The 57,671-nt window shown below is 65.4% G+C and carries 53 protein-coding genes, 2 tRNA genes and 1 pseudogene (1 of these 56 only partly in view); 30 read left to right on the top strand and 26 right to left on the bottom strand.

The genetic code is table 11. The features are described from left to right. The 5 genes from ettA to EV641_RS02795 all read right to left on the bottom strand — a co-directional run. On the bottom strand, positions 1-1,105 hold the 5' portion of the coding sequence (ettA, locus tag EV641_RS02775; protein WP_132470675.1) for an energy-dependent translational throttle protein EttA. 569 nt of this gene lie to the left of the window's left edge; the window shows 1,105 of its 1,674 coding nt (coding positions 1-1,105); it begins with the start codon at positions 1,103-1,105; its stop codon lies beyond the left edge, outside the window. A gap of 59 nt (positions 1,106-1,164) precedes the next feature. After that, positions 1,165-1,920: a hypothetical protein gene (locus tag EV641_RS02780; RefSeq protein WP_241996758.1), complete on the bottom strand. Its 756-nt coding sequence runs from the start codon at positions 1,918-1,920 to the stop codon at positions 1,165-1,167. 149 nt (positions 1,921-2,069) lie between these two features. Beyond that, on the bottom strand, positions 2,070-4,202 hold the full coding sequence (locus EV641_RS02785; RefSeq protein ID WP_132470677.1) for a cytochrome c oxidase assembly protein: 2,133 nt from the start codon (positions 4,200-4,202) through the stop codon (positions 2,070-2,072). Positions 4,203-4,233: 31 nt separating this feature from the next. Beyond that, on the bottom strand, positions 4,234-4,917 hold the full coding sequence (locus tag EV641_RS02790; RefSeq protein ID WP_054713171.1) for a response regulator transcription factor: 684 nt from the start codon (positions 4,915-4,917) through the stop codon (positions 4,234-4,236). Then, entirely contained in the window at positions 4,914-6,179 is a 1,266-nt protein-coding gene (locus EV641_RS02795) for a histidine kinase (protein WP_241996759.1), read from the bottom strand. The genes EV641_RS02790 and EV641_RS02795 overlap by 4 nt, the downstream gene beginning before the upstream one ends. A 105-nt stretch (positions 6,180-6,284) precedes the next feature. Between EV641_RS02795 and EV641_RS02800 the strand changes: the two genes are divergently transcribed. Next, entirely contained in the window at positions 6,285-6,758 is a 474-nt protein-coding gene (locus EV641_RS02800; protein WP_199233106.1) for a hypothetical protein, read from the top strand. Between the two features lie 2 nt (positions 6,759-6,760). Here EV641_RS02800 and EV641_RS02805 read toward each other — a convergent pair whose 3' ends face one another. Genes EV641_RS02805 through EV641_RS02830 form a run of 6 tightly spaced genes read right to left on the bottom strand, consistent with a single transcriptional unit; the run spans position 6,761 to position 13,539 of the window. Beyond that, positions 6,761-7,948, bottom strand: a complete 1,188-nt coding sequence (locus EV641_RS02805; protein WP_132470678.1) for a VWA domain-containing protein — start codon at positions 7,946-7,948, stop codon at positions 6,761-6,763. Then, positions 7,945-8,844, bottom strand: a complete 900-nt coding sequence (locus EV641_RS02810; RefSeq protein ID WP_241996761.1) for a MoxR family ATPase — start codon at positions 8,842-8,844, stop codon at positions 7,945-7,947. Before EV641_RS02810 ends, EV641_RS02805 begins: the two co-directional genes overlap by 4 nt. Then, positions 8,841-9,722 carry an XdhC family protein gene (locus EV641_RS02815; protein WP_054713163.1) on the bottom strand — a complete coding sequence of 294 codons (882 nt, stop codon included), beginning with the start codon at positions 9,720-9,722 and terminating at the stop codon, positions 8,841-8,843. Before EV641_RS02815 ends, EV641_RS02810 begins: the two co-directional genes overlap by 4 nt. Positions 9,723-9,755: 33 nt before the next feature. Then, on the bottom strand, positions 9,756-12,167 hold the full coding sequence (locus EV641_RS02820; RefSeq protein ID WP_132470680.1) for an aerobic carbon-monoxide dehydrogenase large subunit: 2,412 nt from the start codon (positions 12,165-12,167) through the stop codon (positions 9,756-9,758). Next, a complete protein-coding gene (locus EV641_RS02825; protein WP_054713164.1) occupies positions 12,164-12,652 on the bottom strand; it encodes a (2Fe-2S)-binding protein in 489 nt (162 codons plus the stop codon). The genes EV641_RS02820 and EV641_RS02825 overlap by 4 nt, the downstream gene beginning before the upstream one ends. A gap of 5 nt (positions 12,653-12,657) precedes the next feature. Then, complete coding sequence (locus EV641_RS02830) at positions 12,658-13,539, bottom strand: xanthine dehydrogenase family protein subunit M (protein WP_132470681.1); 882 nt, start codon at positions 13,537-13,539, stop codon at positions 12,658-12,660. A 290-nt stretch (positions 13,540-13,829) separates the two neighbouring features. Here EV641_RS02830 and EV641_RS02835 point away from each other — a divergent pair, with 290 nt between their 5' ends. Then, positions 13,830-14,528 (top strand): DedA family protein, encoded by a 699-nt coding sequence (locus EV641_RS02835; protein WP_054713166.1) that lies wholly within the window; start codon positions 13,830-13,832, stop codon positions 14,526-14,528. Positions 14,529-14,580: 52 nt separating this feature from the next. Further along, positions 14,581-14,654, top strand: a tRNA-Arg gene (locus EV641_RS02840). Here the strand turns inward: EV641_RS02840 and EV641_RS02845 are convergent. Together EV641_RS02845 and EV641_RS02850 are read right to left on the bottom strand one after the other, a co-directional pair. Then, the gene (locus EV641_RS02845; protein WP_132470789.1) at positions 14,616-15,179 is read right to left on the bottom strand and encodes an ABC transporter ATP-binding protein; all 564 of its coding nucleotides are present in this window, start codon (positions 15,177-15,179) and stop codon (positions 14,616-14,618) included. The two genes, EV641_RS02840 and EV641_RS02845, sit on opposite strands and share 39 nt — an antisense overlap. A 66-nt stretch (positions 15,180-15,245) precedes the next feature. After that, a complete protein-coding gene (locus tag EV641_RS02850; protein ID WP_054713168.1) occupies positions 15,246-15,668 on the bottom strand; it encodes a siderophore-interacting protein in 423 nt (140 codons plus the stop codon). 146 nt (positions 15,669-15,814) lie between these two features. Here EV641_RS02850 and EV641_RS02855 point away from each other — a divergent pair, with 146 nt between their 5' ends. From EV641_RS02855 to gdhA, 7 genes are all read left to right on the top strand, one after another. After that, positions 15,815-17,359, top strand: a complete 1,545-nt coding sequence (locus EV641_RS02855) for a helix-turn-helix domain-containing protein (RefSeq protein WP_132470682.1) — start codon at positions 15,815-15,817, stop codon at positions 17,357-17,359. 49 nt (positions 17,360-17,408) lie between these two features. Next, a complete protein-coding gene (locus EV641_RS02860; RefSeq protein WP_132470683.1) occupies positions 17,409-17,837 on the top strand; it encodes a DUF1801 domain-containing protein in 429 nt (142 codons plus the stop codon). Between the two features lie 163 nt (positions 17,838-18,000). Beyond that, on the top strand, positions 18,001-19,470 hold the full coding sequence (locus EV641_RS02865; RefSeq protein WP_054713170.1) for an AMP-binding protein: 1,470 nt from the start codon (positions 18,001-18,003) through the stop codon (positions 19,468-19,470). Between the two features lie 81 nt (positions 19,471-19,551). Next, positions 19,552-21,414 carry a DUF3556 domain-containing protein gene (locus tag EV641_RS02870; protein WP_132470684.1) on the top strand — a complete coding sequence of 621 codons (1,863 nt, stop codon included), beginning with the start codon at positions 19,552-19,554 and terminating at the stop codon, positions 21,412-21,414. Next, positions 21,411-22,844, top strand: coding sequence for an NAD(P)/FAD-dependent oxidoreductase (locus tag EV641_RS02875; protein ID WP_132470685.1), 1,434 nt, complete (start codon positions 21,411-21,413; stop codon positions 22,842-22,844). Before EV641_RS02870 ends, EV641_RS02875 begins: the two co-directional genes overlap by 4 nt. After that, positions 22,841-24,133, top strand: coding sequence for a helix-turn-helix domain-containing protein (locus tag EV641_RS02880; protein ID WP_132470686.1), 1,293 nt, complete (start codon positions 22,841-22,843; stop codon positions 24,131-24,133). Before EV641_RS02875 ends, EV641_RS02880 begins: the two co-directional genes overlap by 4 nt. 281 nt (positions 24,134-24,414) lie before the next feature. Continuing rightward, the gene (gene gdhA, locus EV641_RS02885; RefSeq protein WP_054713086.1) at positions 24,415-25,758 is read left to right on the top strand and encodes an NADP-specific glutamate dehydrogenase; all 1,344 of its coding nucleotides are present in this window, start codon (positions 24,415-24,417) and stop codon (positions 25,756-25,758) included. A 78-nt stretch (positions 25,759-25,836) separates the two neighbouring features. On the opposite strand, the gene EV641_RS02890 is transcribed toward gdhA, so the two are convergent. Genes EV641_RS02890 through EV641_RS02900 form a run of 3 tightly spaced genes read right to left on the bottom strand, consistent with a single transcriptional unit; the run spans position 25,837 to position 28,456 of the window. Beyond that, positions 25,837-26,073, bottom strand: coding sequence for a hypothetical protein (locus tag EV641_RS02890; protein ID WP_054713085.1), 237 nt, complete (start codon positions 26,071-26,073; stop codon positions 25,837-25,839). 11 nt (positions 26,074-26,084) lie between these two features. Beyond that, on the bottom strand, positions 26,085-27,308 hold the full coding sequence (locus tag EV641_RS02895) for an acyl-CoA desaturase (protein WP_132470687.1): 1,224 nt from the start codon (positions 27,306-27,308) through the stop codon (positions 26,085-26,087). A 41-nt stretch (positions 27,309-27,349) separates the two neighbouring features. Beyond that, positions 27,350-28,456 carry a ferredoxin reductase gene (locus tag EV641_RS02900; RefSeq protein ID WP_054713084.1) on the bottom strand — a complete coding sequence of 369 codons (1,107 nt, stop codon included), beginning with the start codon at positions 28,454-28,456 and terminating at the stop codon, positions 27,350-27,352. A 165-nt stretch (positions 28,457-28,621) separates the two neighbouring features. Here EV641_RS02900 and EV641_RS02905 point away from each other — a divergent pair, with 165 nt between their 5' ends. The 5 genes from EV641_RS02905 (at position 28,622) to EV641_RS02925 (ending at position 32,460) form a co-directional block, all read left to right on the top strand. Then, the gene (locus tag EV641_RS02905; RefSeq protein ID WP_054713082.1) at positions 28,622-29,260 is read left to right on the top strand and encodes a TetR family transcriptional regulator; all 639 of its coding nucleotides are present in this window, start codon (positions 28,622-28,624) and stop codon (positions 29,258-29,260) included. Between the two features lie 22 nt (positions 29,261-29,282). After that, entirely contained in the window at positions 29,283-30,152 is an 870-nt protein-coding gene (locus tag EV641_RS02910) for an alpha/beta hydrolase (protein WP_132470688.1), read from the top strand. 24 nt (positions 30,153-30,176) lie between these two features. After that, positions 30,177-30,617 carry a hypothetical protein gene (locus tag EV641_RS02915; RefSeq protein WP_054713080.1) on the top strand — a complete coding sequence of 147 codons (441 nt, stop codon included), beginning with the start codon at positions 30,177-30,179 and terminating at the stop codon, positions 30,615-30,617. A gap of 75 nt (positions 30,618-30,692) precedes the next feature. Further along, positions 30,693-31,514, top strand: coding sequence for a thioesterase family protein (locus EV641_RS02920; RefSeq protein WP_132470689.1), 822 nt, complete (start codon positions 30,693-30,695; stop codon positions 31,512-31,514). Positions 31,515-31,653: 139 nt separating this feature from the next. Further along, positions 31,654-32,460 (top strand): SGNH/GDSL hydrolase family protein, encoded by an 807-nt coding sequence (locus EV641_RS02925; RefSeq protein ID WP_241996764.1) that lies wholly within the window; start codon positions 31,654-31,656, stop codon positions 32,458-32,460. Here EV641_RS02925 and EV641_RS02930 read toward each other — a convergent pair. After that, positions 32,446-33,777 (bottom strand): MFS transporter, encoded by a 1,332-nt coding sequence (locus EV641_RS02930; protein WP_132470690.1) that lies wholly within the window; start codon positions 33,775-33,777, stop codon positions 32,446-32,448. The genes EV641_RS02925 and EV641_RS02930 overlap by 15 nt on opposite strands. A gap of 107 nt (positions 33,778-33,884) precedes the next feature. After that, positions 33,885-35,368 (bottom strand): IS3 family transposase gene (locus EV641_RS02935; RefSeq protein WP_241996766.1). Its coding sequence is split into 2 segments (ribosomal slippage): positions 33,885-34,999 and positions 34,999-35,368, totalling 1,485 coding nucleotides; the frame shifts between segments, so codons are not numbered across the junction. A gap of 41 nt (positions 35,369-35,409) precedes the next feature. On the opposite strand from EV641_RS02935, the gene EV641_RS02940 reads away from it, so the two are divergent. The 3 genes from EV641_RS02940 to EV641_RS02950 all read left to right on the top strand — a co-directional run bounded on the left by EV641_RS02940 (position 35,410) and on the right by EV641_RS02950 (position 38,498). Continuing rightward, a complete protein-coding gene (locus tag EV641_RS02940; protein ID WP_199233107.1) occupies positions 35,410-36,465 on the top strand; it encodes an AraC family transcriptional regulator in 1,056 nt (351 codons plus the stop codon). A gap of 66 nt (positions 36,466-36,531) precedes the next feature. Further along, positions 36,532-37,668, top strand: coding sequence for a hypothetical protein (locus tag EV641_RS02945; protein WP_132470691.1), 1,137 nt, complete (start codon positions 36,532-36,534; stop codon positions 37,666-37,668). Then, positions 37,665-38,498, top strand: coding sequence for an SDR family NAD(P)-dependent oxidoreductase (locus EV641_RS02950; protein ID WP_132470692.1), 834 nt, complete (start codon positions 37,665-37,667; stop codon positions 38,496-38,498). The genes EV641_RS02945 and EV641_RS02950 overlap by 4 nt, the downstream gene beginning before the upstream one ends. Before the next feature lie 18 nt (positions 38,499-38,516). Here EV641_RS02950 and EV641_RS02955 read toward each other — a convergent pair whose 3' ends face one another. Next, a complete protein-coding gene (locus EV641_RS02955) occupies positions 38,517-39,245 on the bottom strand; it encodes a TetR/AcrR family transcriptional regulator (RefSeq protein WP_241996768.1) in 729 nt (242 codons plus the stop codon). 135 nt (positions 39,246-39,380) lie between these two features. Here EV641_RS02955 and EV641_RS02960 point away from each other — a divergent pair, with 135 nt between their 5' ends. The 10 genes and pseudogenes from EV641_RS02960 (at position 39,381) to EV641_RS03005 (ending at position 49,488) form a co-directional block, all read left to right on the top strand. Then, entirely contained in the window at positions 39,381-40,193 is an 813-nt protein-coding gene (locus EV641_RS02960) for an ABC transporter ATP-binding protein (protein ID WP_132470693.1), read from the top strand. Next, positions 40,190-40,909 carry an ABC transporter ATP-binding protein gene (locus EV641_RS02965; protein WP_132470694.1) on the top strand — a complete coding sequence of 240 codons (720 nt, stop codon included), beginning with the start codon at positions 40,190-40,192 and terminating at the stop codon, positions 40,907-40,909. The genes EV641_RS02960 and EV641_RS02965 overlap by 4 nt, the downstream gene beginning before the upstream one ends. A gap of 9 nt (positions 40,910-40,918) precedes the next feature. Next, a complete protein-coding gene (locus tag EV641_RS02970; RefSeq protein ID WP_132470695.1) occupies positions 40,919-41,797 on the top strand; it encodes a branched-chain amino acid ABC transporter permease in 879 nt (292 codons plus the stop codon). Position 41,798: 1 nt separating this feature from the next. After that, a complete protein-coding gene (locus EV641_RS02975) occupies positions 41,799-42,911 on the top strand; it encodes a branched-chain amino acid ABC transporter permease (RefSeq protein WP_132470696.1) in 1,113 nt (370 codons plus the stop codon). Beyond that, positions 42,908-44,170: an ABC transporter substrate-binding protein gene (locus EV641_RS02980; RefSeq protein ID WP_132470697.1), complete on the top strand. Its 1,263-nt coding sequence runs from the start codon at positions 42,908-42,910 to the stop codon at positions 44,168-44,170. The genes EV641_RS02975 and EV641_RS02980 overlap by 4 nt, the downstream gene beginning before the upstream one ends. Before the next feature lie 202 nt (positions 44,171-44,372). Beyond that, positions 44,373-44,885, top strand: a complete 513-nt coding sequence (locus EV641_RS02985) for a hypothetical protein (RefSeq protein ID WP_132470698.1) — start codon at positions 44,373-44,375, stop codon at positions 44,883-44,885. A gap of 133 nt (positions 44,886-45,018) precedes the next feature. After that, the gene (locus tag EV641_RS02990; RefSeq protein WP_054713072.1) at positions 45,019-45,246 is read left to right on the top strand and encodes a hypothetical protein; all 228 of its coding nucleotides are present in this window, start codon (positions 45,019-45,021) and stop codon (positions 45,244-45,246) included. A gap of 77 nt (positions 45,247-45,323) precedes the next feature. Continuing rightward, positions 45,324-46,903, top strand: a pseudogene (locus EV641_RS02995) (zinc ribbon domain-containing protein); the annotation flags it as partial. 76 nt (positions 46,904-46,979) lie between these two features. Then, positions 46,980-47,783 (top strand): mycolate reductase, encoded by an 804-nt coding sequence (gene cmrA, locus EV641_RS03000; protein ID WP_132470699.1) that lies wholly within the window; start codon positions 46,980-46,982, stop codon positions 47,781-47,783. Positions 47,784-48,027: 244 nt separating this feature from the next. Next, a complete protein-coding gene (locus tag EV641_RS03005; RefSeq protein ID WP_199233108.1) occupies positions 48,028-49,488 on the top strand; it encodes an NAD(P)/FAD-dependent oxidoreductase in 1,461 nt (486 codons plus the stop codon). Between the two features lie 4 nt (positions 49,489-49,492). On the opposite strand, the gene EV641_RS03010 is transcribed toward EV641_RS03005, so the two are convergent. Then, positions 49,493-51,061 carry a helicase HerA-like domain-containing protein gene (locus EV641_RS03010; RefSeq protein WP_132470700.1) on the bottom strand — a complete coding sequence of 523 codons (1,569 nt, stop codon included), beginning with the start codon at positions 51,059-51,061 and terminating at the stop codon, positions 49,493-49,495. 85 nt (positions 51,062-51,146) lie between these two features. Between EV641_RS03010 and orn the strand changes: the two genes are divergently transcribed. Continuing rightward, a complete protein-coding gene (orn, locus tag EV641_RS03015; protein WP_054717326.1) occupies positions 51,147-51,746 on the top strand; it encodes an oligoribonuclease in 600 nt (199 codons plus the stop codon). A gap of 85 nt (positions 51,747-51,831) precedes the next feature. Next, positions 51,832-51,904: transfer RNA gene (locus tag EV641_RS03020), tRNA-His, on the top strand. A gap of 142 nt (positions 51,905-52,046) precedes the next feature. Here EV641_RS03020 and EV641_RS03025 read toward each other — a convergent pair. The 6 genes from EV641_RS03025 to EV641_RS03050 all read right to left on the bottom strand — a co-directional run bounded on the left by EV641_RS03025 (position 52,047) and on the right by EV641_RS03050 (position 57,447). Next, positions 52,047-52,787, bottom strand: a complete 741-nt coding sequence (locus tag EV641_RS03025) for an ABC transporter permease (protein ID WP_132470701.1) — start codon at positions 52,785-52,787, stop codon at positions 52,047-52,049. 16 nt (positions 52,788-52,803) lie between these two features. Continuing rightward, positions 52,804-53,682, bottom strand: coding sequence for an ABC transporter ATP-binding protein (locus tag EV641_RS03030; protein WP_132470703.1), 879 nt, complete (start codon positions 53,680-53,682; stop codon positions 52,804-52,806). 20 nt (positions 53,683-53,702) lie between these two features. Next, on the bottom strand, positions 53,703-54,452 hold the full coding sequence (locus tag EV641_RS03035; RefSeq protein ID WP_132470705.1) for an SDR family NAD(P)-dependent oxidoreductase: 750 nt from the start codon (positions 54,450-54,452) through the stop codon (positions 53,703-53,705). Beyond that, on the bottom strand, positions 54,449-55,090 hold the full coding sequence (locus EV641_RS03040) for a TetR/AcrR family transcriptional regulator (RefSeq protein WP_132470707.1): 642 nt from the start codon (positions 55,088-55,090) through the stop codon (positions 54,449-54,451). The genes EV641_RS03035 and EV641_RS03040 overlap by 4 nt, the downstream gene beginning before the upstream one ends. A 62-nt stretch (positions 55,091-55,152) precedes the next feature. Then, positions 55,153-56,247, bottom strand: coding sequence for an alpha/beta fold hydrolase (locus tag EV641_RS03045; RefSeq protein WP_241996795.1), 1,095 nt, complete (start codon positions 56,245-56,247; stop codon positions 55,153-55,155). 63 nt (positions 56,248-56,310) lie between these two features. Further along, the gene (locus EV641_RS03050; RefSeq protein WP_054720267.1) at positions 56,311-57,447 is read right to left on the bottom strand and encodes an Ig-like domain-containing protein; all 1,137 of its coding nucleotides are present in this window, start codon (positions 57,445-57,447) and stop codon (positions 56,311-56,313) included. Between the last annotated feature and the right edge of the window lie 224 nt (positions 57,448-57,671).

The following is a 57,671-nucleotide window of genomic DNA, read 5'->3' on the forward strand; positions in this document are numbered from 1 at the left end:
CGACGATGGTCTTGAACAGAGTGGTCTTACCGACACCGTTGGGGCCGATGACACCGACGATGCCGTTACGCGGCAGCGTGAAGGACAGGTCCTTGATCAGGACGCGGCCGTCGAAGCCCTTGTCGAGGTGCTCGACCTCGACGACGACGTTGCCCAGACGCGGAGGCGTCGGGATCTGGATCTCTTCGAAGTCGAGCTTGCGGTGCTTCTCGGCCTCCGCAGCCATCTCCTCGTAGCGCCCCAGACGGGCCTTGTTCTTCGTCTGCCGAGCCTTGGAGCCGGACCGGACCCACTCGAGCTCCTCCTTGAGGCGCCTCTGCAGCTTCTGGTCCTTCTTGCCCTGGACTTCGAGGCGCTCGGCCTTCTTCTCGAGGTAGGTCGAGTAGTTGCCCTCGTACGGGTGCAGCTTGCCGCGGTCGACCTCACAGATCCACTGCGCGACGTGGTCGAGGAAGTACCGGTCGTGAGTGACGGCGAGGACTGCGCCGGGATACGACGCCAGGAACTGCTCGAGCCACAGCACCGACTCGGCGTCGAGGTGGTTGGTGGGCTCGTCGAGGAGCAGGAGGTCGGGCTTGCTCAGCAGCAGCTTGCACAGCGCGACACGGCGACGCTCACCACCGGAAAGGTGTGTGACGGGCTCGTCCGGCGGCGGGCAGCGCAGCGCATCCATGGCCTGCTCGAGCTGCGAGTCGATGTCCCATGCGTTGGCATGGTCGAGCTCCTCCTGGAGCTTGCCCATCTCGTCCATGAGCTCGTCCGAGTAGTCGGTGGCCATGAGCTCGGCGATCTCGTTGAAACGGTCGAGCTTGACCTTGATCTCGCCGAGGCCCTCCTCGACGTTCTGCTTGACCGTCTTCTCTTCGTTGAGCGGGGGCTCCTGCAGCAGGATCCCGACCGTCGCCTCCGGATCGAGGAACGCCTCACCGTTGCTGGGCTGATCCAGGCCCGCCATGATCTTGAGGATGGACGACTTACCCGCGCCGTTGGGCCCGACGACGCCGATCTTCGCGCCCGGGTAGAAGCTCATGGTGACGTCATCGAGAATGACCTTGTCACCGTGCGCCTTGCGCACCTTCTTCATTGTGTATATGAACTCCGCCATGGCGACCAGCGTATCCGTCCCGCGGGCAGATCCCACATCCTGCGCTTCCGGCAGGTAGATCAAGGTGCGGCGAACAGGTCCGCGACGAACGGTGTGGTGTCGGGCAGCGACGCGGCCATCGTCTCCGAATGCCCGGTCGGATAGGTCCGGAGCAGCGGGGCTGCTCCCCCGGCGGTCAGATCGGCCGCAAGCATGAACGACAGCGGCGCAGGCACCATCGTGTCGCGCAGCCCCTGGGCGAGGAAGATCGGCCGGTCGTCTCCCGTGACGGGAACTCCGAGGTAGTCGGTGAACACCGCACGGAACCGGTCGGCGGCGAGCGGTCTCGTGAGCAGGTCGCCGATGCCCACTCCGGCGTAGCGCTCCATCAGCTCCTCGTAACAGAGGTCCTCGGCAGCAGCGAGCACCTCGCGGCCTGCGTCAGTGAGGTAGCTGTCGAGATCCAGCTCCGGATCCGCGTCGCGCAGGCCGGCGAAGATGTAGGCGCTGAAGGTGGTGAGGCCGTCGAGACCCAGATCCGGGTAGTCGGCTGCCACCACTGCGTAGCCCTGGCCCAGCCAGTGGTCGAGGTAGGCGGTGTCGCGGGCGCTGCGCGGGGTGCGCGAGGGCGCGCAGGAGTCCGACAGCCCGGTGGTGCCGTGCGCCCACGCGAGTACCGGCCACCCGTCCGCGGGTGCCTCGCCCGGCGGCAGGAACAGCACGCCGGTGGCGACGGTGTCCTGTCCGGAACGCCATTGCGTCCGGTAGGTGACCTTCCGGGTGGTCGCGGCACCGGGCACAGACAGGTCACCGGCCAGCGGTTCGACCGACAGCATCGAGCCGGGGACGGGAGCAGCATCCGCCGTCGGTAGGGCGACGAGGGCTGCTGCTACCGCGCAGACGCAGGCGAGGATTCCCCGTTACCTTCTTCGTAGTCCCGCACCGCGTGCGTTGCCGGTACGGGTGCCGCTCGGGTCGGCATGGATCAGGACGATTCGTGGCCCGCACCCGATTCGCCCGTCCGAGGCTCATCGGGTTCGGTGGTGTTCGCGGATACGGTCTTGCTCGCCGATCCGGCCGTGTTGTCCGTTCCGACACGGTCGCGGCGCGCGAGTTCGGCGAACATCGCGTTGTGTGCGGCCAGCTCCGCATCGTCGTCGCGATCCGCGGCCCGGTCGACGCGGCGGGCCACACGTTCGTCGCTGCGCGACCACTGCACCACCAGCGCGATCATCACGAGCACGAGCGGGATCTCACCCGCCGACCACGCGATACTGCCACCGACCTTCTGGTCCGAGAACAGGTCGGCGTTCCACGGCAGCGCCAACCCGCGGTAGTACGACTCGGCCATGACCGAACCCATGCTCATGAGGGTCACACCGAAGAACGCGTGGAACGGCAGCGACCCGAACACCATCGCCAGCTTGGTCACGGGCTGCACCTCGCGCGGCGACGGGTCGACACCGATGACCACCCAGTAGAACAGGTAGCCGCTCAACAGGAAGTGCAGGTTCATCAGTACATGCGCGGTGTGGCTGTCGGCGAATGTGGTGAAGATTCCGCCCAGGTACAGCGCATAGAACCCGCCGACGAACATCAGCGACGCGACGAGCGGGTGCGTGAGGAAGCGTGACGGGGGGCTGTGCAGGAAATCGAGGATCCATTCGCGCGGCCCGGGAGGGGCGCCGCGCCCGGCGGGTTTGAACGCGCGCAACGCGAGGGTCATCGCACCGCCGAGGGCGAGCAGCACCGGGGTGAGCATCGACATCGCCATGTGGGCACCCATGTGCACGCTGAACATGGCCGGCGAATACATCCCGACACCAGAGCTGGTCGTCACGAGTAGGACGAAACATCCCGAGAACCACGCGATGGACCGACCGACCGGCCAGGTGTCGCCGCGCTTGCGCAGCGTCCGCAGCCCGATCGCGTACCCGGCCGCGAGCACCAACGCTGCCGTGCCGAAGATCAGGTCGAACCGCCACTCGCCGAAGAACAGGTTCATGAACGTGGGCGGCGCGCTGAGGTTGTAGCCGAGTTCCACCTCGAGCACCGAGGGTGCCGCCGCGGGCGGGGGCGGCGGTGTACGTCCGAGTCCCACGGCCAAGCCCACGGTCGCAGCGAGGATGAGGGACTCGACCGCTGCGAACCGCACGAAGGCCGCGCGGTTCGTCGGATCGGCTTCCAGGTCGGGCAGTGCGCGCCGTCGCTGTGCCCAGCCGAAGATGCCGAGCACGACCAGGGCCACCGTCTTCGCGACCACCAGCCGGCCGTACGTGGTGGTGAGCAGGTCGTCGAACGACACCCGCACCGCGGAGTTGATCACACCGCTGATCGCCATCACCACGAACGCGATGGACGCGACGAAGGAGAATCTCCGGGCGGCCAGATCGGAGTACTCGCCTCTGCGCCACGCGTGGGCGAGCACCGCGAACAGGCCGCCGGCCCAGATCGACGCCGCCACCAGATGCAGCACCAGGCTGTTGGTGGCCATGTCGTGGGAGCCTCCACTGGACGAGTGTCCCGTCAGGGCGATCGGCATCAACGTCACGAGCGAGAGCAACAGAAGATACGGCGTCCACGACCAGCGCAGGGCCAGCCGGATCAGGATCGCGGTGATCAGTGCGAGCACTGTGGTCCAGGCCCACGCGAGGGACGTCTCGACCTGGCCGAGGGCCGAGAACAAATTCTCCGGCCTCATCGCCTCGGCGAGCGGCTGGCCAGAGGTGTCCGACAATGTCAACGGCACCATCAGCGCCGCCGTGACCGCCCACACCATCGCGGAGACACCCGCGGTCCGCACCGCACGGTAACCGCCGACGTCGAGAACGCCGTTCGCCTGCGGAGGCACGAGGAATGCTGCGAAGAACAATGATCCGATGGTCAGAACCGTCGCGATCTCCGACACCGCGCGCACCATGGGCAGTCCGTAGGTGGTAAGCGGACCGGGATCGGGAATGCCGAGCAGGACCAGTGCCTGCGCTGCCGACAGACCCACCACGATCGCCGCGACCATTGCCGCGACGACGCCGAAGAGGACGAACAGCGCTGAAGGGTTGCCGCGCGCAGGAGTGGGAGCGGGCTGCGGTGCCTCCCGCTCGAGATCGGGTGTTGCCATGCCTACCAGGGTAGGACCTCGCGAAAGTCGACTACGACGCCCCGTCGGAGTGCCCGGGCGTAACGACACCGTGGTCAAAGGCATACACGATGGCAGCAGCACGGTCCCGGAGATCGAGCTTGGTGAAAATGTGTCCGACGTGACTCTTCACCGTCACTCCTGCGATGCTCAGTTCACGGCCGATCTCGGCATTGTTGTGACCGCGACCGATCAGGCCGAGCACATCGAGTTCGCGGGCAGTCAACACGTCGACACCCCGACCACCGTTCTCGGGCGACATCGCGGAGGTGCGGTACGTCGACAGCACACGACCGGTCACCGTGGGATCGAGGAAGCCGTCCCCCGCGGCGACTCTCCGGACCGCACGGATGAGGTCCTCTGCCGAAGAGTCCTTGAGGATGAAGCCCGCGGCACCGGCCCGCAGCGCACCGGACAGCAACTCGTCGTCGTCGAACGTCGTGAGCACGAGCACGGGAGGTGGATCGTCGGCGCTGCGGAGTTCTCGGGTCGCCTGGATTCCGTCGACCCGCTTCATCCGGATGTCCATCACGATGACGTCGGGACGGTGTGCTGCCACCGCGTCGCGCACCTCCGAACCGTCTGCACATTCCGAGACGATGACGAAGCCGTCCTTACGTCGGAGGATCCGGCGCAGCCCGGACCGCACCAGCTCCTGATCATCGACCAGGAGTACTCCGATTTCATCGTCGATCATGAAAGCCCCGGGATCCGGCGAACGATCGAGCACGAGTCGACGGCAAGTGGGACCTGCGCACGCACCGACCACCCTCCGGAATCGGGGCCTGCCTGCAGTACACCACCGAGCAGCGCCGCGCGCTCCCGCATCCCGCGAAGACCCGAGCCCTCATGACCACTCGGCGTCACAGCGGGTGCGCGAAGATCGTTGTGGACCTGGAGGGTCAGCTTCCCAGTGCCGATATCGAGCTGCACATCCGTCTTCGCGGCCGGGGCATGTTTGACGATGTTCGCCAGCGACTCCTGACAGATCCGATAAACGCCCAGGCCTGTTGCTCCCGGTGCCGCGTCGACGTCTCCCGACATCGCGAACTCCACCGGGACACCCGCGCGCCGGAAGTCCTCGATCAGCTCCGGGATGTCCGCGATCGTCGGTTCAGGACGGGTGTCCGCCGGTCGAGCATCGAGCAGACCCACGGTCCGCCGGATGTCCGCCATCGCCTCTCGCCCCAATCGCTCGGCGTCGGTCAAGGCGTCTACGGCTTCGTCGACATCGCGGTCCTGCTCCAACGCGCGTCGCGCGGCGGTCAGATGCAGCAGCGTGATACTCAGCGAGTGCGCCACGACGTCGTGAACCTCCCGGGCTATCCTCTGACGTTCGGAGGTTGCGGCATGCTCCGCCTGGATCGACTTCACGGCGCGCTCCTGATGCAGAAGCCGCAACTGGGTCAGCAGCAGGCGCCCGATGATCCACCCGAGCACGACGGCGGCAAGGTAATACAGCACGCCGACGAGGTGGCCGGCGAACGCGAAAGCCGTGAGCGCCGCTGCTGCCGCGGCCAACGCGCCGACACTGACCGAGAAGGGCGTCATGGCCGCGATCTCGCCGACCATCAACACGAGAACGAGTGGGGCGAAGTCGAAGGCGGTGTCCGGTGGCCGCACGAGCAGCAACGAGGTCGCCGTCAGCACGACGAGTCCCATGAGCAGCCGCACGAGCATCGAGTCCGGTTCGACCATGTCGCCCGCGATCGGTGCGGATGAAGCAAGCAGCCCGAACAGGAGCGCCCAACCCGGTGGCACGAACCCGTCACGCTGCGCCACGGCGATACAGGCGACGACGACCATCCCGATGTGGCCGAACAGCATCACGCCGACCGGGTAGTCGTAGTCGCTCGCCGCCATACGACGGCGGAAGTACGCCATCAATTCCACAGGATCAGCGTAGGCGGAGACGCCCGCTGCGGCGTCGTTCCCGGAGCGGATCCCGTCTCCACCCACGGGAGGAGAGAAAGACGCGACGGTGGCACGACGAAACACGGGCCGGATCTTCGTAGCGTTTCCCTCGAGAACATCGAACGCACCGGATTCAGGGAGTTGACCGAGATGTACTGGGAAACATTCAGAGCACGGCGGGCTGTCCTGGACGACGTGCTCACCCGAGCACAGGTAGATATCGACTCCGCGCTCCGGTTCGATGAGATCCCCCGCGCGATGGAGCTTTTCGGCTCGGGAGACAACGTCCTTCTCACCTTGCAGCGGCAGTGGACCACACACCTCGCCGTCCGCCTCGATCAGGCACTCGAAGACGGCACATCGCTGGACACGGCGTGCGTCCGGCTGGCGGACGATATGCCGGCGGTTCGAGCAGTCCTCGACGCAGGCACCCACACGTCACCGATGTTACGAACTGTTCAGCGCGGTGAGATCGCAATGATCGAGGCTCACAAGGCCCTCGAGCGCGCCACGCAGCCAACGCACCGTTCACGCCGCTGGCGCCGACGGACCGCAGCGGTGCGGGCACCGATCCCATCGATGAGCACTGCGAGCTTGTGGGCAGGCCACTACGCACGGGGATAGGGTCAGCAGAGCACGACATCGAGCGCGTCGCGCAGAGCGGCAAGTGTGTCGGCGGGAAGTAGCACGTCGCAGTGAGGCAACGCTGCCGCCATCGACCCGGTCGCCGGCGCGAAATCTCGCAGTCCGGCGCGCGGATTGAGCCACACCACCCGATGCGCGCGACGACGGATCTGCGTCATGACCCGCGCCAAGTCGTCGGGGTCGTCACTGTCCCACCCATCCGATGCGATCACGACGATCGCGCCGCGCAGCGAATGGCCGCGGTGAGAATGAAGGACGGAGGACAGCGATCCTGCGATGCGGGTCCCGCCGAAACGTGTCTCGACGTGCTCGTTGACGGCGTCGATCGTCTGCTCGACGGACCGGTTTCTCAACGTCGGTGTCAGGCGGGTCGCCGTGGTCGAGAACGCGAAAACCTCAGCGTCGCCCGTGCGCACGACGGCGCGCATCAGATGCAGATAGATATCCGAGTAGGCGCGCATCGAGCGGCTGACATCACAGAACAGCACGAGTCGCCGGCGACGCCGCGCAGGTCGAGTGTGGACGAGCCGCACCGGTTCGTACCCTGTGTGTCGCGACGCCGCGATGCTCGCGCGCAGATCGAGGTGTCCGTTGTGATGCGGTTCGCGGCGGCGGCCGACCCGGGTGGGCCAGGTCACCGCAGCATGCTCGATCCACGAGGCGATCTCGGCCAGGCGAATGGGATCGAGGTCTGAGAACCGCTGATCGGCGACACCCGCGAGTGCGCTGGGAATGCGGTCGCCGGGTCTGGAACTGTCCTCCGACGACCTGTCTCCGAGGGTGCCGGTGACCGTGCGGGTCACCCACGGCACATCGCCGCCCGCATCGGAACGCCGCCGACCGATGGTCGAGGACTTCGTCGACTGCCGATCGTGCCCGCCGTCGTGGAGTCCGGCACGGCGAGCATGCGGATCCATCGGCACCATGCCGTGGTCGAATACCGCCGAGAACACGGCATCGAACTTCTCGAGGTTCTCGCGTCGGTCCACGAGGGTGAGCCGGGCCGCCCAATACAGCTGCGAACGAGTGCGGGGAGGTTGCAGACGCAGCGCGCGGGTCAGCGTCGCGGCACCGTCGAGGGTCACGGCAACGCCGGATCGACGAAGCCGATCGGCGATGCCCACCGCGAACGCCGCCAGATCGATGCCCGGAAGCAGGAAGGCGGTCACGATGTGCCGGCCACCACGAAATCGGTGAAGGCCTCCCCCACGTCGTCGCGATCGTCGGGTGTCTTGGCGAGCGCAGCCAACGACACGGCGGCACCGGGATCCGCGAGGTCCGAGACACCGAGCGCCGAGAGCGCGGACACCCAGTCGATGGTTTCCGCGATGCCGGGTGCCTTGTCGAGGTCGAGTCCACGTACGGTCGCAACGAAATCGGTGGCCCGCTCGATCAGCGCCGCACTCGCCTCCGGCACTGTGCGCCGCAGAATCGCGACGGCACGCTCGCGGCCCGGATAGTCGATCCAGTGGTACAGGCAACGCCGACGCAACGCATCGTGCAGATCGCGGCTGCGATTGGAGGTCAGCACCACGACGGGACGCTGTGCGGCAGTGAGTGTTCCGAGTTCCGGGACGGTGACGGTGAACTCGCCGAGGAACTCGAGCAAGAGAGCTTCGAATTCGTCGTCGGCACGGTCGATTTCGTCGACCAACAGGACGGCCGGCGCATCACCTCGATGTCGGACGCACTGGAGAATCGGGCGTTCGAGCAGGTATTCCTCGGTGTAGAGGTCGTCTTCGGCGGGGGTGCTCCCCTGGGCTTCCGCGAGCCGGATCGCAAGCAGCTGACGTTGATAGTTCCAGTCGTACAACGCTTCCGAGATCGACAACCCCTCATAGCACTGCAACCGGATCAGCGGTCCGCCGAGGACGTCTGCGAGCACCTTTGCCGCGGCGGTCTTACCGACACCGGGTTCCCCTTCGAGGAGCAGGGGCCGACCCAGTTCGGCCGCCAGGTAGATCGCGCTGGCGGTGCCTTCGTCGAGGATGTGGTCGCGGGCGTCGAACCGCGCGACCACATCCTCGACGTCGGAGAAAGACCACGATCGGGTCGAGTCGGTCACGCCGCGTGTTCCTTCTGGTAGGCGCGTCGACAACCGGGGCAGCAGAACCACACATCGCTGCCGGCGACGACGAGGTGCGGCGTCGACTCCGTCACTGTCACCGTCATCCCGCATACCGGGTCGACCGCCGTCCGCGGAAGCGGACGTGCCTGCTTCGGTAGTCGGGCGAGTTCGCCGCTGCGTACGGCCCGCACGACGTCGGCGACGATCGACAACCCGATCTCCGCCGCAGTCCGCGCCCCGACATCGAGCCCCGCCGGAGTGTGGACCCGCGTGCGTTCCTCAGCGCTCAACTCGATCCCCTCGAGGACCGCGCTGCCGCGCCGAGGGCTCGCAACGAGACCGACGTATCCGACACCCGCATCGAGCGCTGCCCGGATCACCGCAGCTTCGTCTCCGCCGTGCGTCGCGATGATCACCGCCGACGCACCTTGCGGAATCTCGGATCCACTGACCTGTTCGACCAGATAGTCGACTCTCCGGGCGAAGTCTGCGACGGCATGGGCCACCGGTGAGGAACCCGACACCGCGACGACTGTGGGTGGCAACCGTGGTTCGAGGAAGATCTCCATCGCCCCTCCCGACATGCAGGGGTTGACGGCGATCGTTGCGCCCGGAGTCTCGGGGAAGTCACCGTATTCCGCGGGCAGCACCCGCAACAACAGACTCTCACCCCGATCGAGCACCTGTTGGGCTGCTGCGCGCACCGAGGTCTCGGTGCACTGCCCACCCACGAAGCCTTCGATCGTGCCGTCGACGAGAACGAGCGCGCTGTCGCCGGAGTGAGCCGAGGTCGGAGGTTGGGCCCGGACCACCGTCGCCCGCACGAACGGCCGCCGTTCTTCGTGTAGCTGTGTCTCACGGACGCTCAGATCCATGCCCGCACCTCCTCTCGCTCCGGGAGCGGTCCATCAGATCGGGGGTGTCGCCCGACCCTGCATCGCTTCCCACACTCGCGACGGGGTCAGCGGCATATCGGCGTGCCGCACTCCGAGCGGCTTCAACGCATCCAGCACCGCATTGACGATCGCCGGCGGCGAACCGACCGTGGCGGATTCGCCGATTCCCTTGGCACCGATCGGATGGTGCGGCGACGGCGTGACCGTGTGTCCGGTCTCCAGTGTCGGCACCTCGAGCGCGGTGGGGATCAGGTAATCCATGAACGAGCCGCCGAGGCACGTGCCGTTCTCGTCGAACGCGATCATTTCCATGAGGGCCATCCCGATGCCGTCGACGATGCCGCCGTGAATCTGCCCTTCGATGATCATCGGGTTGATCCGCGTGCCGCAGTCGTCGACGGCGAGGAACCGGCGCACCGTCACCTCGGCGGTGCCGGGGTCGACATCGACGACACAGAAGTACGCGCCGTACGGGTAGGTGAGATTCTCGGGGTTGTAACAGATCTGGGCCTCGAGACCACCTTCGATTCCCTCGGGGAGATCACCGGCGCCGTGCGCGCGCATCGCGATGTCCTGGATCGTCACGGCCGCAGACGGGTCGCCCTTGACGTGGAAGGAACCCTTCTCCCATTCGAGATCGGCGACGGAGACTTCGAGCATGCCCGACGCGATGATCTTCGCCTTGTCGCGCACCTTGCGTGCGACGAGGGCCGCGGCTGCCCCCGACACCGGCGTCGACCGGCTGCCGTAGGTGCCGAGACCGAATGGAGTGGCATCGGTGTCGCCGTGCACGACATCGATATCCTCGGGTGGGATGCCGATCTCCTCGGCGACGATCTGCGCGAACGTCGTCTCGTGTCCCTGCCCCTGGCTCTGTACAGAAAGACGCACCACTGCTTTGCCGGTCGGATGCACCCGCAACTCGCAACCGTCGGCCATGCCGAGACCGAGGATGTCCATGTCCTTGCGGGGGCCCGCACCGACTGCTTCCGTGAAGAACGCCATGCCGATGCCCATCAGCTCGCCGCGGGCACGCCGCTCGACCTGTTCGCGGCGCAGATCGTCGTAGCCGATCATGTCCATCGCCTTGCGCATGGTGGTCTCGTAGTCGCCCGAGTCGTACTTCCAGCCGGTCTTGCTGGTGTACGGGAACTGTTCGGGTCGCAGCAGGTTCTTCAGCCGCAGTTCCGCCGGATCCATCTCGAGATCGAATGCGAGACAGTCGACGAGCCGCTCGACGAAATACACGGCCTCGGTGATCCGGAACGAGCACGCGTACGCGACTCCGCCGGGCGCCTTGTTCGTGTAGACGGCCGTCATGTGGCAGTAGGCCGCGTCGATGTCGTAGCTGCCGGTGAATACGCCGAAGAACCCGGCCGGGTACTTCACGGGCGCGGCGGTCGCATTGAAGGCGCCGTGATCGGCAAGCACCTGCGACCGGATCGCGAGGATCTTCCCTTCCCTGGTGGCCGCGATCTCCCCGACCATGATGTAGTCGCGCGCGAAACCTGTGCTCATCAGGTTCTCGCTGCGATCCTCCATCCACTTGACGGGCTTGCCGAGGACGAGCGACGCGACGATCGCACCCACGTAACCGGGGTAGATCGGAACTTTGTTGCCGAATCCACCGCCGATGTCGGGTGAGATCACCTGGATCTTATGTTCGGGCAGACCTGCCACCAGCGCATACAACGTGCGATGTGCGTGCGGTGCCTGGGACGTCGACCAGAGCGTCAGCTTTCCGGTGACCCGGTTGTAATCGGCGACCGCGCCGCACGTTTCCATCGGTGCGGGGTGCACGCGCGGGTAGACGATCTCCTGTCGGGCGATGACGTCGGCTTTCGCGAAGGCCACATCGGTCGCTGCGGCGTCGCCGGCTTCCCAGTCGAAACAGTGGTTGTCGGTCTTGCCCTCGAGATCGGTGCGGATGACGGGTACGTCGGGCGAGAGCGCCGTACGGACATCCACGACGGGGTCGAGGATGTCGTAATCGACGTCGATGAGCTCGAGCGCGTCGCGGGCCGCATAGTGATCCTCGGCCACGACGAACGCAACCTCCTGACCGTGGAACCTCACCTTGTCGGTGGCGAGCACAGCCTGCACGTCGTTCGACAGGGTCGGCATCCACGCCAGACCCTTCTCCGCCAGGTCGGCGCCGGTGATGACGGCCTTGACCTTCGGATGTGCCAACGCCTCCGAGGTGTCGATGCCGACGATCCGGGCGTGCGCAACCGGGGAACGCAGAATCGCCATGTGCAGCATGCCGGGAAGCGTCACATCGTCGACGTATTGGCCCTGCCCGCGGATGAACCGGGGATCCTCCTTGCGGAGCATTCGGCCGTGACCGCACGGCTTACGGTCGTTGTCCGCAGTTGCCGGGTCTTCTGTTTCCTGGACTTCGAGGTCCGGTTCGACAGCGGTCATGACGTGACCTCCGCATCCTGCTCGGAATGTGCGTTCTCGGCCGCCCAGCGCACCGAGCGCACGATGGTGGTGTAGCCGGTACACCGGCAGATCTGACCGGAGATCGCCTCACGGATCGTGGCGTCGTCCGGGTCAGGATCGCGGTCGAGTAGCGCGCGGGCGGTGATCATCATGCCGGGCGTGCAGAATCCGCACTGGAGTCCGTGGCAGCGCATGAAGCCGTCCTGCACCGGATCGAGGACGCCGTCCTTCTCGAGACCTTCGACTGTCCCGACCTCGTGGCCGGCGGCCATCGCGGCGAGTGTCGTGCAGGACTTGACGGGTTCGCCGTCGATCGAGACGACGCACGTACCGCAGTTGCTGGTGTCGCAACCCCAGTGGGTTCCGGTCAGGCCCAGATGATCGCGGAGGAAATGGACGAGCAGCGTACGCGGTTCGACGTCGGCCTCGACGTCTTCGCCGTTGACGGTCATCGAGATTCTCATCGACGTCAATTCCCTTCGAGCGAGTCGAGTCGTTCGACCGCGCGGCGCAGTGTCCGCACAGTCAGTTCCGAGGCGAGGTGACGCTTGTATTCGGCGGTGCCACGCTGGTCGGATTCCGGCGAACAGCCGGCCGAGGCGAGCGCTCCGGCCTCGCGTAACAGCTCCTCCGACGGCGCTTTTCCGCGTAGCAGATCCGCGATCGCCGCGAGTGCCTCGTCGTCGGCGCGGACTGCGGTGAGACCGACACGAGCGTCGGTGATGACCCCACCCGACATCCACACCGCGGCGCCGGCCGCAGCAACAGCCCAGTCGCCCGCGCGACGCTCCACCTTCGCGTAGGCACTCGAACCGGTGCCCTTACGTGGCAGGCGGACCTCGACGAGGAGTTCGTTCGGGGCAACCGCTGTCTCGTACGGTCCGAGGTGGAACTCCGCGAACGGCAACTCGCGCACTCCCGACGGACCGCGGAGGACACACGTGGCATCGAGCACCGAGCACACCGTCGAGAGGTCTTCGGCCGGGTCGGCCTGACACAGCGAGCCGCCGATGGTGCCGCGGTTGCGCACTACCGGATCGGCGATGACCTTCTCTGCGTCCCGGAAGATGGGGAACACGGCGGCGAGGTCGTCGGCTTCGAGCAACGCGCGGTGACGGGTGAGAGCTCCGATACGGACCGCCTCGGGGTCGGTCTCGATGTAGTCGAGCTCGCTGCCGAGGTCGTTGATGTCGACCACATGCTCGGGATTCGCGAGCCGTAGCTTCATCATCGGAAGAAGACTGTGCCCGCCCGCGATGACCCGGGACTCTTCACCCAACCGGTCCAGCAGGCTTATCGCGTGCTCCACGCCGGTAGCACGCTCGTACTCGAATGGGCCCGGAACCTGCATGTCTCACTCCCGACCTAGGGTGAATCCCACCACATCGAACATGCCGCATGTATGCCATCCCCGTGATGCCCAGGGTAGCGCCGACGTGGGATTTCGGAGTCGAAATCGGACTATTGCGACCGACCCTCGGTTCGATCCCCGACGAGAAGCGCAAGCGGGCCCAGCGCAGTCGCGATCGAGGCGGCCGTCGCCGAGACAAGATCAGGGAGTCACCCTGATGTGCACACACACGAGGGCGAATACCGTAGAAGCAGCAACCTATGTGACCCCGACAGGAGCAACGCCGCCCCATGGACGTGATCAACGAATTCATCATCGGCCAGGCAGCGGCCCTGTGGGTGTATCCACTCCTGTTCTTCGTCTGCGTCGTCGACGGTTTCTTCCCTCCGGTGCCGAGCGAGACAATCTTGGTCACCCTCGCATCTCTCTCGGGCTCGACCGGCAAGCCGTACCTGTGGGTGGTCATACCGCTCGCAGCGCTGGGCGCGATCGTCGGCGACAACATCGCCTATACGATCGGGCGGAAGGTCGGCACCGAGCGATTCGCATGGATGCGCAAGCCCAAGGCCCGAGCAGCGTTCGGCTGGGCACGCAAGGGTCTGGACAAGCGCGGCGCGGCGATCATCATCACCGCCCGGTACATCCCGATCGGCCGGATCGCCGTGAACATGACGGCCGGAGCGACGCGGTACCCGAGGAAGAAGTTCGTGCCGCTGACGATCATCGGAGGAATCACCTGGGCTGTGTATTCGTCGATGATGGGACGGCTCGTGGGCGGCTTCTTCCACGAGCAACCGCTACTCGGCGCCGTCGTCTCGATCTGCGTGGCGGTGGTACTGGGTATCGGGATCGACCATGTGATGCAGAGGCTGCAGACCGGCAAGGTGGACGTGATCGACGAAACCGACGCCGAACCGTCACCGGGAAGCGACGTCGCGATGGGCACCGCCGATGATTCCGAGGAATCCGGGCCATCTCACACAGGATGAGCCAGACCCTCCCCGCAGTCACCCGGCGCGGCCCCGTTAAGATTTTGGCCGCGCCCCCGTAGCTCAGCTGGATAGAGCAAGAGCCTTCTAATCTCTAGGTCGCAGGTTCGAGTCCTGCCGGGGGCACTGTGTTCGGGTCCTGGTGTTCGGGTCCTGCCGGGGCGGTTGCCCCGCCGACCATGCGTCCCACAATCGCGCATATCCGCCCCGCGCCGCGAGCAGGTCGATGTGGGTGCCGGTCTCGATGATCCGGCCATGGTCCATGACGATGATCCGGTCACAGTTGGCGGCCTGTGAGAGCCGGTGCGCTATCACCAGCCCTGTCCGGCCGGACAGAGCTGCCTCGGCGGCACGGTCGAGGAGGTCGGCGTGCGCGGAGCCCGCCTCGGCGGTGGCCTCGTCGAAGATCACCAGCACAGGGTCGGCCAGCACGACCCTAGCCAACGCGATCTGTTGCGCCTGGGAGGCGGTCAGTTCGTGACCGGCCGCACCGAGCCCGGTGTCCAGACCTTCCGGCAGATCGCTGAGCAGCGCGGCTGCGCTGGTGATTTCGAGCGCTTCGTGCACTTCGTCGTCGGTGGCCGCCGGTGCGGCGAGAGTGAGGTTGTCGCGCAGGATCCCCGCAAAGACGTGAGCGTCCTGGGCGATCATCACGGTATCGACCGGCCGAGTGACGGTGCCCGTTGTTGAGCCGTCGCAGATCCTGGTTCAGCATCTTCACGGGCCGAAGAAGTGGATGCCGTCGCCCGGTTCCGCGCGCTCCGCCCAGGTCGTGGCCACGCCGGTGCCGTGCTTGACGAAATCCACATCCAGCTCACCCCTCGCAGGATCCCAACGCCGCACGGTATATGCCCTGCTCAGCACTCGTCCCTCGTCGGCCGGACGCACGCTGCCCTCGATCTGCACCGGAAGGAGAGGCTCGGACTGTCCCGGATGAGGAAAGACCAAGCGGATCTCGTCGTCGAAACCGTCGGTCCGGAAGGCAGGTTGGTCGAGACCGTTGTCCGATGTGAACGCATCGAGCTGCGGTCCGGCGAGCGTCACGCGGCGCATTCCAGGGGTCAGATCGGACGTGCGGACCACGTTCACCTCGCGCAGGCTGATGGGGTGCATCGTGGTACCGCGCGACGTCTTGGGCATGGTGCGAGGGTCCTTCCGTGTAGTGCTCGACAGCGTTCAGGGCGCGCTGTGGGCGCGCACGACGGAAAGATTAGGTGAGCCTACCCTCGAAAAGGGTGCGTAGACTCCCCAGTTGTTATCAGTGAATCCACCACCCCGGAATGACGATGATCACCAGAAACCCACCTTCCATACCCGCGTGCTACACACGCGAGCCTCGGGATGCGCGCGAACACGTGATGATGTGGGTGCATACCGGTCAGGCACATGTGCGGCTCGCGAACGGCCAGGAGCACCGGGTCGACGCCGGAACAGGCATCTGGCTTCCCCCGGGCTCCGACCACCGCATGTGGACGGAACCCGGTTCCCTGGCCTTCCCCACCTGGATCTCGCCCCATGCGGTCCCCGGCGCACCGGTGCACGTCGCGCGGTTCACCGTGGAGGACGCCTGGCGCGAATGGTTGATTGCACACTTCGCCCACGCGTACACGACCTACGAACAGGTCTCGCCGAACGATCTCGTCGAAGTGCTCACCCGGTCCGGTCCGAACGTCCCGCAGCACACGGTCATGGGCAACGCCCGGCGTTACCCGCCGATACCGCGGACTACGGCAGCACGAAGAGTGGCGCTGGAACTGGTGCGGAACCCGGCGCTCGACTACACCGTCGAGCAGTGGGCAGCCCTGGCAGCGTGCAGCCCCAACACATTACGTCGCGATTTCTCGAGCCGGACCGGCATGACATTCGCGCGGTGGCGGACTTTGTGCCGACTCGCAGCCGCACGCGAGTTCCTCGCGGCCGGGTACGAGGTCGGCCAGGTCGCCGCGCGCACCGGGTACGCGACCCGCAACGGCTTCACCCGCGCCTTCCGCGAACACCACGGAATGACACCCCGCGACTACGCGGGGAAGGTAACCGCCGCGACAGACGCGCGCTCCTCTCGCCGTGTCGTGGCAGATCGTCAGGCCGGAGCACTCGTGAACCTGCTCGACGATGCACCGGCCCCGCCGCGCACTGTCCCCGCAGCCCGGAACACACCGAGAGTCGCCCCATACAACGTATTGACCTGGATATACCGGGGCACGGGGTGGGCGCGAGTCGGCGACACCACCTACCCGAGAATGAGAGGCGACACCATCTGGTTGCCTGCCGGCGTCGAAAGAGAGACCGGCCTGCCCGAGAACTCACTCTCCTTGCCCATCGGCGTGCTGGGTGCGGACGACGTGCGGCTTCCCGGTCCACTCAGGGCGCATTTCCCGCAAGCGTGGGACACATATCTGCTCTACTGCTCGGTGAGCACCAACACCGCGCTGCGGCCCGCCGGTTACGACCCCCGGCATATCCTCGACGTGTTCGGCGATCGGCTGGCAGTGGAGCGCGCCCGAACCGTGCCGATGCCCAAGACAAGGCAGGCCAGGGACGCGGCGACCGACTTCCTCCGCCGGATCGGCACGAGCGTGGAGAGCACGACCTTCGACGTGACCGGCGATATCCACGAGGCCTTCCGACTCGAGACCGGAATGCCGTTCGCGAGCTGGCGGCACGCCGCCCGCATGCGTATCGCCCGCGACCTTCTCGCGGGCGGCGCGAAACCCAGTGCTGTGGCGGGCCGGGTCGGTTACACGCAAGTGTCGAACTTCAGCCGTGCATTCACAACCTTCCACGGCGTTTCCCCACGGGAGTATCGAGAGCGGGAGGTCGACGCAATGTAATGCGTAGGTTCGGCGGACCGGCGAGATCGACGACGAGCAGGAGGATTCCATGATCGACCGCAAGAAGAACGACGCGGCTCCGAGGCTACTCTCGGGCGGCAACCCGCAGATCCCCAAGGGCGAGGGAAACCGCCCCGTTGCGGCCTACATCGAGGCCATGCCCGAGTGGAAACGCGATCTCGGCGAACGCTTGGACGCCCTCATCGTCTCCGCGGTTCCCGAGGTCCACAAGGCCGTCAAGTGGAACCAACCGTTCTACGGCATCGAGGGCGATGGCTGGTTCCTGTCGTTCCGCTGCTTCACCAAATACGTGCAGGTGCAATTCTTCCGGGGGACGTCACTCGATCCCGTCCCGCCGAAAGCCTCAAAGCACGACGAGGTTCGCTACCTCGACATCTACGAGGACGACGAACCGGATGAGGACCGGCTCCGCTCCTGGGTCGAGCAGGCTGCACGGCTACCGGGCGAGAAGATGTGACCGAACACGCGAATCTGCTGCCGCTGTCACACTGTGCGGCGCGACGGGCTTTTGTCTCCGGAGGACAAAGGCCGCATCGAAGCTGAGCCCGCTGGGCCATTCTCCGCCACCCCGAACCCGCATAGTGTCGTGAATCACAGAACGATGAAAAGGTGATTCAGGCATGACGAATATCGATTATCTGGTGTGGAACCACCTGACAGAGCGCGGTGACGCTCCATGCGTCCGTGACGACCACACCGATCTGAGCTACCGCGAGTTCGCTGATCGTGTGGACGCGTTCGCTGCGCAGCTACGCGACCGGGGGCTCGATGCCGGTGACGTACTCGCCGTGATGCTGCCCAACCGCGCCGAGCTCCTGGTAGCACTGATGGCGGCATGGCGCATCGGCGCGATCGCCACACCGATCAATCCCTTGTTCACCGAAGCCGAGGCCAGATACCAGATCGAGGATTCGGGCGCCGTCCTCGTCCTGAACGAAGGCGCCGTAGCACCGAGTGCGGATCGCGCAACCATCCCGGTCGACGACATCGCCACCGAACCGCCTCCAGACCGCTTCGAGCACCGGCCGGCCGCAAACGATACAGCCCTGCTGATCTACACGTCGGGTTCGACAGGACGCCCCAAAGGTGTCGAGCTCACACACGGCAACCTGGCTTTCATGGCGTCCTCGTTCCGCCTCCATCTCCAACTGACGGCGCAGGACCATTGCCTACTGATCCTTCCGCTCTTCCATGTCAACGCCATCGCGGTCAGTTTCCTCGCTCCGATCGCGGCGGGAGCGCAACTCACCATCACCGGAAAGTTCTCACCCCACCGCTTCTTCGAGGACGTCGCGCGCCTGCGGCCCACATACTTCTCGGCGGTCCCCACCATCTATGCACTCCTCGTATCCCAGCCGAGCGATCCGGCCGCCGATACTTCGTCGCTGCGATTCGGAATATGCGGTGCCGCACCGATTTCGAATGAGCTACTCGACCGGGTCGAGCAGCGGTTCGATCTCGCCGTCGTGGAGGGATACGGTCTGACCGAAGGAACGTGCGCGTCCGCCTGTAATCCGATCGACGGCCCGCGCAAACCCGGCACGGTCGGTCCGGCGCTGCCCGGCCAGGAGATCGCGATCGCCGGGCCCGGCGGCGCATTGTTGCCCACCGGCACGATCGGCGAGGTGATCATCAAGGGCCCCAACGTGATGCGCGGATACCTGAATCGGCCGGACGACACGCGGGACACCGTCGTCGACGGCTGGCTGCACACCGGCGACGTGGGCCGCCTCGACGAGGACGGCTACCTCACACTCGTAGACCGCATCAAGGACATGATCATCCGCGGTGGGGAAAACCTGTATCCCAAGGAGATCGAAAACGCACTGGCTGCCCATCCGGCCGTCCTCGAATGCGCCGTGATCGGCGCGCCCCACGATACGTACGGTGAGGTTCCCGTCGCGTATGTCGTGACCTACCCGGATCAGGAAGTCACCGAAACCGAACTACTCGACCACATTGCGGGCCTGCTGACACGCGTGAAGATTCCCGCCGAATTGCACCTCGTCGAGTCACTGCCGCGCAATCCGGTCGGCAAGATCGACAAACCGGAACTCCGCCGCACACACCGCAGCGTCCCGGCTCTCTGACCGCACTCCCCCGACTCGGTCGTCGATTCGACGCACCCGAGGCGATCCCCCCTGCCCAGACAACGAACCCAGGAGTACGCCATGGGATTCAAGACCGGGACTCCTCCCGCCGTCGACCCCGATACATTCCTCGACCGTCCCCTACTCGACCGCCTCCGTGTGACGGCAACCCATTGGGTCGACTACGGATTCGGCACTCCGAAGATGGTGCACACCATCTACATCGTCAAACTGCTCGTCCTGTACGTCGGCGCCGGCACCGCGATCGCCACACTTACGTCGGGACTGGAGTGGTTCGACGTCGCGTCGTGGTGGAACGAACCGATCGTCTACCAGAAACTCGTGCTGTGGACAGCGCTGCTGGAAACGCTCGGCGTTGCAGGGTCGTGGGGGCCGCTCGCCGGACACTTCAAGCCCATGACCGGAGGGTTCCGGTACTGGCTCCGGCCGGAGACCATCCGGCTCCCACCCTGGCCCGGCAAGGTTCCCGGTACAGCAGGCGACACCCGCACAGTATTCGACGTGGTCGTCTACGCGACTCTCCTGGTCAGCATGCTCGTCGCCATCACGCTTCCCGGCGTGAGTAGCGCATCGCTCGACGCGGTGTCCGCAGAGAACAGCGGCCTGATCCGACCGTGGCTCGTTGTCCCGGTGATCGCCCTGCTGGTGCTCATCGGCCTCCGAGACAAGGTGATCTTCCTGGCGGCCCGCGGCGAGCAGTATCTGCCCGCGATGGTGTTCTTCGCGGTCCTGCCGTTCGTCGACATGATCGTCGCCGCGAAACTGCTCATCGTCGTCGTGTGGGTCGGCGCGGGTGTGTCGAAGTTCGGCCATCACTTCGCGCGGGTGATCCCGCCGATGATCAGCAACACACCGTGGCTGGCATCCAAGACCATCAAGCGCCTGCACTACAGGAACTATCCGAACGACCTGCGTCCCTCGCCGGTCGCGGGCGGAGTCGGGCACATCCTCGGCACTCTCGTCGAAATCGTGACGCCGCTGATCCTGCTGTTCTCGACGGACCGCACCGTGACGCTGTTCGCGGTCCTGCTCATGGTCGCGTTCCACTTGTTCATCGCCTCGACCTTCCCACTCGCGGTGCCACTCGAATGGAATCTACTGTTCGCGTATCTGACGGTCTTCCTCTTCTGGGGTCACCCGAACGAGTCCGGCTTCGGCCTGGGCGACATGTCGTCGCCGTGGCTGACCGTGGGTATCGCGGCCGCGCTGTGTTTCTTCCCGATCCTGGGAAACGTGCGCCCCGACCTCGTCAGTTTCCTGCCGTCGATGCGGCAGTACTCGGGAAACTGGGCAACGGGTCTGTGGGCATTCGCTCCCGGCGCCGAGGAAAAACTCGAGAAGCACATCGTCCGTCCCGCCGCGAACACCCGCACCCAGCTGCTGTCGATGTATTCCCCTCAGGGGGCCGACATCGTGATGCATCAGCTGCTGGGGTTCCGTTCGCTGCACAGTCAAGGTCGCGGCCTGCTGTCGTTGATGCTGCGTAAACTCGGAGACGATATCGACCGTTACACGCTGCGCGAAGCCGAATTCTCCTGCAACTCGGTCGTTGCGTTCAACTTCGGCGACGGGCACTTCCACAGCAAGGGTCTGATCGATGCGATCCAACGGCGCTGCAACTTCGCTCCCGGCGAGTTTCTCGTGACATGGGTCGAATCGCAACCCATCCACAAGAGCACCCAGGAATACCAGGTGATCGATGCAGCGCTCGGCGTCGTCGAGCGAGGCACCTTCGAGGTCGCCGATGCCATCGCGGAACAGCCGTGGCTGCCGAACGGCCCTATCCCCGTGAACGTGTCCTGGACGATCGACGTGGACGTCGAGCGCGCACTCACCGACCCGGGGACACTGACCGAACCGAAGATGCGTCATCGTCCTGAAACGCCCAGCCCCGCAGCGCCCAGCAAGGAGACTCGTCGATGAGCACCGCGGTCGTGGTCGGTAGCGGTCCCAACGGGCTTGCTGCCGCCGTCCACCTCGCACAGAACGGTGTGGACGTTCAGGTCCTCGAGGCCGCCCACGACATCGGTGGAGGCACTCGGTCGGGTGAGCTGACCGTGCCCGGTCTGATCCACGACCACTGCTCTGCCTTCCACCCGATGGGGGCCGGTTCGCCGTACCTGCAGACCCTCGCCCTCGAGCGCTACGGTCTGCGGTGGCGGTGGCCCGAAGTCGATTGCGCTCACCCCCTCGACGGAACCGACGCGGCATTGTTGCACCGCTCGTTGGAAGAAACCGTTGCAGGCCTCGGTGACGACGGGCCTCGGTGGCACCGCATGTTCTCCGATCTCGCCGCGGGATTCGATGATCTGGCCGCCGATCTCATGCGGCCGGTGCTCAACGTCCCCCGGCATCCGCTGCGGCTCGCGGCGTTCGGCCCGCGCGCACTGGCCCCCGCTACCGTCGCCGCCCGCTGGTTCCGGACGCGGCAGGGTCGCGCGCTGTTCGGTGGCGTCGCCGCGCACGCCTACCATCGGCTCGACCGGCCGGCGACCTCCGCGGTCGGCCTGATGATCACCGCAGCCGGGCACCGCTACGGATGGCCGGTGGCCGAGGGCGGTTCCGCCGCGATCGGCCGGGCGCTCGCGGCCATGCTCGCCGAACACGGAGGCAAGATACACACCGGAGTGCATGTACGCAGCTCCGCAGACATTCCCACCGCCGACGTGGTCCTGCTCGATATCGCGCCTGGAGCAGCGCTGACGATCCTCGGGTCGGCGCTTCCGAAGCGGGTCGCGAGGGCGTACGGAAAGTTCCGTCATGCTCCCGGCGCGTTCAAGGTGGACTTCGCGATCGACGGACCCATTCCGTGGTCCGACCCGGCATGCGCCGGGGCGGGCACCGTCCACCTGGGCGGGGATTTCGACGAGATCGCCCTGGCAGAGCGTGAAGTGACCATGGGTCGGATGCCGGACCGGCCGTTCGTCCTGCTCGGCCAGCAGTATGTCGCCGACTCGACTCGTTCGCGGGGGTCGCTCAACCCCGTGTACGCGTACGCCCACGTGCCTGCGGGATTCAGCGGCGATGCGACCGGCGCGATCGTCGAGCAGATCGAACGATTCGCACCCGGATTCCGCGATCGCATCGTCGCGCAGTCCGCACACTCCCCGGCCGACCTTTCCGGCGACAACCCCAATCAGGTGGGCGGTGACATCATCGGCGGCGCCAACGCCGACCTGCAGGTGGTGTTCCGCCCGCGAATAGCCCGCGACCCGTACAGCACCGGCATCGACGGGGTGTATCTGTGCTCGGCGTCGACGCCTCCCGGCGCGGGTGCCCACGGGATGTGCGGATACAACGCAGCAGGATCCGCGCTACGCCACCTACGACAGGCAGGAGGGACACGTCGTTGACTGCTGCCGACGGACCGACAGCATCGCCGCTAGGCCACCCCGCCCCGGCCGAGCTCGTGGCCATCGCTGCCGATATCGCGCACCGACTCGATGCCCGATCGGCCGATGTGGTCCGCGAGATCACGGTGCTCCTGGCCAGAGAGATCGATCGACTCGACGATGATCCCCAGCTGGTCGAACTGCTCGAGGCAAGCGTGCAGGGCAATGTCTCGACGATCATCCATGTCCTCGCCAACAACATTCCGGTCGAGCATCTGCAACCGACGACGGCTGCCGTGGAATACGCATTGCGCCTCGCCCAACGGGAAGTACCGTCGCATTCTCTGGTACGGGCGTACCACATGGGCCAGGACTACATGCTCAAGGCGTGCTACGACGAGATCGACGCATGTGGCCTGCCGGGCCCCGAGGCCATGGCCGCACTCAAGCACATCTCGGGAGTGCTCTACCGCTACATAGACGCCATCACGCTGTACGTATTCAGTGCATACGAGCAGGAACGACGACGGTGGATCGGCGCGCAGGGAAATGTCCAATCGTCGACCATCCACGGCATGCTCGCCGGCAATCCGGCCGAGACCAGTGCTTTCGAAACCGAGACCGGCTATCGCCTCGAACGACTCCACGTCGCGGTCATCGCCTGGTCGACCGACAGCAGTGACAACGATCTTCCCCGGCTCGATCGATATGTCCGCGACATCGCACGCCATCTCGGTACGGAATCGGCCCCCATCCTCACTGCCGTCGACCGGGCGACGATGTGGGCCTGGCTACCGTTCGGACGCCGGCGCCCCCACATCGACACCGCAGAACTGTCCACCTCGGTACCCGGGAGCCCGGGCTTCCGTGCGGTCCTCGGCCTCGCTGCCGGAGGCGCCGCCGGATTCCGTCGCTCGCACGAGCAAGCCCGTGCAGCGCACACGGTCGCGAGTCTTCCCGACACCTCCACCGGCCCGATCATCGGTTTCGGTGACCGGGGTGTCGCGGTGATCTCGTTCCTGGCGGCACACCTCGACTCGAGTAGGGCGTGGGTCGGGGAAGTATTGGGCCCGCTCGCCGAGAACACAGCCCAGGCCGCAGACCTGCGCAAGACGTTGAGCACGTACTTCGAGACCGGGGAGAGCCACCTCCACACCGCACAGCGTCTGAATCTGCATCGCAACACCGTGAAGTACCGGATCGGCAAGACGCTCGGCGACCCCGCCACGGGTCTGTCGAACCACAGCACACTCGACATCGCCCTCGCCCTGCGCGCGTGCGAGTTCCTCGGCCCCGCGGTACTTCGCTGACCGGTCCGCCCCTGGTCACAGCCGTGCATCGGTCCGAGGAACCAGGACACCTGGACGACGGCGTCGGTAGCATCGCATGCGCTGCTCGGGCTGCCGCACGATCGAGAACACGCGTCCTGTTCTGCCACTCCGATTGCCGCTCAGGCCATGTTTTCCACCTGCCGCGACAGCTGTGTTCCTTCTCGCACAAGGGGACCGGATTACCAGACAGTAGTGCTCGGCACCTATAGTTCACGACGTAAATACGGTGTAACAGTCTTCTCACAGTCAGGTAGGTGGGCGTGTCGACCTCGGACCGCATCGCAGAGATCTATGAACAGGTCAAGGCCCGCAACGCGGGCGAACCCGAGTTCCATCAGGCTGCGGCCGAGGTGTTCGAGTCTCTGCACGTAGTGTTGGAACGTCACCCGTCCTACTTCGATTCCGGGCTCATCGAGCGTCTCTGCGAGCCCGAGCGGCAGATCATCTTCCGCGTGCCGTGGATCGACGACAACGGCCAGGTGCACGTCAACCGCGGTTTCCGTGTGCAGTACAACAGCGTGCTCGGCCCCTACAAGGGCGGGCTGCGCTTCCACCCGAGCGTCAACCTCGGCATCGTGAAGTTCCTCGGCTTCGAGCAGATCTTCAAGAACGCTCTCACCGGCCTGCCCATCGGCGGCGGCAAGGGCGGCTCGGACTTCGACCCCAAGGGTCGTTCCGAGCAGGAGATCATGCGCTTCTGTCAGTCGTTCATGACCGAGTTGCACCGCCACATCGGTGAGTACACCGACGTTCCCGCGGGTGACATCGGCGTCGGTGGACGCGAGATCGGCTATCTGTTCGGCCAGTACAAGCGTCTGACGAACTCCTACGAGTCCGGTGTCCTCACGGGCAAGGGCCTCACCTGGGGCGGGTCGCAGGTCCGCAAGGAAGCCACCGGCTACGGCGTCGCGTACTTCGTCGCGGAGATGGCCAAGGCCCGCGGCCACTCCCTCGAGGGTTCGACCGCTGTGGTGTCGGGTTCCGGCAACGTCGCGATCTACGCGATCGAGAAGATCCACCAGCTCGGCGGCAAGGTCGTCGCGGCGTCGGATTCCTCGGGCTACATCTACGACAAGGACGGCATCGACTTCGCTCTCCTCAAGGAGATCAAGGAAGTCCGTCGCGCCCGCATCTGCGAGTACACAGAAGAGCGCACCGGTGCCGAGTTCTTCGCCGACGGCAACATCTGGACCGTCCCGTGTGATGTCGCACTCCCCTGCGCCACCCAGAACGAGCTCGACGAGACCGCCGCCAAGACCCTCGTCGAGAACGGTGTCAAGGTCGTCGCCGAGGGCGCGAACATGCCGACCACTCCGGGCGGTATCTCCGTGTTCCGCGAGGCGGGCGTCCGTTTCGCTCCCGGTAAGGCTGCCAACGCCGGTGGCGTCGCCACCTCCGCGCTGGAGATGCAGCAGAATGCGTCGCGCGATTCGTGGCACTTCGATTACACCGATGAGCGCCTTGCGGGCATCATGCGCGACATCCACGGTCGCTGCATCGAGACCGCTGCCGAGTACGGCAAGCCGGGCGACTACGTGCACGGCGCCAACATCGCCGGCTTCGTGAAGGTTGCCGACGCGATGTTCGCCCTCGGCGTCATCTGACGAAGCTCGCGGAAGAGTTGTGAAGCTCGCAGCCCTGGTGGTCATCCACCAGGGCTGCGAGCTTTCCGTCTGTCCTGCTTACTTCTCGCCGAAGTCGTCGTCCTTCTCGTCGAAGACTTCGTCACTGCGGTGATCATTGCGCGCCTTCCGCGAGGCTTCGCGCATTTCGATCCCTTCGGTGATCAGGTCACCGATCTCGCGGGTCACGTCGCGGACCGCGCCGGCGATGATGCTCGCGATTGCGCCGACATGCGTCGCCGTCGATTCGGTCACCTCCTGGATGACGTCCTTGTTCCGCTCGAATTTTCCAACCATGCCGGATCCCCTCACGCGTTGTCCCGCGCGAGAGTACCCGCCGTCTCGGAGCTTCGCTCGGGACTCGGCGAACGGTCGATGAGCACCGTCGTCTCCGGCTCCGGCGGCACCAGGGCCGGCGGAAGGGCGAACCGGAAGATCTTCTTCCAGACGGAGGAAACCTGCGCGAACAGGCCACCTGTGTTGTAGGGCAATCCGTGCTTCTCACAGAGCGCCCGGACCTGCGGGGCCAACTCCGGGTACCGGTGTGCGGGCAGATCCGGGAACAGGTGGTGTTCGATCTGGTGCGACAGGTTGCCCGACATGATGTGGAACAGCGGGGTGCCGCTGATGTTCGCGCTCCCCAGCATCTGGCGCACGTACCACTCGCCACGCGTCTCGTTCACGGTCTCGTCCTTCGAGAACGACTGCACACCCGACGGGAAATGACCGCAGAAGATGATCGAGAACGTCCACACGTTGCGGACCAGGTTGGCGGTCGCATTACCGACCAACGTCGGAACGAACATCGGACCGCTCAACAACGGGAACGCGACGTAGTCCTTGACCACCTGACGCCGCACCTTGCGCCACCAGCCCTTTGCCAGCGGGACCAGGTCGCGCCAGTTCCGCTCACGCGAGACGATTCGCTCCACTTCCGCGTCGTGGAACATGACACCCCATTCGAAGAGCAACATCAAAACCGTTGCATACACGGGGTTTCCGAGATAATACGGGTGCCACTTCTGCGCGGGATCCATCCGAAGGATGCCGTACCCGATGTCACGGTCCTTCCCCACGATGTTGGTGTAGGTGTGATGCATGTAGTTGTGCGAGTGCCGCCACTGATCCGACGGGCACACGGTGTCCCACTCGAAAGTGCGGGAGTTCAGCGACGGCTCACGCATCCAGTCGTACTGGCCGTGCATGACGTTGTGGCCGATCTCCATGTTGTCGAGGATCTTCGACACACTGAGCGAAGCCACCCCGGCCACCCACGCCGGAGGGAAGAAACCGAGGAACAGCAGGCCGCGGCCGGCCACCTCGAGTCCACGCTGGGTTTTGATGATCCGGTAGATGTATTCACGGTCCTCGGCGCCGAGGGATGCAACGGTACGTTCCCGCAACTCATCCAACTCGCGGCCGATCTCGTCGACCTGATCGCGGCTCAGGACTATCGGATCCGCCACGACCTGCGTGCGACCACCCGACAGAAACGGCAGGAACGGAATCGACGGAATAGTCAAACCGAACATGCTGTCCTCCATTTTCTCTGGTTGGAAAGTTCGCTTCGTTGTCAGAGTTCGACGGCTACGTTGCCGACCGGTGCACTGACACAGATCTGAATGCGCGCACCGGGTTCGGAATCGAGGTCACCCGTGCGCACGTCACGTGTGCATCCGGAGTTCCGGATCGCCGTACAGGTATGGCAGATTCCCATGCGACAGCCGTGTTCCGGCGCGAGTCCGGCATTCTCGGCCTGTTCGAGGACTGTGGCCCCCGTGTTGGCTGCAACGATTCCCGATGCGGTGAACGACACCGAGCCGGACGCGTCGTCGGGGTCGACGACGTACGTGGGCGGCGTGAATATTTCGGTGTGCAGCAGATCCGAGGATCCGGCTTCGGCGTAGAGGTCACGGACGCTCTCGACCAGGCCGGACGGCCCGCACACGTAGGCCGGAGTGCTGGCGAACCACGGCGCGACTGCGTCGAGGTGTGCGCGTTCGAACCGTCCGTGAAGGTGTCCACCCTCGCCGCGCGTGTGAGCGAGCACGACCTCGACGTTGGGCAGCGATGCCAATGCGTCGAGCTCCGCGCGGCGGGGTACGTGCGCCGAGGTACGCGCGTAGTGCACGAACGTCACTGCACTCGTGCCACTTTCGGAAGCGAGCGACCCCACCATCGACAGCACCGGGGTGATACCGGAACCGCCGCTGATCATCAGCAGACGCGATGGCCGCGATTCGGGGAGTACGAAGCTCCCTGCGCCGTCACCGACCTCGACGACGTCGCCCAGCCGTGCGTGTTCCGCAAGATGACCCGATACCAGTCCACCCGGCCGTACACCGACGGTGAGCACCACATCGCGCGATCCCGGCACGATCGCCGGCGAGAACGTGCGCACGTGCCGTACCCCGTCGATCACCACGGCGAGCTGGATGTGCTGGCCCGGCTCGAACCGGCAGGGCCGTGCGGGACGCAGGGTCAGCGTCGTCGATCCGTGCACACTTGTATCGATACTGGTGATCCGGGCGCGGTTGGCGACCGTCGTGAGCAGCGGGTCGGCGAGTTCGAGGTAACGGTCCGGGTGGTGCGGTGTCGAGAGTGCACCAAGTGCTCCGAAGAGCAGTTTTCTGACTCCGACCCGAAGTGGGACACGGCTCGGCGCGGCGCTCACAGTCATGATTTCCAACCTTCCGATGCGGAGGCGTCCATTCAGTGCACATTCGTACACTGAGTCCAGTGTGACAGGTTCGGACCGAACGCTGTCAACCCTGATGTGACGCCAGTAACACTCGCGGCGGGGGCGGCACGATCTCGGAGCGCCCGGTCTGCCTACACTCGGGGCGTGCCCGTAGCCCCCGCCCCCGAACCGACCAGCCGGGCCGAACGCAAAGAACGCACCCGCCAGGCAATCCTCGACGCCGCACTCGAGCTGTCCTCGGATCGCAGCTTCGCGAGCGTGAGCCTGCGTGAGGTCACCCGCGCAGTCGGCCTCGTGCCGACCGCGTTCTACCGGCATTTCGCATCGATGGAAGAACTCGGCGTCGCACTCGCCGACGACACGATGCGGTTGCTCCGCTCGGTCCTGCGCGACGCACGTCGCAATCCAGGACCGTCCAATGCACAGGCATCGCTGGCCGCACTGCTCGCGCAGGTGCGCGACCACGAGCCCGCATTCCGATTCCTCGCACGCGAACGTCACGGCGGTCACCCGGAAGTGGCGCGGGCCTTCACCGTCGAACTCCGCCTGCTCACCCGCGAACTCGCGGTCGACCTCGCCCGCATCCCCCAGCTCGCCGCATGGGAGACCGACGATCTCGAGATGGCCGCCAACCTGCTCGTCACCTCCATGTTCGAGGTGGTGCTGGACCTACTCGCCGTCGAACCCGGTCGCGCCGCCGAAGCCGAGGTCCTCAACCGCGGTGAGAAGCAGATGCGCCTGATCATGCTCGGAATGGCCGCGTGGAATCCGCTCCACGACTGACTTCGGGACGTACCGTTGAAGGGTGCCCGAAACAGCAGCGTTCGATTCAGCAGGATTCGAGTCCACTGCCGTCAGGCTCGGCGATCTGACCTTCGACGTCCGGTTCGCGGGCCCGGCCGACGGGCCGCCGATCGTACTGCTCCACGGTTTTCCCCAGACGTCGCGTTGCTGGAACGCGGTGGCCGAGGAGCTTGCCGGCAACGGCATGCGGGTGCTGCTACCCGATCAGCGCGGCTACTCCCCCGGCGCCCGACCGACCGAGGTCGCGGAGTACAGGATCGATCACCTGCGCGCGGATGTTCTCGGAATTCTCGATGCGTTCGGTGTGGACGACGCACACATCGTCGGACACGACTGGGGTTCGTCGGTCGCATGGCACGTGGCTGCACATCACCCCGCGCGGGTGCGATCACTGACCGCGCTGTCGATCCCGCACCTGGCTGCGTTCGGCCTGGCGTTACGCGAGGACGACGACCAGAAAGCCCGCTCGACGTACTTCTCCCTGTTCCGTGAAGCCGGCAAGGCCGAGCACGTCCTGCTCGCCGACGACGCGCACCGACTGCGCGCCCTCTACGGCGAAGGAGTAGCCATCGACGCAATCGACGAATACGTGCGCGTGCTCCGCCTACCGGGCGCGCTCACCGCCACCCTCAACTGGTACCGGGCGATGACCCCAGGCACCGGCGATCTCCCGCCGGTGAAGGTCCCCACCACCTACGTCTGGAGCACCGGCGATGCTGCGGTCGGCCGGTTCGCCGCGGAACTCTGCGGCGACCACGTCGACGCCGACTACACCTTCGAGGTCCTCGACGGAGTGTCGCACTGGATCCCGGACGAGGCTCCCGGCGCCGTCACGGCCGCCATCAGCGCCCAGGTGGGACAACGTCGATGAGGAACTGCCGGTGAGGAGATCCCCATGAAACGAGGCGCGCTGTTGCTGGTTGTGTTGATCGCGGCTGCGGTGGCAGCGTTCTTCATTGCGTGGGACGGGCCGAAGAACCCACCTCAACGCACCCTCGACGACAGCGCGTTCGTCCTGGACGGTCGCTCCACGACCTGCACCGCCCTGTTCCGCAAGCCCTGTGATTACGAAACCCAGCTCGAATACAATCGTCGGGGCACGGATCTCGACACATTCGTGGACTCGACCGACCTCGGGCCGTGGGGCAACTCCCTGCCCTTCGCGGACGCGGCCGAGCTCGCCCTGCAAGCATGCGTGTACTCGCGCACGGCGGGAATGACGGTCCTCGAATTCATCGAGCTGGGGCAACGCGCCCACCCGGACGCCGGGTCGGTCGAGCTCACCCCGTTCTGGAACAAGGCACGTCAGGAACTGTGCGCCACGCCGTGGCAGTGACTATGTGCCACACCCGCCAACGCACTTACCCGGGCGGTAATCGAGGAGCGCCGCCGACTCTGGTTTCATGACGTCATGCCCGAAACCGAGAACGCCGTCCACGTCTTCGACTCCGCTGTAGAGCTCACCGCCATCGATGCGGGTCGCTACACCGGAAGCACCCACCCCGCGTACGCGAACATGGTCGGGCCGTTCGGAGGTGTCACGGCCGCCACGATGCTGCAGGCCGTCCGGCTTCATCCCGAGGTTCTCGGGACTCCGCTGTCGCTGACGGTCAACTTCGCAGCAGCGATCGCCTACGGCGAGTTCGAGGTTGTCGCCCGGCCGGTGCGCACCAATCGTTCGAGCCAGCACTGGCTGATCGAGCTGGCCCAGGACGGGGCCGTCACCACCACCGCCACCGCCGTGTTCGGCAACCGCAAGGACACCTGGGAGGCGACCGAACTTCCGATGCCCAGCGCGCCACCTGCGAACGAAGTCGCCGCCAGCCCGTTTCCCGATTTCGTGGCGTGGGGCAAGAACTACGAAATGCGATTCGTGGAGGGCCGGATCCCCGGTGCAGACGCCTCCCCGCACCCCGATTCCACCTCGACTCTCTGGGTCCGGGACGAACCTGCACGCCCGCTCGACTTCACTTCGCTCACTGCCCTGTGCGATGTCTTCTACCCCCGTGCGTTCCTGCGGCGCGGCCACGCGCTCCCCGCGGGTACGGTGACCCTGACGATCTACTTCCACGCAAACGCTGCCGAGATCGAAGCCCAGTCGGATCAACCGATCCTCGCCACAGCCCGCAGCAATCGATTCGGGAAGAACTACTTCGACCAGACCGCGCACCTGTGGGGCGCGGGCGACACATTGCTCGCCACCGCCCACCAATTGGTGTACTTCAAAGCGTGACAGCCCTCCCCCTGGACAGCCCCATCTCGCACCGTCATGATGGAGCGATCGGACACCGGGGGGATACGTGCGCTGCTCATCGATCAGATCTCGTTTCGCTGCAACTGCCTTCGCAGTAATTGCCGCCGCTGCTGCGGGGGTGGCACCGGCAGCAGCGCAACCGGCATACGACTCATACGTCGCGCTCGGGGATTCGTTCGTCGCCGGTCCCGGTATCCCGCCACAGAGCACCAGCGCCGAATGCGGACGCTCCGAGGTGAACTACCCGAGTCTGGTCGCAGACGCACTCGGTGTCGACGAGTTCATCGACGCGTCTTGCGGCGGGGCCGTCTCGGAGGATCTGCAGGGGCAACAGATCTCCATCCTCACGCGGGCCACCGTGCCCCCGCAGTACGACGCACTGCGGCCCGATACCGGCCTGGTCACGGTCGGTATCGGCGGAAACGACATCGGCCTCGTGCAGTTGGCGATTGCGTGCACCAATTTCGCGTCCGCTCCGCACGGTACGTCCTGCGCCGAGAGCAATTCCGAACGACCCGATTCGTTCGACCTCGCCATCGATGCGTTCGCGCCCGAGTACGGCACGATCATCGACGAGATCCGAGCACGATCACCCCACGCGCGCATCCTGTTCGTCGGCTACCCGACGGGGATCCGTGACGGTGGCTGTTTTCCAGAGCAACAGATATGGCCGCAGGACGCCACGTACCTGCAGTCCAAGATCGACCGGCTCAACACGGTGATGGCCCAGCAGGTCGTTGCGGCCGGGGCCGAATTCGTGGACCTTCGCACGTCGACGATCGGACACGACTCGTGCGCCACCCCCGACGAGCGGTGGATGGAAGGGATCGTTCCGACCTCGCCGGGTATCCCACTGCACCCCAACGCAGCGGGCCACCGCAATGCGGCGGAGCAGGTGGTCAGCTCACTCTCAGTGAACGACTGAGCGTTCCGGTGCACGCACCGCGAGCAGCGCGGCCAGGCCCGACGCGAGCACGAGGAGAAGTCCCACGATGCCCGCCCGGTCCGCGCCGAACCACCACGCGAAGAATCCGAACAGCGTCGGCGCCAGGAACGACACCGCGCGACCAGTAGTGGCGTAGAGGCCGAACATCTGCCCTTCTCGGCCGACGGGGGTGATGCGGACGAGGAAAGTACGCGCCGACGACTGCGCGGGGCCGACGAACAGGCACAGCAGAAGTCCGAATATCCAGAACATCAACGGTCCGGACACCACCAACAGCACCGCCCCCACCCCGATCATCGATACCAATGAGGCGACGATGACCGCCTTCGGTCCGACCCGATCGTCGATGCGGCCTGCCGCCAGCGCACCGAGCGCCGACACCACGTTCGCGGCCACACCGAACAACAACACGTCGGCGGCGCTGATCTCGTACACGGTGACAGCGAGGACAGCGCCGAAGGTGAACACCCCGGCGAGTCCGTCACGGAACAAGGCGGACGCCGCGAGAAAACCCACGGTGCGCCGGTCCTCGTTCCATAATTCCTTCAGGTCGCTCCACAGCACACGGTACGACTCGACGAAACCCACCCGACGTTCGTCGTCGGCGCGTTGATGGGGCTTCTCGGGCACTGCGAACAACACGGGCAGGGCGAACACCGCGAACCACACTGCAGCGAGCAACGCCACCAGCCGGATGTTGAGTCCGTCGTCGGTGGTGATCGACAGGAAGCCTCGGGTGTCGCCGTCGCCTGCGATGAATCCCGTATAGCACAGCAGGAGCAGCACGATCCCACCGAAATAACCCATGGACCAGCCGAATCCGGAGACCCGACCGATGTTCTTCTCGGTGGAGACCTGACTGAGCATCGCGTTGTACGGAACATTGGCGAGTTCGAAGATCACCGAACCGGCACCGAGGAGCACCAGTCCGAGCCACAGGAAACTGTGGTCGTCCCGAACGAAGAACATTCCGGACATCAACACCACCGTCACGAAGGTCAGAACCCCCAGTGAACGCTTCCGTCGTCCGGTCGCGTCGTACTTCTGCCCTGACACGGGCGCGAGTACGGCGATGGCGAATCCTGCGATGCCGAGCGACCAACCGAGCCAGGTACTCGCGGAGATCGACCCGGGAAGATCGTCCCCGACGGCATCGGTCAGATACACCGAGAACACGAAGGTGAGGATCACCGCGTTGAACGCTGCCGAGCCCCAGTCCCACAGGCCCCACGCGAAGACCTGCCGCCGTGTCGCGTCAGCACCCATGCCGGGTCTCACGTCCGTGTGTGTGTTCATGCCCCGCAGCTTATGAGTGACCGGTCGACGATGCGACTGCGCGCCCCAGAGCTAGTCTTTCGTGTCATGGTCCCGGAACTTGTCAAGGTGATTGAGTCCAACGGGAGTTACGCGACTGCTTGATCAGCAGCAGGTCCGCCCGAGTCGTCCTCGACATCGCCGGTGTCGGTGTCGACCGCGGGCTTGTTGATCCACACGTCGGTGGGCAGATCCAAAATTTTCGGGGTTTCGACCGTCCCGAAGCGTTCGGGATGCTGCACACGAGCCCGGGCGAGTACCGCGGCGCGTTCGGTGGCCTTCTGTCCAGCGAGACCGAAGTGCACATCGGCGGCCGTGTGTAGACCGATCCCGGTATGACGATGTTCGTGGTTGTACCACGAGGTGAACGAGTCCATGAAGTCCCGCGCATGGTGGATCGAGAGGAAACGCTCGGGCCACCGCGGCCCGTACTTGAGAGTCTTGAACAGTGATTCCGAGTACGGGTTGTCGTTCGATACCCGCGGCCGTGAATGTGAACGGGTGACCTCCAGATCCGCGAGCAACGTCGCGACGGTCTTACTCGTCATCGACGTACCCCGATCTGCATGGACAACATTTGGAATCCCATGTACAGCAAACACTTCAGTCATCATCTCCGCAGCGAGCAAGCCGGACTCATGGGTTTGGACGTGTGCACCGACAATGTAACGGGAGTAGATGTCGACCATGACGTACGCATCGAAATAGGTGCCTTTGACCGGGCCCGCGAGCTTGGTGATGTCCCACGAATACACCTGCCGCGGTGCTGTCGCGACCAGCTCCGGGCACGTGCGGGCAGGATGACGCGCTTGCCGACGACGTTCTTTGACCTGCGCGTTCTCCCGCAGGATTCGATACATCGTCGACACCGAGCACAGGTAGGTGCCGTCATCGAGTAGCTGGGCGTAGATCTCGAGGGGTGCCTGATCGACGAACCGCTTGCTGCACAACATCTCGAGCACAGCGCGGCGTTCGGTGTCGGTGAGTTTGTTTTCCGGAGTGCGTGGAACGGGCATGGGCGGTTCCGCTGTCGCAGATCGCGTTTTGTGGCGTCCTGCGGTGGATCGCACTACTCCTGTCAATCTACTTGCGGTCCTTGTTGTTACGCCAGACTTGGTGAGTTCGTGATGGATGGTCGTCAACGCTTCTTGCGCGGCTCGTCCGCGTCCGTGCTCTCGGAGATCTGCTCCAAGAGCGACTGTGCTTTTCCCATGATCAGTAGGGCCGTTTCGGTGGTCGCGAGTTTCTTGTTGGCTCGGTCGAGCTCACGCTTGAGTCGGGCGATCTCGGTTTGCTCGGCGGTAAGTTTGCCAATCTTGTCGCCGGGTTTGGTGCCCTCGAGGACGCCGGCGTCGCGTTGTTTGCGCCATTCGCTGATCAGCGATGAGTACAGGCCTTCGCGTCGCAGGTATGCGCCGCCACCGTTGTTCGTGCACACCTGCTCGTACGCGGCGAGGTGGGCGAGCTTGTCGGCAGCGTTGAAGGTGCGTCGTCGCTGCGGGCCGTCGGCGCGAGGGTGCGAGGGGTCCATCCGGCCATTGTCCTCGATCGGCATGGTGGGAGAAATCGTCATTGTGGGGTTGATCCGTCTCTTGCCCTGCTGGCGGGGTTGCTGTGAACCGTTGGACTCAACTCACCCTGACACGCAGGGTCCCGATGATCCGCGCTGCCAGCCTTCGCGGATTCACGTCGTTGGTCGAAGAACTCGGCGGCGACCCGAAGCGACTGTTGAAGCGGTTCGAGTTGTCCCCGTACCTCATCGCCTCCGACGACGAACTCATCCCGATCGACGCGCACGACTCGATGCTCGACACCGCAGCCTCCGAACTCCACTGCCCTGACCTCGGTCTGAGGCTGGCAGCGGTGCAGGACCTGAGCATCCTCGGCCCGTTGGCACTGGCGATCCAGGAGTCGTCGACCGTGGCAGCAGCGCTGCAGTGCGCATCACGGTTCTTGTTCGTACACAGTCCGGCTCTCCGAGTGGATGTCGAGCCCGACCCGCACGACCGTCGCGGTGTCGTCGCACTGACCTACTGCAAGGACCTGCGGGAGTCGGCGTACTCGCGACAGGGAATCGAGCTGGGTCTCGGGCTTTTCTTCCGGATCGCGGAGTTGCTCCTCGGCGGACGGATCGGCCTCCGATCGGTCGAGATTCCGCACCCGCCGCTGTCTCCTGTCCGCAGATACACCGATTTCTTCGGCAGCGACGTGAAGTTCGGCCGACCTGTCGCCGCCATCTGCGTCGACCGGAGGGTCCTCGACGAATGCTTCACCGACTCCGACGAGGCAGTCCGGCAGTTCGCAATTCAATACCTGACCGACAACTTCACCGACCCCGGTAACGAAGTGCGTGTGCACGTTCGCAGGATCCTTGCCACGACGCTCGCAACGCAGCCGACGCTGCTCCATGTCGCGCGTCTGCTCTCGATGCATCCCCGAACACTGCAGCGACGGCTCGCCGATGAAGGCACCAGCTTCGACAGGGTCCTCGACGACATCCGCCGCGATACCGCGCACCGGCTCATCACGACCGACGACGTGCGGTTCGCCCAGGTAGCGGAGTTCGTCGGCTTTGCCGAGCAGGCCTCACTCAGTCACGCCGTCAGACGTTGGTACGGGATGAGCCCCCGGGAACTCCGCCGCACCACCAACTCGAGAATGTCGCATTGAAACAAGTTTTCCTCCTGCACGTCTTGCACCCTGGATCGGAACCACACGGCTCAGGGGAGAACACTGATGGCGAAGCAGGCAGACAGTACCGACGACGCGCTCGCGGCGATCGGCGCACGCTCGATTCCCGAATTCGACGGGGTCCACGCGATCTGGCCACGCGGCGAACGCCTGGCAGCTGTACGGCATGCAGCGGAGACATACAAGGAACGCTTCATCTCGCAAGGACGGATCCGTGCGATCAAATCGGTGGACATCGCTGCCGCACCGTATCCGGTCAAGTACGCATTCCATGACGCGGTATCGGTTCCCGCATCGCCCCTGATCTCGATGATCAACAGGATGATCGTCGTCCAGTACGACGACTGGAACGGCACCCCGCGCACTCTGGTATTCGAGCCGACCGTGCCGGACGGGTCGGCCGAAGCTCCGTTCTACCGGAACCTGCGCACACTCATCGACAGGATTCCCGGTGGTCATCTCGTGGAAAAGCTCGTTCTGAACTACTACAACGAGCCTGGTGACGCGCTTGCGAAGCTCGGCCTGACGCCGAACGACATCGACTTCTGCACCTTCGACCACCTGCACGTGCAGGACCCCCGCATGATTTTGGGCTCGACCGATGTCATCGAAGGCGAGACCGAACCACGCCGACCACTGTTCGGCGACGCGAGGATGCTGGTACACAGTCGCGAGCTCGCCACACTGCAGTCGCTGCACCCCATGCAGTGGGCGTGGTACGTCGACGGCGGACTCAGCGGGGTGGACCCGGCGAAATTCGTGACATTCGACGGCGACATCGAGCTCGGCCCCGGCATCGCGCTGCTGTGGACACCCGGCCACACCGACGGTAACCACTCGCTCGTCGTCAACACTCCGGACGGCGTGTGGGTCTCGTCGGAAAACGGTATCTCCCTGGACAACTGGCAACCAGAACTCTCGCGGATTCCAGGTGTGCGCAAGTACCACGAACAATACGGCCGCGAGATCTGCCCCAATGCCAATACCCTGGAAGATTCTCTCGATCAGTACGATTCGATGATCAAGGAGAAGACCTTGGCCGACCCCTGCACGGCAGACCCACGCTGGCTCCAGATCCTGCCGTCGAGCGAACTCGCTCCGCGGAAACGGCAGTGGCCTGTCGTACCGACCTACGTCCACGGCGGTATCGAATACGGCGATCTCGAGGCCGGTCGGCGATGAGCCGCATTCATGCGGGCGCGGTTGTCACGGGCGCCGGTCGCGGTCTCGGCAAGACGATCGCCGCTCTCCTCGTCGAGTGCGGCTACCAAGTTCTGGTCACCGACGTCGACCCCGCAACTGCCCAGGACACAGCCGACGAACTCGGCGGCGGCACCACAGCCCTTGCCGTCGACGTCCGCGACCACACCCAGGTGGAAGCCGCGCGCGACGCGATCGTCGAACGCGCAGGACGCCTCGATGTGTGGGTGAACAACGCCGGAGTCCTGCTCACCGGCCCGGCCTGGGAACAGGACGAGGTGGCCCGCCGATCGATCATCGAGGTCAATGCACTCGGCGCGATCAACGGGACCGTTGCGGCCATCGAGGCAATGCGAGGCAACGGCGGCGGTCACGTCGTCAACATCGTGTCGCTCGCCGGCCTGACCGCGGTGCCCGGTGAGGCGGTGTACGCGGCGTCCAAACACGCAGCACTCGGCTTCAGCCTGAGCACGATGGCCGACCTCCGGCTTGCAGGTATCACCGACATCGACATCTCGTGCATCTGCCCGGACGGCATCTGGACACCGATGCTGCACGACAAGCTCGACGATCCGGCCTCCGCGCTGTCGTTCTCCGGGAAGCTGCTCGCACCCGACGAGGTCGTCGCTGCGGTGCGCACGGTGCTCGACTCGCCGCGGCTGGTCACGACGATCCCACGGTGGCGTGGATTGATCGTCCGGTTGGGTGACATGTTTCCTCGGTTCGGCCTGAAAGCCGTACCGCTCATGGTGGCGCAGGGACGCCGCGCCCAGAGAAAGCTGAGATCCACCGGCGGACCTCGCCGCGGGTGAGCTCGAGCAGAGCGTGCTTTACCCCAATGCGAGGTGAACGGACGCCGCAAGGAGCGCAGAAACGGATTGGCGCATGACCGCGATCGCATCGTCCACAGTGAGCTCGTACTCGTCGCGCAGTACCGACCAGGACGCCCACGTGGACGCGATCCCGAGCGCCTGCACGATCTGCGCACGTCGATGTCGAGTCAACATCGCCAGCTCGCGCGCGAACAGGACCTCGATCTCGTCGGTCACACGATTGATGTGCAGCAATCGATTCGCGCGGAGCTGGGGCGAGACAGCTTCACGAAGCCCTGCAGCACGCGCCTGCGGCGCAACGTATTCGAGTAGGCGCGCCCTCTGGGAGCAGAACGCGTCGATCCGGTCCGGCAGGTTCAGCTCCGGAGACACCGGCACGAACTGCGAATCCTGACGGCGCAGGACTTCTTCTCCTGTCGCGGCGAACAGCGTTTCGAGATCGCTGAAGTTCGCCCACAACGCGCGCAACGACACCCCCGCCGCCTCCGCGATCTGCCCGCCGGTGGGTTTCAGTTCACCACTCTCGATGAGTCGAATATGAGCCTCGATCACCAACCGGCGGGTGCGTTCGGCCCGTGCGGTCCGGCCGTCGGAGCCGTTCGTCCCCACACTTCCTCGTTTCGTTCGTAACACTTCTCGATCCACACAGTCTGCCAGCGCGATGGGCGCACGACCGCGTACCACGCGGACGGGTGCGCTGTCCGCTTCGAGAACTTCGCCGTCCACGCTGAGAACTTTCATCGGGCAGTAGGAATCTACACCCTCAGTGTTGTAACCTTTCGCCGAAAGTGATGTCGATCTCAACTTCAACTTCGATTCAGCGCACCAGCGCCGAATCACGAACCAGAAGGTGCATCTTCAGTGCAGCTACAGACCCCTTCTCGCACCGACGCTGCTGTTACCTCACGTCTCGAACTCACCGGTATCGGAGTCCGGTTCGGTGGCATCGTCGCGCTCGACGACGTGTCCCTGCAGGTCCCCGCCGGATCCGTCGTCGGGATCATGGGGCCGAACGGCGCGGGGAAGACCACACTCTTCAACGTCATCTGCGGATTCATCCGCCCGGGAGACGGCTCCATGTCGTTCGACGGACAGCCGTTCGCCCCTGTCCCACAAAAGCTCTCCACCCGAGGTGTCTCCCGGACCCTGCAGGGTCTCGGCCTGTTCGCCGGGCTCACCGCCCTCGAGAACGTCACCGCAGGCGCCTCCGGACGACACCGCTCTCCGTTCGCCGCCGGCCTGCTGGGCCTACCGTTCGCAGCCCGCAGCAACCGACAGGCCGTCGCCGACGCCTCGGCGCTGCTCGACGAATTCGGTATCGGCAGCTACGCACACGCGCTCCCACCGGCACTGCCTTACCCGGTCGCGAAGAAAGTCGCGCTGGCGCGCGCGCTCATCTCCGACCCCACCCTGGTACTTCTGGACGAACCCGCCGGCGGGCTCGATCAAGCCGATATCGACGACCTCCGCGAGCTCATCAGAGCACTGCCGCAGCGCGCGGGCAGCGTCGTCTCCGTCATGCTCGTCGAACACAACGTCGACTTGATCATGTCGGTGTGCGACCACATAGTGGTCCTCGACTTCGGCCGGGTGATCTCGCAAGGCACACCCGACGAGATCAAAGCCGATCCCGTGGTTGCCCAGGCCTACCTCGGCGACCGGGAGGCATCATGAGCACTCCACTGCTGCAGGTCGAAAACCTCACGGCAGGTTATGGTCCCGTGCCTGTTCTCCAAGACGTCGGCTTCGAGGTACCCGCAGGCACGATCGCTGCTGTGGTGGGCCCCAACGGCGCAGGCAAGACGACGTTGCTGCGCGCACTCTCCGGGTCACTCCCTGCTGTCCAAGGCACGATCAGCGTCTCCGGCACCTCCCTGCGCGGGATCCCCACCGAGAAGCTCGTGCACCACGGTGTAGCCCATGTCCCCGAAGGACGCGGCGTGATCGGCGAACTCACCGTCGATGAGAATCTCCGGCTCGGCGGACTGTGGCGAAAAGACCGCGCCGACGCCGCACGCGCAGTCGCCGAGATGTACGAGATGTTCGAGCCACTCGCCCGGCGCCGCGACAGCTCGGGGCACCAACTCTCCGGTGGGGAACGACAGATGCTCGCGATCGGCCGCGCGCTCGTCGCACGACCGACGTTGCTCCTGCTCGACGAACCCTCGCTCGGACTCGCCCCGCGCGTCGTCGACCTGATCATGACCACCCTGCGCGACCTGCGCGACCGCACCGGACTCACGGTCGTGCTCGTAGAGCAGAACGCACACAGCGCGCTCCCCATCTCCGATCAGGCGATCGTGCTGTCGCTGGGGCGCGTCGCAGTCGCCACATCCGCCGCCGAACTCGCGCATGACCCCGAGTTCCGCACCGCATACCTGGGTTTCTGAGGAGGCACCATGGACAGATTCCTGTTTCTCACCGTCGATGGACTCGCCCGCGGAGCCGTCTTCGCGGCATTCGCCCTCGCTCTCGTCCTCATCTGGCGCGGGACCCGGGTGATCAACTTCGCGCAGGGTGCAATGGCAGCAGCCACGACCTACATCGCATACTCGGTCACCTCTGCGACGGGGTCGTACTGGTACGGACTCATCGCCGCCATCGCAGGCGGATTCGCACTCGGAGCGCTCGTCGAACGGGTGCTCATGCGCCGCCTCGACCCCAACCGCCCCTTGGCCGCCGTCATAGTTGCGCTCGGCGTGGTGATGGTGCTGCACGCAGTGCTCGGCATGATCTACGGCAACGACTTCCGTCCGATGCAACTGCCGTTCAGCCGCGAGCCGTTCCGGTTCGGCGACGTGGCGCTGCTCTCCCCCTACGACCTGTTCGTGTTCGTCACGGTCGGCATCGTGGTCCTCGCGCTGGCGTACCTGTTCACACGGACCGACACCGGCCTGAAGATGCGTGCCTCCGCGTTCTCCCCGGATGTGTCGCGGCTGCTGGGCGTGAAGGTCTCGGCGATGCTCACCCTCGGCTGGGCCCTGGCCGGCGCCGTCGGAGCCCTGGCGGCTCTGCTCGTCGTCCCCACCGAACTCGGACTCAACCCCCACGCCGTCGACCTCGTGTTCATCTTCGCGTTCACGGCAGCGGTGATCGGCGGACTCGACAGCCCGGTCGGCGCAGTCATCGGCGGCCTGGTCACAGGCCTGCTGCTCGGCTACGTCAGCGGCTACCTCAGCGGGAGCATCGCGCCGATCGCCGTACTCCTGGTGTTGCTCGGAGTCCTCCTGATCCGACCCCAGGGCATCTTCTCCGGCACAGCGACAAGGCAGGTCTGACATGAAGTCGACACAACTCGCCGCATCCGTGACCCGTACCGCGTGGATCGTCGGCACCACCGCAATGGTGATCGTCGCGATCTTCGTCCTGCCGCCGTTCCGCAACTACCAGCTGGCCACGATCGCCGCGTACGTGTGTGCCACAGCGGGATTGACGGTGCTCATCGGGCGCAACGGCCAGCTCTCCCTCGGCCATGGAGCGCTGATGGCATGCGGTGCTTACACATTCGCCCTCACCGCCAACAGCATGGGCGACGCGGGAGCCACCGGGATCGCGGTACTGCTCGTCCCTTTGGCCGCCGCGGTCGTCATCACTTCGATCGTGGGAGTGATCGTCGGTGCGGCCGCCGCACGGTTACACGGCCCGTATCTCGCAGGTCTCACCCTCGCCCTCGTCGTCGCGATCCCGTCGATCACCACCACGTTCTCGGGGCTACTCGGCGGAGATCAGGGACTGTGGGCGTACGTCGAAGGCCCACCGAGTGGGATCGCCGCATTGTTCACCGTCGAGCAGTGGCACGCCACCATCGCGGTTCTCGCTGCCGCAGTGACCGTCCTCGCGCTCTCCAACCTGACCTCCGGCGAATTCGGGCGTCGGATGCAGGCCGTGCGGGACGACGAGATCGCCGCCCGACTCGCCGGAATCGACGTCACCCGCACCAAGATCGCCACCTTCGTGGCGAGCTCTGGAGCCGCGGGACTCGGCGGCGGCGTTCTGGCGATGGTGACGCAGAGCGCGTCGCCCGGTGCATTCGGTGTGACGTTCTCGCTGTTCCTGCTCATGGGTGTGGTCGTCGGCGGCCTCGGTTCCCATCTCGGCGCGGTGTGGGGTGCGGTGCTGCTGGTCGTGTTGCCCGCACTCGTCGCGGCAGTCACCGATTCTCTGCACATGTCGCCGGCGCTGGCCGAGCGCCTCGACGGCAATCTCGCGATCGCGCTGTTCGGCCTTGCCGTGATCGCCGTCGTTCTCGTAGCTCCCGCAGGCCTTCAGGGCCTGTTCTCACGCGCTGTGCACGCCGTGTCACCGCGCGGGCGCTCCCCGCGCCACCGATCGGGTTCGGTTCCCGCGCCCGTTCCCGTCTCCACCACATCGAAAGCAGAGGCACACCGATGATCAGATCCCGGCGACACTTGATCCCGATCGTCGCACTCGCGGCGACCGCGGCTCTCACCGCAGCCGGATGCGGCAGCGGCAGCAGCGCAACGGGCGGCTCCGCAGGCGAGGGTGACACCACCGGTATCACCGACACGTCCGTACTCATCGGCACCCATATGCCGATGACCGGGCCCGCTGCGGCCGGCTACTCGAAGATCCCGGCCGCGACCCAGGCGTACTTCGACCACGTCAACGAGCAGGGAGGTGTGCACGGACGCACCATCGAATACAAGGTGCTCGACGACGGCTACAACCCGGCGAACACCCAGCAGGTGGTGCGCGAACTGGTGCTGCAGGACCAGGTCTTCGCGATCCTGGGCGGACTGGGCACACCCACACATTCGGGTGTTCTCGATTTCCTCAACACCAACGGCGTGCCCGACCTTTTCGTCGCGTCCGGGTCGCGAACCTGGAACCAGCCCGACAAGTACCCGCTGACCTTCGGATACAACGCCGACTACACGGTCGAAGCGAAAGTCATGACCGACTACGTCGACAAGAACCTTCCCGGCAAGAAGATCTGCACGTTCGGCCAGGACGACGACTTCGGAGCCGACTACCTCGATGGTGTCGAGCAGATCGTCGGCGCCGAGAACGTCGTCGAACGCCAGACCTACTCCACGAGCAACACCAACGTCGCACCACAGATCGGAGCCCTTCAGGCCGCGGGATGCGAGGTGGTCATGCTCGCCACGATCCCCGGATTCACCGCGCTGGCGATCGGCACCGCGGGCCGTCTGGGGTTCGCTCCGCAGTGGACCACCGCGTCGGTCGGTGGCGACCTCGTGACATTGTCCAAGACGCTCGGTGAGGCCGCTCCCCTCGCAGAAGGCCTGCTGAGCACCAACTATCTGCCGTCGCACTTCAGTGAAGACGACGAATGGACCACCCAGTTCCGGGAGATCAACGACAAGTACAACGGCGGGGCCGAGTTCGACGGCAACATCGTCTACGGAATGTCGATGGCGCATCTGTTCGTACAGGCCCTCGAGGCCGCCGGTGAGAACCCGACCCGAGAATCGATCGTCGCCGCGATCACCGACAACGGGTTCGACGGACCCAACCTCGTTCCGTTCCGCTTCTCGGCCGATGACCACTCGGGCGCCGGCGGCGCGCGTGTGAATCAGGTCCGAGGCGGTATCCAGGAGTACTTCGGGCCGTCCTACACCACCACTGACACACCCGGCGACGCTGTCGTCGAGTACGCAGCGGGATAGGTCTCGCCCGGAATCAGGTCTCCGGGTGCAGGGGTCGGTCGTCGTGGGGGGACGACCGACCCCATCTCTCGTTCGACCGGAATCTCGATCGAACGATTTCTGCTCTCCCGTACGAGAAAGACCGATCGAACACCGTTCGCCGACATGTCTATTCCGATAGTCTGCTGCGTAACAGCGAACTCTCGCGACGATCGGAATCGATATGGCAAAGCTTGTGAACACGTTGTCAGAGGACGAATTCGTTCTCATTCAGGAAACGAAGAAATCGCAGATTGCCGAACTCGGCGAAGACGACCTGATCGACCTGCACACCCGAACCCGCCGGGCGCGCAACAAGTACGTCAAGCTCTACCGCAGAAGCGGGGCCGAGAAGGTCGGGAAGAAGAAATCCCGCGCGTCCGGCCGGGCAGCGAACCAGCGCAATGCCGGTAAAGCGGAGTTGTTCGAGGACGCACTTGCGCGGGTCATCCGGCGACTTGCCACGGTGGCCCGCCAGTCCGCCCAGGAGCTCAAGGAAGAGCGGTTGGCGCTCGCCCGGAGCGATTCCCCGGTGTCGTCGGACGGCGCAGGAGGCAAGGGCAAAGGCAAGGTGAAATCGGAGGGGAAGTCGCGCGTCGATTCCACCCGCGATTCGTCCGGCCGCAAGAAGTACGAGGCATCGACGATCGCCGCGGGTGCGCGACGTCAGGCGAAGAAGGACAAGAAGAACGCCTGACCGGCGGCAGGGTCGGCCGCTCCGACGACGAGTCGCCCACGTCCCGCTAGGCTCACAACAGTCGACGAGAAATCTGATACTCCCTCACACTCACTGACACCTCCTTCCATCTCATCCGCCACGCGAGGAGACCGTGGAATACCTCGACATCCTGCGTAGTGCAGATTCTCACGCACCGCAGCGGCGTCCCGGGTCACTGCTTGCTGTACCGGCTCCGATCTTCGCGTCCTCGACGAAGGGGATCTTCGACCGGACCCGACAACCCCGAAACGACCCGCAGTGCACACCCCAGAACGATGCTGCGGCGCGGGCCGAACAGAGCATGTCGGTGGCCCGCGTTATCGTCACCGCCGAGACCTGACACCGGCACTGCCGGAAAGGAACACGTGCGGCACCCATCGGTGCTGCCCGCACTCGGGGCGGGAAGGGAGGGATGTGATGACCGGCACTGAACTGGCCGAGCGACGCCAGTTCTCGTTCACCACCCGCCCCTACCTCACGGTCGACGACACCAGCGGTGAACCGATCGAGCTCGACGACATCGATGTTCGCGTCGGGTGGCTGCTCGACCTGATCACCGGCGCCGAAACAGAACTACTCACCAGGCTATGGCACCCCGACACTTTCGACCTTCTCGCTGCTGGCTGCGACAGCCAGGGCCGGGCACTGCCGAAACACGGGCACGTCGTCGCCGCCCGCCTCGGTTGGACCCCCACCTACCCGAACGGGTGTTATGTGCCGTCGCGGGTATCGCGGGTGGTCACCGCACACGCCATCGCGACGCTTCCGGACCTTGACCTACCGCGACACCGCCATCGCGTCGCTGTCGGCCCGTTTCGATGCCGCCACCGGACACATCGCCGCGCCGGCCGGTGGGGAGGTGTCTGTGCCGTCGGGGTTCGCCCGCGGTGTACGACGGCAGCTGGTCGCCTGTACCCGCAGGAGCGGAGAGGTGACCTCGGATACAGCGCGGCCCGAGCAGCTGCGGATCACCGACATCCAACCCCCACCGCAGGTCAGTGCCATGGCCCGCCTCGCGGCCGCCGACAAGCAACTCGCCGAGCTCACCGTCACCGCTGACACGATGGTGTTGACGGTGAAACTCCCCACCGAAGCCGTCCCCGCCGGCGATCTGTCGGCAGCAATGACCGCGGTGGGGGTGGACTGGTCACCGGCCACCCTCGGCGCCGCCGCGATCGTCACCGACACCGGCGACGGGTTGGTCTCCGATCTTCGGGGTTACACCTATGATGACCGCGGTCTCGGTATCAAGCTGGCCCGATTGCAGACCGAAGGCCAATTCCTGCATCGCAAGGCCGCCCGTCTGGCCCGGCTCGCGGAAAACGCGCCGCCCCAGCTGCGGGCGGAATTGGAAGGCAAGATCGCGTTACTCGACGAGAATCGCGTCGCGGTCGGTGTCGAGCGCGGGAAGATCAACCGGGAGTTGGCGTTTCATTTCGCGCGTCAGGCCACCGACTATGCGGTCGCCGCCGCCGCGACGGTGATCGCGATCGAAGATCTCGCGACCCTCGAACCGCGTGGGCATGGCCGGGTGAACAACAATCGGGCGGCGCGGTCCGCGCGCCGCAAAGCCGCCGACGCTCTCACCCACACCGCCGCGCGGGTGGGTGCGGCGGTGGTGACGGTCCCCGCCCGCGGGTCTTCGTCGTTGTGTCCAGGCTGCAACGAGGAACTTGCCCGTCCGCAGGGATATCACGATGCGTGGTGCGGTTCCTGCCAACTCGGTGGGAATCGTGATCATGTGGCGGGGGTGAACCTCGCCGCACGCGGATTGTTGGGACGCGGGAAGGCGGTCCGCACCCGTACGGGGTCTGGAGATCCGCACCACCGAGCATGCGCCGGTGCGCCGGTGTCGGGACAAGTCCGGCCCTACTCCGGCGAGGCCGCGGCATCGCCGTGTCCGCCATAGTGTTCCGACCCCGTCGGCCTCCGAGGGGGTGAACAAATCGAAGCCTCGTCCTGCATCTCGAGCGTCGGTGTGGGACACGGTCGAGCCCACGGTGTCGCAGGATGCCGCGGGTAGCCGTGAGGAACGTGGATCTGGACCGCCTGGCACGTATACGCTGACTGACCGTGACTCTGCCGACCCCCCACCCCGATGCCCGTGCCGTCGTCACCGGAGCCTCCTCCGGTATCGGCGAGGCTCTGGCCACCGAGCTCGCGGCGCGCGGGCATTCGCTGATCCTCGTAGCCCGACGAGGCGACATCATGGAGGAGCTCGCGAGCGAGCTCCGGTCCACACACGGCGTCGAAGTGGACGTGCGTGCGTGCGACCTGTCCGACCGCGATTCCCGTTCCGGTCTCGTCGACGAGTTGTCGACGCGGCGGATCAGCATTCTCTGCAACAACGCAGGTATTGCCACGTTCGGCCCCGTGTCCGAGCTGGAGCCGTCCTACGAGCGGGCGCAGGTCGAGCTCAACGCGGTTGCCGTGCACGATCTCACGCTGGCAGTACTACCCGGGATGGTGGAGCGCAAGTCCGGGGCGATCCTCATGGTCGGGTCCGCTGCCGGCAACATGGCGATACCCAACAATGCGACCTACGCGGCGACGAAGGCGTTCGTGAACACCTTCTCCGAATCTCTCCGCGGAGAGCTCAAGGGGAGCGGTGTGAACATCACGCTGCTCGCACCGGGGCCCGTGCGCACCGAGGAACCTGATCCGTCCGAGGCATCGATCGTCGACCGGCTCGTTCCCGACTTCCTGTGGATCTCGAGTGAACACACCGCCAAAGTGTCGCTCGATGCGCTGGGACAGAACCGGATGCGCATCGTTCCGGGCCTGATCTCGAAAGCGATGTCGGCGGCGGGCCAGTTCTCTCCGCGGTCGATCTCCGCACCGATCGCAGGGGCGTTCTACAAGAAGCTCGGAGGCTGACTCCTCCCCATTCTCTTCACGACCGGCGACCGGTGCAACCACGCATCGGTCGCCGGTCTCGGCGCATTACAGTGATCCCTATCACGCGACTGCGTCGCAATCCATGGACGAGCACACCCGCTTCCACCTGCGGAGATGCTGTCAAGCCCGGCTCTCTCGGCGGGCGTTCCGACAATTCCCACAACCAACCAACTGTGTTAACAAAGTAGTTACGGAAACTTTTCACAAACACAGGAGATTCATCTTGTCGCCGAAGATCGCGATTCTGGGAGCAGGACCGAGTGGGCTCGCGCAGCTGCGGGCCTTCGAGGCAGCACGGAAAGCCGGTCTCGACGACATCCCCGACATCGTTTGCTTCGAAAAGCAGGCGGACTGGGGTGGAATGTGGAACTACACGTGGCGCACCGGGCTCGATGCACACGGCGAGCCCGTTCACGCGAGCATGTACCGGTACCTGTGGTCCAACGGTCCCAAGGAATGTCTCGAGTTCGCCGACTACTCCTTCGAGGAACATTTCGGACGCTCCATCCCCTCGTACCCGCCCCGCGCGGTCCTGCTCGACTACATCATGGGCCGGGTCGAGAAAAGCGATGTGCGCAAGTACGTCCGGTTCAACACAGCCGTCCGGTGGGTCGAATACTCCGAGCAGACCACGAAGTTCACCGTCACCGTGATGGATCACGAGAAGGGCCGACTGGAATCCGACGAGTTCGACTACGTCGTCGTCGCCACCGGGCACTTCTCCACTCCGAACGTGCCCGAGTTCGAGGGCCTCGACCGGTTCCCCGGTCGTGTCCTGCACGCGCACGACTTCCGCGATGCCGCCGAATTCGCCGGCAAGCGACTGCTTCTCGTCGGCAGCAGCTACTCGGCCGAGGACATCGGAACCCAGTGCTACAAGTACGGTGCGAAGGAGGTCACCTTCAGCTACCGATCCGCACCGATGGGACACGACTGGCCCGATGCGTTCTCCGAAGTGCCGCTTCTCACCCATGTCGACGGCCACACTGCGCATTTCAAGGATGGCAGCACACGTGAGGTCGACGCCATCGTGCTCTGCACCGGGTACCAGCACCATTTCCCGTTCCTGCCCGACGATCTGCGGCTGCGCACCAACAACCGGCTGTACCCGCGGAACATCTACAAAGGCATTTTCTTCCAGGACAACCCGCTCCTGATGTACCTCGGGATGCAGGACCAGTACTTCACGTTCAACATGTTCGACGCACAGGCCTGGTACGCACGCGACGTGATGCTGGGCCGGATCGCGTTGCCCGACTTCGACGCACGCAACGCAGACATCGAGTCGTGGCGGACCCGCGAAGAGGCCCTGGACAACCCGATCGAGGACATCGATTTTCAGGCCGCGTACATCCGCGATCTCGTCGATCCGACCGACTACCCCGAGTTCCACGTGGAGCGCCAGGGTGAGGTGTTCAAGCAGTGGAAGAAGGACAAGAAGAACGACATCATGGGCTACCGCAACCGTAGCTACACGTCGACCCTCACCGGAACCACCGCACCGCCGCTCCCCGCGCCGTGGCTGGATATCCTCGATGATTCCCGGGAATCGTTCCTGTGCAACAATTTCGAGGAGCGCCCGAAGGCAGGGACCGGCGCGAAAGTCGTCGCTGCACAACCCGATCGACGGCAAACCCCGAGCATTCCCCGCTCAGCCGCACCCCGCGTCGCCGCGAAGGTGTAGACAGCTACCGGCGGCGGCGCCGGCCGGTCCCGAAGATGCTTCGTGAGATCTCGCGGCCGGCTGCCGACGCCGCCGAACGCAGGAACCCCTTGACCGCACTGTTGCCGAGCACCTGCTCGACGACGGAAGGCCCGTCGTCGGGAGGTGCAGCCGGTGCCTGCCCTCCGGAGTAGTCCAGCTGCGGGGGCACCTCGAAGTCCGGATCGTTGTTCGGTGCACCCGACACCGTCGCGGTAAGCTTTTCGTATGCCGATTCCCGGTCGATGGTGCGGCCGTACTTCCCGTACATCGGGCTCGCCTGCGCACCCGCCCGCATCGCGTTCTCGCCGACCGTGTCCATCAGCGACCTCGGCGGACGCATCCGCGTCCACGCGACGGGCGTCGGGGCTCCCATTTCGGACAGCACCGTCACGATGGCCTCACCGGTCCCCAATGTCGTGAGGGCCTCCTCGAGGTCGTAGAACTCGGTCGTCGGATAGGTGCGAACCGTCTTCGCCAGGGCCTTCTGATCGTCAGGAGTGAAGGCTCGCAGCGCGTGCTGCACGCGCGCGCCCAGTTGTGAGAGCACCGCGTTCGGAACGTCGGTCGGCAGCTGGGTGCAGAAGACCACGCCGACACCCTTCGATCTGATCAGCTTCACCGTCTGCTCGACCTGCTGTAGAAACGCCTTCGAAGCATCCGCGAACAGCAGGTGGGCCTCGTCGAAGAGAAACACCAGCCTCGGTTTGTCGAGGTCGCCGACTTCCGGCAGCGCCTGGAACAAGTCGGCCAGGAGCCACATCAGGAACGTGGAGAACAACTGTGGGCGCATCGACTGATCACCGAGCTCGATCAGATTGAGTATTCCCTGCCCACCGACGACATCGAGCAGGTCTTCGGTTTCCAGTTCGGGCTCTCCGAAGAACGTGTCGCCGCCCGCGGCCTCCAGGTTCACAATCGCACGCAGGATCACACCCGCCGTCGCCTTGGACACCCCGCCGATCCCCTGCAGTTCCGCTTTTCCTTCGTCGCTCGTCAGGTGCGCAATGGTCTGGCGCAGATCCTTCAGGTCGAGCAACGCGAGACCGTTCTTGTCGGCCCAGTGAAAGATCAACCCCAGCGTGGATTCCTGAGTCGCGTTCAGTTCGAGCACCTTGCTCAGCAGGATCGGTCCGAACGCGGTGACGGTCGCACGGACCGGGATCCCCACCCCCTCGGTACCCAATGAATAGAACCGCACGGGAAAGCCGGTCGGACCCCAGTCGTCGTCGCCAGTGTCCACTGCACGAGCCGCGAGCGCAGTGGTGGTCTCCCCAGCCGCCGACAACCCCGACAGGTCGCCCTTCACGTCGGACACGACGACGGGCACCCCTGCGGAAGAAAGTTGCTCCGCAATCAGTTGCAGAGTCTTGGTCTTGCCGGTGCCGGTGGCGCCCGCAACCAGCCCGTGACGGTTCAGGGTTGCCAGTGGTATCCGTACGTGCGCTGCGGGATCGACCGTGCCGTCATGGACGACGGCACCCAGTTCCAGCGCCTCTCCTACGACGGCATAACCGTCCGCAATCGTCGTGCTCGGTCGCGAAGTTTCGGCCATTCGATCTCCCCTATCGACGTATGACAGACCTCGGCGTACCCACCGACGACCTTAACCGTTCACGCGTCTGGCTACTCTGTGAGTCGTGCAGGACAAACTCGTATGGATCGATTGTGAGATGACCGGGCTGCGGATCGGCAGCGACAAGCTGATCGAGATTGCTGCGCTGGTCACCGATAGCGACCTCAACGTGCTGGGCGACGGAGTGGACATCGTCATCCACGCCGACGACGACGCACTCGCCTCCATGCCGGACGTGGTGCAGCAGATGCACGCGAAGTCCGGACTCACGGAGGAGGTGCGCCGCTCGACGGTCGGCCTCGCAGAGGCAGAGAAGCTGGTGCTCGACTACATCCGCGAACACGTCGCCGAGCCGGGCACCGCGCCCCTTGCCGGCAACTCGATCGGGACCGATCGCACCTTCATCGCCCGGGACATGCCCGAGCTGGACAGCTACCTCCACTACCGGATGGTGGATGTCAGCTCGATCAAGGAGCTGACGCGCCGCTGGTTCCCGCGGATCTACTTCGGTCAGCCCGAGAAGGGACTCTCGCATCGCGCGCTTGCCGACATCAAGGAGTCGATCCGCGAATTGCGCTATTACCGGCGCACCGTGTTCGTTCCTGAACCCGGGCCCTCGTCCACCGACATCGCAGCAATCGTGAAGGACCTCGGACCCGCCTGACCAGGCGATTCGGCTTTTCAACCAAAGTCACGCTAGTATCTGTACCGCAAGCGCACGCGGTCGAAGACCGTACGCGAATGCGATGGTGAGTGTAGTTCAGTTGGTAGAGCACCAGGTTGTGATCCTGGCTGTCGCGGGTTCGAGTCCCGTCACTCACCCCGAAGAGAAGACCCCGACCGGACTCCGGTCGGGGTCTTCTCGTTTTCCGATCTCCTCGAAGTAGGAACAGGGTTGGGTTATAGGCCAAAATGTGTGTACGGCCGTCGACCGCGGTGTCAGATCATCGACCCGCGCGCGGCTTCAGTCGAACCGGCGGATCTGATCACGGCGATGACCCCAGATGGTGAGCCCGGCGAGAACCACGATCCACACCGCGAGCATCACCAGCGACAGCGGTCCGACGGACTTTCCGGTGAGCGCGACCAACACCAGGTCGGTCGCGCCCCGGGTGGGCACGAATGGCGCGATCTGCTCGATGATCTCCGGCGTGTCCGCCTCGTCGAAGAACATCCCACCGGCCACCGCCAGCGGCAGGAAGCCGATGCTGTTGGCGATCACGGCCACCCGCATCGACATCAGGTAACCCATCGACATCCCCAGCAGGGTGAAGGTCACCACCGCGATCAGCAGCGCCCCTGCCGCCAGCACTACTCGCGGCGGCGGAGCCGAAGCCTCGGTGAACAGTCCGGCCACCAGCAGGATCGGGATGATCGCCGCCGCGACGACCACCAGCCCGACCAGCAGGTAACCGAGCATCTGCGGCGCGATTCCGCCTGGGAGGGTACGCAGATAGCGTCCCCAGGCGGACTCCCGTTGCGCCGCGATCGCGACACTGAAGTAGCCGACGCAGGCCATGAGCACCCCGAACACCACCAGGGTTGCGGTGGCCGAGGTGATCGCCACCGCATCCTGCCCGATGAACGGTACGACGAAGAACAGCATCACACCGACCGGGACCAGCGCTACCGTCAGGAACATCGTGGGCGTGCGGATGTTCTCGGCGAGGTTCCGCCGGGTGTAGGTCATAGTCAAGGAGGACATGGAATGACCTTTCGGGTCAGGTGACCCGCCGGTCGCCGGTGATCGCCAGGAAGGCGTCCTCCAGCGAGGCGGACTGGATCTCGATGTCGGTGAAGGACGCGCCGGCGGTCACCAGTTCTCGGACCAACGCGCCGGCGTCGTTGGTGAGCAGATGCGTGCGGTCGGCGTCTCGCTCGATCGAGGCGACCTCGATCAGCTCGGGGAGCACCGGGTCGGTCAGTGTGACCCGCTTGAGCCGGACCCTGCCGCGGATCTCGGCGATGCCGCCGTCGGCGATGATCCGACCGCGGTCCATCACCACGACCCGGTCGGCGAGCACCTCTACCTCCTCGATGTAGTGGCTGGTCAGCAATACAGCTCCGCCCTCGGCGTGGAAGGAACGGATACCGTCCCACAGCGCGCGCCGGGCGTCCACGTCGAGACCGGTGGTGGGCTCGTCCAAGAACACCAGCCGGGGCCGCCCGGCGAAGGCCAGTGCGACCGCTACCCGCCGTTGCTGTCCGCCGGACAGTCCGCCGGCCTGCCGGTCGGCCAGTGCGGTGAGGTCGAAGCGGTCGAGCAGTTCGGTACGGTCCACCGGGTCGGGAAAGTGGGCCGAGACGAAGTCCACCAGTTCGGCGACCCGCCAGGTCTCCGGTAGTCCGGTCTCCTGCGGCGTCACGCCGATCACACGGCGCGTCGCCTCGCTGCGCGGGTCGGCGCCGCACAGCTCGACACTGCCGGAACTGGGCCGCAGCAGACCTGTCATGACGTTGATCAGGGTGGACTTTCCGGCGCCGTTGGGGCCCAGCAGCCCGAGCACCTGCCCGGACCGGATGTCCAGGGACACGCTGTCCAACGCGGTGGTGCCGTTGTATCGACGAGTGACGTCGCGCGCACGGGCGAGGATGGTCATGGGGCGGCCTCCGTGTGCTGTCAGTTCGGGTCGGTCATGATCGACGGAAGATCGGGGAATGCGAACGGGCCGGGCTCACCGTGCGGCACGATCGGCCACGCCTGTCCTGTCCCACCGCGCACCAGTACCAGCTCGGCGACCTCCGCGACCCGTTCGGGCGGAAGGACCGCTACACCGAGATCGTTGATGAACGGGATCGCCTCCCCGAGGATCGGGGTGTCGATGAAGGTGGGGCACAGCGCGTTCACAGTGATTCCCCGGTCGGCCACGACCGGTGCGACCGAGCGGACCAGCCCGATCACGGCGTGCTTGGTGGCGGCGTAGAGCGGGTTCATCGGGCTCTCGCTCAAGCCGGCCAGGCTGGAGGTGACCAGAATCGCGCCGGAGCCACGTTCGGTGAACACCTCCAGGGCGGCGTGCATCCCGTAGACCACCCCGTCGAGGTTGACCGAGACCAGGTCGCGGTAGTGCTCGGGCCGGAAGTCCTCGACGAAGCCCCCCTGTTCACCGATTCCGGCGTTCAGCACTGCTATGTCGAGGCTTCCGAATCGCTCGGTCGCGGTTCGGACCGTGGCGATGTTGTCGGCTCGCCGGGTGACGTCGGTGCGGACGAAAGCTCCGCCGATCTCTCGGGCGATCGTTTCCCCGGCCGGATCGACGTCGGCGATGACGACGCGAGCGCCGCCGGATGCGAAGCGGCGGGCGATGGCCGCACCGATGCCACTGGCACCCCCGGTCACGAGTGCGACTTTGCCGTCGAGGGGCTTCATGCCTGCTCCGCGGCGCCTGGGACCGGCCGGGTCGCGTGATCGATCGCGGTGGTGATCTCCCGGAGGTAGCGGTCGAGGTCGAGGTCCGGGTCGCGGGACAACGCGGTGGGAACGAGGTCGATCGCGCTTCGGACGATCCTGGCCATGACGGTGACGTCGAAGTCCCGGAATTCGCCGCTCTTCTGCCCCTCCGAAAACAGCTGCTCCAACGGCAACAGCATCTGCCGATCGAATTCGGCCGGGTCGGCGTCGGGAAGGTCGGCCAGGCCGCCGCTGGTGAGGATCTCGACGATCGCGACCATCCGGGCCGGGTAGGCGCGAATGTACTCCAGGTTCGAGCCGATGTACGCCCGTAGTTGGCCGGCGGGCGTGGTCTCGGCGTCGATCATCGGTGTCATGAAAGCGGCCGCATCGCTGTAGATGGTGGTGATCACCTGGCTGATCAGCTCGGACTTGCCCGCGAAGTGGTACGAGATCAGCCCACGACTGATCCCCGCACGGGCGCCGATCCGCCCCATCGACGCGCGCTGGTAGCCGACCTCGGCGATGGTCTCGACAGCGGCAGTCACGATCTGACCCCGCCGCGCCTCCTCGATGAACGAGCGGGATTGGCCGACACGATCAGGATTTGGCAGCATGGCCAAAATTTAGCACACAATGCCAGACCGCCGGTGTCGGACAGCTGTGTCCACTCCACGGCCTACTGCGCGAGGAGGCCTGCTACGAACGGCGTCGTGTCGGGCATCGACCGTTCGATGGCCGTGAAGTGCCCCGCCATATAGACGCGATAGTCCACGTCCGTACCCGACGCCGTCATGTCCGAGGCCAGTTTCGCCGACAATGGGATCGGCACCATGACGTCGTGGATTCCGTGGCCGAGGAAGATCGGGCGGTCGTAGCCGGAGGTGGGGACCGCCAGGTAATCCGCGAGGATGGTGGGCAGCTCGCCCTCGAACATCGGACGCGCCGGCAACTCGCCGACGTTGACACCCCGGGCCAGCGCATCGAGATCGTCGTAGCAGAGCACCTCCGCCTGATCGAGGATCTCCTGTCCGGCCGGAGTGAAGTAACTGTTGATGTCGATGTCCGGATAGGCCTCGCGCACTCCCGAGAACAAGTACCCACTGAACGCGACGAGCCCCCACAGGCCCGGATCCGGGAGCCCGGGGAAACCGAGAGTGAAGGCCGACTCGAGGTTGGCGGGCGCCCCGGTCGCGACGGTGCCCCGGAAGTCGAGTTCCGGCGCCCGGGAAGTCGCGATGTCGGCAGTGTGCAGAGCCGCGTGCCCACCCTGCGAATGCCCGATCACCACCCAGCGATCGGACAGGGACGGATCGGCTGCGCGACCGGCACGGACGCTGTCGACGACGCTGTTCGCGGCGCTCCGGCCATCGAGATAGCGGTGCAGGCCCTCCGAACCGAGCCCGGGATAGTCGGCCGACACCACCGCGTATCCCTGATCGAGCCAGTGCCCGAGATACATCTTCTCGACGTCGGATCGCGGGGTGCGGGTCGTCAGTGAACAGTCGTCGCCGACGCCGGTGGTCCCGTGCGCCCAGGCGACGACGGGCCAGCCACCGTCGGGCGCGTCGCCTTCCGGCACGAACAACGCGCCCGTGGCGACGGTGGGCTCACCCGAGCGCCATTGGGTGCGGTATTCGATCTTCTCGGCGACGGCGACGCCAGGAAGTGAGAGTTCGGCGGGAAGCGATTCGACCGACACGAGAGTTCCCGGATCCGGCTCCACGGACGTGACCGGTACCGGTGCGGCCGTCGCGATCTGCGACGCGAACAGCTGCGGCGCAACGAGGCCCAGCGCCACGACGGCCCTGAGCCACGTTCGAACGTGGGTCACCGGCTACGCATTCGCGTTGCCGGCCTTCCAGGTTTCCCACGGAATGTTCCAGTCGCCGAGCCCGTCGGTACCGGACAACACCCCGCCGACCGTGTTGCTCACGATCACGATGTCGCCACGCTTCGTGTTGTCGTAGATCCACTTGGCGTTCGCGGGACTCAAGTTCAGGCAACCGTGACTCGTGTTGCGGTAGCCCTGGTCGCCGAGCGACCACGGAGCCGAGTGGAAGAAGATGCCGCTGTAGGACATGCGAGTGGCCCAGTCCACGGGGGTGCGATATCCCTGCGGCGAATCGGCGGCAACGCCGTACGTCGACGAGTCCATGATCATGTGGTCGAACCGGTCGCCGATCGTGTAGACACCGTTGGGGGTGGGAGTGTCGTCCTTGCCCATCGAGGTCGGCATCGTGATCACGTCGGCACCATTACGGTTGACGACCACCTGTTTGGTGTTGTCGTCGACCCGGATGATCACCGAGTCGCCGATCGTGAACGAGGTGTTGACATCGGACTGGCCGAACAGGCCGTCTCCCAGATCCTCGCCGTATGCCTTCACGTCGACGGTGACCGTGGTGCCGGGAGCCCAGTAGTTCTCGGGCCGCCACCGCACCTCGCGGTTGTTGACCCAGTAGAACGCACCCTCCACCGGAGGGTTCGTCGTGATATTGATCGCTTCTTCCGCGGCGAGGCGATTCGGGATGTTCTCGTCGAACTGCACAGCAACCGGCTGACCGATGCCGACGACGGAACCTTCACCGGGCATCACGTACGGCTGAGTGAGGTTGGACGGAGACGACGTCGTGAACGACAGGGTGGAGGTGGTGGCACCGCCGAGCCCGTACGCGACGGCTTCGAGGACGTACTGGCGGTTGTACCCGAGCGGCTCGGTGTTGACCCAGGTTGCGTCGTCTTCGATCGAACCGGCGACAGGCTGTCCATCGGGGTTGAGCAGAGTCACCGATTCGAGCTTGCCGTTGACCACCGAGACGGTCACCGGGTCGATCGGCGAGAAGCCGACGCCGCCGTCTTCCACGCTGGCCGACACTGTCGGCTTGATGAGCGCTGCGAGTGGGTTCGAGTCGATCGGCACCTCGTCGGCCCCGCCGCCGGAACCGGGCGAGCAGGCTGTGACGACCGCCATGAGCCCAACGATCACAAGCCCCAGCACGCCGACGGTCCGCCGTCGACGCGGACTCGTCGCTTGTTCTTGTTGCACTGACACTCTCCGCTCCCGCCTCCCCACAGGCACCATAACTGCAGGTAACACATGTAAAAACAATTCTGCCAGCCCATGTTTCGAGCCGGCCTCTCGACGCCCCCCGACATCGATAACGTTCGAATACCGAATCGCCTCCGCCCTGCCGC

This window comes from Rhodococcus sp. SMB37 (genome assembly GCF_004345605.1).
Taxonomy (GTDB): Bacteria; Actinomycetota; Actinomycetes; order Mycobacteriales; family Mycobacteriaceae; genus Rhodococcus.

Coding starts and splice junctions, on each gene's coding strand:
- EV641_RS03025 (WP_132470701.1), bottom strand. CDS start 52,787: ATGTCCTCCTTGACTATGACCTACACCCGGCGGAACCTCGCCGAGAAC.
- EV641_RS02975 (WP_132470696.1), top strand. CDS start 41,799: ATGAAGTCGACACAACTCGCCGCATCCGTGACCCGTACCGCGTGGATC.
- EV641_RS02900 (WP_054713084.1), bottom strand. CDS start 28,456: ATGACTGTGAGCGCCGCGCCGAGCCGTGTCCCACTTCGGGTCGGAGTC.
- EV641_RS02785 (WP_132470677.1), bottom strand. CDS start 4,202: ATGGCAACACCCGATCTCGAGCGGGAGGCACCGCAGCCCGCTCCCACT.
- EV641_RS02865 (WP_054713170.1), top strand. CDS start 18,001: ATGACGAATATCGATTATCTGGTGTGGAACCACCTGACAGAGCGCGGT.
- EV641_RS03010 (WP_132470700.1), bottom strand. CDS start 51,061: ATGGCCGAAACTTCGCGACCGAGCACGACGATTGCGGACGGTTATGCC.
- EV641_RS02815 (WP_054713163.1), bottom strand. CDS start 9,722: ATGGATCTGAGCGTCCGTGAGACACAGCTACACGAAGAACGGCGGCCG.
- EV641_RS02855 (WP_132470682.1), top strand. CDS start 15,815: ATGATCACCAGAAACCCACCTTCCATACCCGCGTGCTACACACGCGAG.
- EV641_RS02835 (WP_054713166.1), top strand. CDS start 13,830: ATGGACGTGATCAACGAATTCATCATCGGCCAGGCAGCGGCCCTGTGG.
- EV641_RS02860 (WP_132470683.1), top strand. CDS start 17,409: ATGATCGACCGCAAGAAGAACGACGCGGCTCCGAGGCTACTCTCGGGC.
- EV641_RS02875 (WP_132470685.1), top strand. CDS start 21,411: ATGAGCACCGCGGTCGTGGTCGGTAGCGGTCCCAACGGGCTTGCTGCC.
- EV641_RS02945 (WP_132470691.1), top strand. CDS start 36,532: ATGGCGAAGCAGGCAGACAGTACCGACGACGCGCTCGCGGCGATCGGC.
- EV641_RS02895 (WP_132470687.1), bottom strand. CDS start 27,308: ATGTTCGGTTTGACTATTCCGTCGATTCCGTTCCTGCCGTTTCTGTCG.
- EV641_RS02985 (WP_132470698.1), top strand. CDS start 44,373: ATGGCAAAGCTTGTGAACACGTTGTCAGAGGACGAATTCGTTCTCATT.
- EV641_RS02780 (WP_241996758.1), bottom strand. CDS start 1,920: ATGCTGTCGGTCGAACCGCTGGCCGGTGACCTGTCTGTGCCCGGTGCC.
- EV641_RS03040 (WP_132470707.1), bottom strand. CDS start 55,090: ATGCTGCCAAATCCTGATCGTGTCGGCCAATCCCGCTCGTTCATCGAG.
- EV641_RS02800 (WP_199233106.1), top strand. CDS start 6,285: ATGTACTGGGAAACATTCAGAGCACGGCGGGCTGTCCTGGACGACGTG.
- EV641_RS02920 (WP_132470689.1), top strand. CDS start 30,693: ATGCCCGAAACCGAGAACGCCGTCCACGTCTTCGACTCCGCTGTAGAG.
- EV641_RS02825 (WP_054713164.1), bottom strand. CDS start 12,652: ATGAGAATCTCGATGACCGTCAACGGCGAAGACGTCGAGGCCGACGTC.
- EV641_RS02970 (WP_132470695.1), top strand. CDS start 40,919: ATGGACAGATTCCTGTTTCTCACCGTCGATGGACTCGCCCGCGGAGCC.
- EV641_RS02915 (WP_054713080.1), top strand. CDS start 30,177: ATGAAACGAGGCGCGCTGTTGCTGGTTGTGTTGATCGCGGCTGCGGTG.
- EV641_RS03030 (WP_132470703.1), bottom strand. CDS start 53,682: ATGACCATCCTCGCCCGTGCGCGCGACGTCACTCGTCGATACAACGGC.
- EV641_RS02790 (WP_054713171.1), bottom strand. CDS start 4,917: ATGATCGACGATGAAATCGGAGTACTCCTGGTCGATGATCAGGAGCTG.
- EV641_RS02820 (WP_132470680.1), bottom strand. CDS start 12,167: ATGACCGCTGTCGAACCGGACCTCGAAGTCCAGGAAACAGAAGACCCG.
- EV641_RS02890 (WP_054713085.1), bottom strand. CDS start 26,073: ATGGTTGGAAAATTCGAGCGGAACAAGGACGTCATCCAGGAGGTGACC.
- EV641_RS02830 (WP_132470681.1), bottom strand. CDS start 13,539: ATGCAGGTTCCGGGCCCATTCGAGTACGAGCGTGCTACCGGCGTGGAG.
- EV641_RS03050 (WP_054720267.1), bottom strand. CDS start 57,447: ATGGCGGTCGTCACAGCCTGCTCGCCCGGTTCCGGCGGCGGGGCCGAC.
- EV641_RS02965 (WP_132470694.1), top strand. CDS start 40,190: ATGAGCACTCCACTGCTGCAGGTCGAAAACCTCACGGCAGGTTATGGT.
- EV641_RS02980 (WP_132470697.1), top strand. CDS start 42,908: ATGATCAGATCCCGGCGACACTTGATCCCGATCGTCGCACTCGCGGCG.
- EV641_RS03035 (WP_132470705.1), bottom strand. CDS start 54,452: ATGAAGCCCCTCGACGGCAAAGTCGCACTCGTGACCGGGGGTGCCAGT.
- EV641_RS02845 (WP_132470789.1), bottom strand. CDS start 15,179: ATGATCGCCCAGGACGCTCACGTCTTTGCGGGGATCCTGCGCGACAAC.
- EV641_RS02870 (WP_132470684.1), top strand. CDS start 19,552: ATGGGATTCAAGACCGGGACTCCTCCCGCCGTCGACCCCGATACATTC.
- EV641_RS02950 (WP_132470692.1), top strand. CDS start 37,665: ATGAGCCGCATTCATGCGGGCGCGGTTGTCACGGGCGCCGGTCGCGGT.
- EV641_RS02930 (WP_132470690.1), bottom strand. CDS start 33,777: ATGAACACACACACGGACGTGAGACCCGGCATGGGTGCTGACGCGACA.
- EV641_RS02850 (WP_054713168.1), bottom strand. CDS start 15,668: ATGCCCAAGACGTCGCGCGGTACCACGATGCACCCCATCAGCCTGCGC.